Consider the following 57,671-nt stretch of genomic DNA (forward strand, 5'->3'; position numbering starts at 1 on the left):
AGCGGGTCCTCGCCGTACGCGCGGGCGGCGGCGACGGTCAGCAGCCGGCGCCGGCCCAACTGCCCCCCGCGCAGCACGCCGAACGCGGCGGCGTCGCCGTGCCCACCGGCGAGCCCGGCGAACTGCGCTCCGGACAGCGGCCCCGGCACCGGCTCAGCGTCCCACCGGCACGGGCGCCCCGACCCGTCCGGCGACCGTCGGGTCTGCCGCGCCGCCCGGGCGAGGTGGGGTGGCGACGCGGCTTCGCAGCGCGTCCAGGTCGGCGGCGACCACCGACCGTACGTGCCGGATCAACCGGAACAGGTCCGCACAGTAGACCGACGGGTGGGCGAAGCCGGCGCCGTCGCGGAAGCGGTGCGCGTAGAGGCCGCCGCCGCAGGCGCCGACGACCGGGCATGCCCGGCAGGTCGGCGCGAGGGCGGCCAACCCGGCCGGGCGCCCCGCCAGCGACGGGTGGCGCAACGCCTCGTCGAGGGTGTGCCGGAAGACGTCCAGACCGGTACGCATCGCCGACGCGGTGGTCGTCTTCAGGGTGTCGGTGCCCTCGATCGTGCCGTCGGTCTCGATCGTCATGACGTCCGGCTCGGCGCCGCCCAGCGCCTGGGTGCCGCTGCGCCCGCCGAGCAGCAACGCGATCAGCGACTCGAACAGCCGGATCCCGGTGCGTCGGGGCGTCTCCCGGTACCAGGTGTCGAAGACGGCGATCAGCCAGTCCGCGTACGGGGTGGCGGGGTCGCCGGGGTGGCGGCCGGGCGGGGGAGTGCTCCAGTTGCCGTGCGGCAGGAGCAGGTCCAGCCGGGGCGGGTCGAACTCCAGCAGGCTCCGGTAGACGTCGACCGGGTCGTTGGCCAGGTCGACGGTGCACAGCACCCCGGCGTAGCGGGAGCGGTGCTCGGGTCGGGCCAGCAGGCGCAGCCCGGCGGCGACCTCGGTGAAGCTGCCCCGCCCGTCGGCATGGCGCCGGTGCCGGTCGTTGGCCGTCCGGTCGCCGTCCACGCTCACCCCGACGTCGATGCCGTGCGTGTGGCACAGCGCGAGCGCCGCGTCGTCCAGCAGCACCCCGTTGGTCTGCATCCCGACGTCGAGGGTCGTGCCGGCGGGCATCGCGGCGCGCAGGGTGCGCACCGTCCGGTCGAGCACGGCGACGCCGGCGAGCAGCGGCTCCCCGCCGTGCAGGACCACCCGCACCCGGTCGGCGCGGTGCCGGGCGAGGTGCGCGGCCAGCCGGTCGGCCACCCGCGCCACCGTGCCGGGCGCGATCACCCGGGGCCGGTCGCGCCAGCCCTGGTCGGCGTGCCGGTAGACGTAGCAGTAGTCGCAGGCCAGGTTGCAGCGCGAGTGGACCTTCAGCACGAGCTGGCGTACCCGGGGTGCCGTCGCGGGTGGCGCGTCGGGGGCAGGGCGGCGCGGGGCGGCCGACGGCGAGGCGTCGGCCGACACGGTCAGAAGCTCGATTCGAACGCTGACACGTCGCCGGGCCGGCCCGGCTCACCCTCGGCGACCAGCGCTCCCAGCACGTGGGCCAGCACGCTGTCACCGGCACCCGCCAGCAGGTCGGCCAGGGGCACGTCGCCGAGCTGCACCAGAGCGACGCCGGTGCTGGCGGGCGTGGGCGGTGGGGTGTGCTCAGCCACCGTGGACCGCCCCACGGTCCGAGACCGGCACGTGCGTCACCGCTGCGCTCACTCCGCCTTTCTACACCATCGCGCCCGGCCCGGGACGGCGCGACACCGCAGCTCGCACACGCTGGTCACCGCGCCGTCACCTGGCGTACCCCCGAGTCGCCCGGCAGCCGCGCGGACGCCCGGGACCGGGCCGGCGTCGAGTCTCTCCCGGCGGCCTCGCGGACCGGACGGCCGCCGCGGGGACGGACAACACGGTCGAAAAGGCATTGCTCGCCGGACGGGCGGCTGCCCCGTAGCCGCACTGGCGCGGCGTTTGGCCGCGGGCCGGGCCGGGAACGCGAGGCCTCGCCGGCGCGGCGTCAGCCGCGGCCACAGGAACGGATGGAGAAGGTCATGACGCGCCGTGCGACGGCCGCCGACACCGTGCCCGACCTGGCGACCCTCACCCTCGGTGTGGAGGAGGAGTACCTGCTGCTCGATCCCGACAGCGGACGGAACCTGCCGGTGGCCGACCAGGTGCTGGCCGCGCTGCGTGGATCGGCCCGGGAGCAGAGTCGCCAGGAGTTCCGGCACAGCATGGTGGAGATGGTCACGCCGGTCTGCGCCGACCTCGGCGAGCTGCGCGCGCACCTGGTGGCGCTTCGCCGCTCGGCCGGCGAGGCCGCCACGGCCGCCGGGGCCCGCCTCGTCGCGGTCGGGGCCACCCCGCTCGCCGAGCCGCACCGGACGGTGCCCGACAAACCGCGCTACCACGCGATGTCGCGCCGGTACGGGCCGGTGGCGCACGACCCGGCGGTGTGCGGTTGTCACGTGCACGTCGGGCTGCCCGACCGGGAACTGGCCGTGCAGGTCTGCAACCACCTGCGGGTGTGGCTGCCCGTGGTGCAGGCCATCACCACCAACTCCCCGCTGCACGACGGCCAGGACACCGGCCACGCCAGCTGGCGGTCGATGCAGCTTGAACGCTGGCCCAGCATCGGCCCGACGCCGTACTTCGACTCCGCCGCCGACTACGACCGGACGGTCGACGAGCTGATCGCCGCCGGCATCATGCTGGACGCCGCGATGGTCTACTGGTACGCCCGGCCGTCGGTCGCGTACCCCACGGTGGAGGTCCGGGTCGGTGACGTCTGCCCGACCGTGGACGACGCGGTGCTGGTCGCCGGGCTGGTCCGTGCCCTGGTCGCCACCACGGCCGCCGACGTGCGCGCCGGTGCCCGCGCCCCGGGCATCAGGGACTGCCTGGTCGCCGCCGCGCACTGGCGGGCCGCGCACGACGGCCTGGACGGCGAGCTGATCGACCTGCGCGCCGGCGGCACACGGCCGGCTTGGGCGCTGGTCGACGAGCTGCTCGCCACCGTCACCCCGGCCCTGGCGCGGCACGGCGACCTGGAGTACGTCATCGACCAGTTGGCGCGGCTGCGCAGCGAGGGCACCGGCGCGACCCGGCAACGCCGGGTGCTGGAGCGCACCGGTGACCTGCGCGCCGTCATCGACGACCTCGTCGCCCGCACCGCCGCCGGCTGACCGGACGGCGGCGCGGGCTCACCGGATGTCGTGCGTCTGGAGCCAGAGCTCCAGCAGCCCGAGCTGCCACAGTTTGTTGCTGCCGGCCGCCGCCTCCGCGCGGTCCGGCTCGGCGAGCAGCCGTGCGACGTACTCCGGGCGGAACAGCCCCCGCTCACGCGCGGCCGGCGCCTGCAACGCCTCGGCCACCAGCTCGCGCACCGGCCCGTCCACGTTGCGCAGCGCCGGCACCGGGAAGTAGCCCTTGGGTCGGTCGATCACCTCGGCCGGCAGCACCTCCCGGGCGACCTCCTTCAGCACGCCCTTGCCGCCCAGCGCCGCCTTGTGCTCCGGCGGACAGTGCGCCGCCAGGGTCACCAGGTCCTGGTCGAGGAACGGGGTGCGCACCTCCAGGCCCCACGCCATGCTCATGTTGTCCACCCGCTTGACCGGGTCGTCGGGCAGCATCAGGTGGGTGTCGAGGCGCAGCACCGCGTCCAGCGCGCTCTGCGCCCCGGGTGCGGCGAGGTGCGCGGCGAGCAGTTCCCGGCTGGCGTCGTGGTCCAGCGCGTACGACGGGCCGACGATCCGACTCAGCTCGTCGTGGTCGCGGTCGAAGAACGCGGCGGCGAACGTCTCGGCCGCGCCGTGCCGGGGCGCCTCGCTCAGGGGCTGGTGGTAGCCGTAGCCGGCGAACACCTCGTCCGCGCCCTGCCCGGACTGCGCCACCTTCACGTGCCGGGCCACCTGCTCGGAGAGCAGGTGGAAGGCGACCACGTCGTGGCTGCCCATCGGCTCGGCCATCGCCAGGACGGCACGTCGCACGGCGGGCACCAGGTCGTCGTCGGCCAGCCGGATCCGGTGGTGGTCCGTGTCGTACGCGCGGGCCACCAGGTCGGAGTAGTGGAACTCGTCGCCGGACTCGTCGCCGCGGCTGTCGAAGCCGATGCTGAACGTCCGCAGGTGCTGCTGGCCGGCCTCGGCGAGCAACGCCACGATGAGGCTGGAGTCCAGCCCGCCGGAGAGCAGCACGCCAACCGGAACGTCGGAGACCAGCCGTCGGCGTACCGCGGTGCGCAGCGCGTCCCCGACGGCGGCTCGCCAGTCGGCGGCGTCCATCCCGGCGTCGGCCGGTTCCCGCACGTAGTCCGGCCGCCAGTACACCTCCTCGCGGCTGCGCCCGTCCGCCTCGATCACCCGCAGGGTGGCCGGCGGCAGCTTGCGGACGCCGCGCAGCACGGTCCGCGGCGCGGGCACGATCGAGTGCCAGGACAGGTAGTGGTGCAGCGCCACCGGGTCGATGCCGGTGTCCAGGTCGCCGGCGCGCAGCAGGGCGGGCAGGGTGGAGGCGAACCGGAGCCGTCCGGGGGTCTCGGCGAGGTACAGCGGCTTGATGCCGAGCCGGTCGCGCACCAGCACCAGCCGCCGCCGGGCCCGGTCGACCAGCCCGAAGGCGAACATGCCGACCAGGTGGTCGACGAAGCGTTCGCCCCAGTGCGCGTACGCCACCAGGATCACCTCGGTGTCACTGGTCGAGTGGAAGGCGTACCCGGCGTTCTGCAGCTCCTCGCGCAGCTCCGGATAGTTGTAGATGCAGCCGTTGAAGACCAGCCCCAGGCCCAGGTCCTCGCGCACCATGGGCTGACCACCGGCGTCGGAGAGGTCGATGATGGTCAGCCGGCGGTGGCCGAGGGTCACCCAGCCGTCCGTGAACAGCCCCTCGCCGTCCGGGCCGCGCGACCGCATCGCCTCGGTCATCCGGGTGACCGCCGCGGCGTCCGGCGGACTGCCGTCGAAGCGCGCCTCCCCGCTGATCCCGCACATCAGGCGGGGTGGTGGGTCAGGTGGGACATCAGCGGCACGAGCGTTCTCCTGTCACCTCGCCCGGCCGCTCCCGGCCGGTCCCGCCGACCGGACGGGGGCCCTGGCTACCCGGGCGCGCGGTGGGCAAACCCGTCGGGGTCCAGGGCACCGGGCGTTGCGGGAAGGCCCTCCTCGCTCAGCCGCGCAGGGTGCGCAGGATGCGGGCGAGCTGGTCGCGGTCGGCGTCGTCGAGGTGGCCGAAGAAGCGGTCGGCCTCGGCCCGGCGGGCCGCCCGGATGGCGGCGCTGACCCGCTCGCCCTCCTGGGTCAGCGCGACCAGGGTCGCCCGTCGGTCGGCCGGGTCGGGCCGGCGTTCCACGAGCCCACGGGCCTGGAGGTCGTCGATGACCTCGGTGGCCGAGCGGGGCGCGATGCGCAGGTGCTCGGCGATGGCGCCGGGGCGTAGCTCGCCGTGCCGGGCCAGCACCCCGAGCGCCCGGGACTGGCTGGGGGTGACATCCCACGGCGCCAACGACTCTTGTGCCTGCCGGCGCAGCCGTCCGGCCACCGCCCAGAAGGTCTCCGCCAGGCTCTCGTCGTCGCCGTCCGCCGTGCGCTCCGTCACGGGGAATACCGTAGCAGGGAATGCGGTTGTTCCCTCATGATGAGGTAACCTCAGCAATGTTCGCGACGAGAGGCAGTCCCCCTTGGAACCCACCCCCACCGGCCGCGAGCGCGGCCACCGCACCGTCAGCGCCGACGAGAAGGCGCAGGCCCGCCAGGTGTCGCTGCGCCGCATCGGCCGGCTGTTCACCGACCACCGGCCCGCGCTGGCGTCCGTGACCGCGATCATCGTGCTCTCCTCGATCATCGCGATGGCCACCCCGTTCCTGCTGCGTGCCGTCATCGACCGGGCCCTGCCGCAGGGCGACGTGACCCTCCTGGTCTGGCTGGTCCTCGGCATGGTCGCCGTGGCCGGCGTGACCGCCGCCCTCGGCGTCGTCCAGACCTGGATCTCCACCCGGGTCGGGCAGCAGGTCATGCACCGGCTGCGCACCGACGTCTTCAGCCACCTCCAGCGGCAGTCGCTGGGCTTCTTCACCCGGACCCGCACCGGCGAGGTGCAGTCCCGCATCACCAACGACATCGGCGGCATGCAGTCGGTGGTCACCTCCACCGCCACCGCCGTCGCCGCCAACCTCACCACCGTGGTGGCCACCACGGTCGCCATGGTCGCGCTCTCCTGGCAGCTCTCCCTGGTCTCGCTGGTGGTGCTGCCGCCGGCGATCTTGCTGACCCGCCGGGTCGCCCGGATGCGCCGGGAGATCACCGCCCAGCGCCAGCGCGAACTGGCCGACCTCAACGTCACCGTCGAGGAGGGGCTGTCGATCAGCGGCGTCCAACTGGCCAAGACCCTCGGCACCGGGCCCGCGCTGATCGACCGGTTCACCGCGTCGTCGGCACGCCTGGTCGACCTGGAGCTGCGCAGCGAGCTGGCCGGCCGCTGGCGGATGGCCTCGATGAGCATCATCTTCGCCGCCGTACCGGCCGTCATCTACCTCGCCGCGGGCCTCCCCGGCACCGCCGGCACCCTGAGCATCGGCACCCTGGTCGCCTTCACCGCCTTGCAGGGCGGTCTGTTCCGGCCGCTGATGGGGCTGCTCAACGTGGGCGTGTCGCTGACCGCCTCGCTGGCGCTGTTCGCCCGGATCTTCGAGTACCTCGACCTGCCGGTCGACGTGGCCGACCCCGCCGAGCCGGTCCACCTCGACCACGCCCGGGTGCGCGGTCACCTCCGCCTGGAGTTAGTCACCTTCGGCTACCCGGGCAGCGACACCGCCGCGCTCGCCGGGGTCACCCTCGACGTGCCCGCCGGCACCAGTCTCGCCCTGGTCGGCGAGACCGGCTCCGGCAAGAGCACCCTCGCCGGGCTGGTCAGCCGGCTGCACGACCCGACCGCCGGCCGGGTCACCATCGACGGCGTCGACCTGCGCGACCTCCGCCTGGCCGACCTGGCCGCGATCGTCGGCGTGGTCAGCCAGGAGACGTACCTGCTGCACACCACCGTCCGGGAGAACCTGCGCTATGCCCGGCCGGACGCCACCGACGCGGAGATCGAGGCCGCGGCCCGCGCCGCACAGATCCACGAGCTGATCTCCGCCCTGCCCGACGGGTACGACACCATGGTCGGCTCGCGCGGCCACCGGTTCTCCGGCGGCGAGAAGCAGCGGATCGCGATCGCCCGCACGCTGCTGCGCGACCCGCGCATCCTGGTCCTCGACGAGGCCACCAGCGCTCTGGACACCGAGACCGAACGGGCCGTGCAGCGAGCGTTCGACGTGCTCGCCGAGGGGCGCACCACGATCACCATCGCGCACCGGCTCTCCACCGTCCGCGACGCCGACCAGATCGCGGTGCTCGACCACGGCCGGATCGTCGAGGCCGGCACCCACGACAGCCTGCTGCACCGCAACGGCCGCTACGCCACCCTGGCCGCCTGACCCTCCGGTAGCTGGTTCACAACCGTCTCGAAACCGTCGCTAAAAGCGTCTCACTATTTCTCGTCGAGGTGGCGGTAGACGGTGGCCCTCGAGACGCCCAGGGTGGCGGCGATGGCATCCACCGAGTGGGTGCCCGCCGCATGCATCCGCCGGGCCGCCTCCACCTGCTCCCCGCCCAGCGCCCGCGGCCGCCCCGGTCGCCGCCGGCCGCCCCGCGCGCCGGCGGACGGGGTCGCGGCGTCCGGCGCCGGCGTGGACAGCAGCCGGCGTACGCCGTCGAGCATGTCGGCGCGCAGCACCTCGTCGGGCACGTCGGTGAAGAAGACGATCGGGTCGCTGCACGTGGCGACCGCCTGCACCGCCCGGACCCGCTCGCGACGGCCGGCACCCGGCCCCGCGATGACGTCGTTGGCCCGCATCGCGATCCCCATCAGCCGGTGGTACGTGTCGTTCCGCCCGACCAGCGCGATGTCGTGGAAGAGCATGCCCAGTGGCCGGCGGTGGGCGAGCATGGTGTCCACCCATCCCTCCAGCACCGTCCACCGGGCCTCTTCGGTCGGCTGTGTCTGCGCCGCGTCGAGCAGCGCCTCCAGGTCGGCCAGCAGCGGCTCCACCAGTGCGGCGAGCAGGTGCTCCTTGGCCGGGAAGTGGTACAGGATCGCGGCCTTGGTCAGCCGCAGCCGCTCGCCGATCTGGCGCAACGAGGTGCGCTGGTAGCCGTGCTCGGCGAAGAGGTCGAGCGCGGCGCGCAGGATCCTGGTGCGGGTGTCGTCCGCGGGATCGGCGCTCATGCCGGCCAGCGTAACGAACCTCCTGACCGCTGGGCGACATGACCGTTGAGAATACTGACCACCGGTCAGTACAGTGGGGACGGTCGACAAAGCCAACGGCAGGAGGGGCGATGCCCGTCATCTCGATCGACAACCTCGTCAAGACGTTCGGTGCCGTCCGGGCACTCGACGGGCTCGACCTGCGGGTCGAGGCGGGGGAGGTGCATGGCTTCCTTGGTCCCAACGGGTCCGGGAAGTCCACCACGATCCGTATCCTGCTGGGGCTGCTCCGCCGCGACTCCGGCGAGGCGCGCGTGCTCGGCGCCGACCCGTGGCGCGACGCGGTACGCCTGCATCGCCGGCTGGCGTACGTGCCGGGCGACGTCAGCCTCTGGCCGAACCTGTCCGGCGGGGAAGCGATCGACCTGCTCGGCGAGCTGCGCGGCGGCCTCGACCGACAGAGCCGCGACGAGCTGCTGCAGCGCTTCGACCTGGACCCCACCCGCGCCTGCCGGACGTACTCCAAGGGCAACCGGCAGAAGGTCGCCATCGTCGCCGCCTTCTCCTCCACCGTGGAGCTGTACGTGCTCGACGAGCCGACCTCCGGCCTCGACCCCCTCATGGAGGCGGTGTTCCAGGACGAGGTCCGGCGGATCAAGCAGGCCGGCGCCACCGTGCTGCTCTCCAGCCACGTGCTCGCCGAGGTCGAGGCGCTCTGCGACCGGGTCAGCATCATCCGCGAGGGCCGCACCGTCGAGTCCGGCACCCTCGCCGAGCTGCGCCACCTCACCCGCACCACGGTGATCGTCGAGACGGCCCGCCCGGTGACCGGCCTGGACGCGCTGCCCGGCGTGCACGACGTGCGGCAGGTCGACGGGCGCACCCACCTGGAGGTCGACCCGGCGCACTTCGACGAGCTGCTCGGCCAGCTCATCCGCTTCGGCGTCCGCGCGCTGACCAGCACCCCGCCCACCCTGGAGCAGCTGTTCCTGCGCCACTACGGCGACGGGAACGCCACCACCGCCCAGCCCCAGTCGACCGAGGCCCAGCGGACCGGCGCCCGATGACCGCCCTCACCGGCACCCGCCGGCTGGTCCGGCTCGTCCTGCGCCGCGACCGGATCCGTCTCGGGATCTGGGTCCTCGGCACGCCCCTGCTCGGTTACGCCCTCGCCGGCAGCGTCGCCGGCATCTACCCCGACGAGGCCGCCCGCCAGGGCTACGCCGCCACGTCGGCGTCCAGCCTCGTCGCACGCGCCTTCAACGGCCCCATCGCCGGCACCGACCTCGGCGCCGTGGTGGTCGCGGAGACGTACGTGACGCTGGCGCTGATCGTGGCGCTCCTGAGCACCTTCGCGGTGACCCGGCACACCCGGCAGAACGAGGAGACCGGCCGGGCGGAGCTGCTCGGCGCCTCCGTTGTCGGCCGGTACGCGCCGCTCACCGCCGCGCTGCTGGTGGTGGTCGCGGCCAACGTGCTGGCCGCGGCGCTGCTCATGCTCGCGCTGGCCGCCGCCGGCCTGCCACTGGCCGGCTCGGTCGCCGCAGCCGGCGCGGTCGGCGGGGTGGGAGTGGCCTTCACCGGCGTCGCCTCGGTCACCGCGCAGCTCTCGGTGACCTCCCGGGGGGCCAACGCGCTCGCCGCCGCCGTCGTCGGGCTGTCCTTCGTGCTGCGCGCCGCCGGCGACGTCCTGGGCGACACCAGCGCCGACGGCACGCGGGTCCAGAGCGCCTGGCCGTCCTGGCTCTCCCCGCTCGGCTGGGGCAACCAGGTGCGCGCCTTCGGCGGGGAACGCTGGTGGGTCCTCGCCCTGCCCGTCGTGCTGCTGCTCGCCGGGGTGGCCCTGGCGTACGCCCTCGCGGAGCGACGGGACCAGGGCGCCGGGCTGGTCGTACCCCGACCCAGGCCCGCGACCGGCGCGTCGTGGCTGCTCAGCCCGGCCGGACTGGCCTGGCGGATGCAGCGCGGCACGCTGCTCGGCTGGGCGGTCGGGGTGGCCGTGCTCGGCCTGTCGATGGGCGTCGCCGGCGACGAGTTCAACGCCATGATCGACGAGAATCCGGCCGCCGCCGAGGCGATCAACGCGATGGGCGGCGGAAGCAACCTGGTGGACGCGTATCTGGCCGCGATGCTCGGGCTCTTCGCGCTGACCATCGGGGCGTACGTCGTTCAGGCCCTCCTGCGCGTCCGGGGCGACGAAGCCGACGGGGTGCTGGAGGCCGCCCTCGCCACCGCCGTGAGCCGCACCCGCTGGCTCGGTACCCAGGTGCTCGCCGCGACACTCGGCGCGGTCGCCCTGCTGCTGCTCGCCGGCCTGACCACCGGGCTCGGCTACGGCCTGGTCACCGGCGACCCGCTCGGCCAGGCCATCGAGCTGGGTGGGGCCGCGCTGCTGCGGCTGCCCGCCCTGCTCGTGGTGGCCGGGGTGGTGACCGCGCTCTTCGGCCTGGTGCCCCGCTGGTCGGTGGTGCTCTCCTGGACGGCGCTGCTGGTCTTCCTGCTCCTCGGGCAGCTCGGCGCGGTACTGGACCTGCCGCAGGCTGCCCTCAACCTCTCGCCGTACACCCACGTGCCGTCCGTGCCCGCGGTCGACCCGGTCGTGCTGCCGCTGGTGGTGCTCGCGGGGGTGGCGGCGGCGTTGCTCGCCACCGGCGTCGCCGCCTTTCGCCACCGCGACGTCCCGTCCTGAGCCGCATTGACGCGTCTTAATGATCGCTGGCGCTTTGCGACCCGACACGCCGACGCCAGCCCTGCTGAGCTGCCACCGATCACCTGGGCCCGGGCCGGGTACTCAGCGGGCGTGGTCCGGGGCGGACGGGTCTTGCCCGGGGCTGGCAACCTCGACCGGGTGAGCGACCTCCTGACGCAGCTTCCGGCACTCCTCGGCGTCCTGGTTGGCACCCTGGGCACGATCCTCGCCACCTCGCTCGCCGACCGCGCCCGGTGGCGGCGCAGCCAGAGCGTCCGCTGGGACGAGCGGCGGCTCGACGCGTACGTCGACTACGCGCACGCTCTCAAGGAGAGTCACGCGGTGGCGCTGCGACTGACGGCCGACCACCGGCCGGGATCGCGAAGCCACCCCATCGACCGCGGGGAGGGGTTGGCCCGGCTGGCCGAGGCGGACGCTCGGCGCACCATCGTCTGGGAGAACCTGTTGCTGCTCGGCGACGAACCGACTGTCGCCGCCGCCGCGAACTGGCGGGACGCGATCTGGCAGGTCGAACGGCTCGCCCGGGGAATCGTCGAGGCGCCACCGGACGTGGCCGAGATGCTGACCCGCGTCAACGAGGCCCGCGACGGCTACTACCGGGCGGCCCGGCGAAGTCTCGGGGTGCGCGGAGGATCGGTTGAGCAGTCCGCGACGCTGCGGCAGGCGTTGGTCGACCGGTCCACCGCGACGTCGGAGGCGCCCGCCAACTGAGTGCCCCGGTGCCGAGGGCCCGACGCGGGCGGGGTGTCCTGGCGGGCGCGGGTCGACCACAATCGTGCGGTGCGGCGTCGCGGGTGGAAGTGGGGATCGCTGGGCGTCGTGGCCGCGCTGGCCGCGGGCGGCACGGCGTGGGTGTGGCTGCGGTACGACTTCGAGAAGGTCAACTGGACCTGGGGCGTTGTCGCCGGGGTCATCGCCGTCTACGTCCTCTTGGATCAGCTCTTTCGCAGCGGAACGGCGGGTCTCGCCGAGGCCGCCGCCCACCGGCGCGCCGCCGCCGACGAACTCGTGGAGCTGATCCGACGCGACCCGACCGACGACGCGCTGTTGCGTACCGTCGACGAGCCGTACCCGCTGCCGGTGCGGTGGCGCACCGCTCCCGACCGCTTCCTCCCCTCCTGGCGGGCCATCGGCCGATCCAGCGCCGCCGTCCCGGTGGACCTCGCCGGTGGCAATGGGACACTGTGGAGCTGTTACCGGCGCGTACCCTCCGGGCGGTTGCTGTTGTTGGGACCGGCCGGCTCCGGCAAGTCGATCCTCGCGCTGCGGATGGCTCGGGAGTTGCCCGTGCACCGCGAGCCGGACACCCCGGTACCGGTATTGGTTCCCGCCGACTCCTGGGATCCCGATCGGGAGGGATTCCACGACTGGCTGGTCGACCGGATCGCTCGGCGCTACCCGCGGCTCGCGGCCGGTCACCCGCGCCGCGACGCCGTGCTGCGCGACCTCATCGACACCGACCTGGTGGTGCCCGTCCTCGATGGACTGGACGAGGTACCCGAGGACCGGCTGGTCGCTTGCCTCGACGAGCTCAACACACTGCCGACCCAGCGTTTCGTCCTCACCTGCCGGACCTCGGTCTACGAGCGCTACCTGATCCAGGGGGAGAAGCTGCGCGGCGCCGCCGTGGTCATGCTCGAACCGCCGGCGCCCGCCGAGGTCGCCGACTATCTGGTGGACGCGGCCCCGCTGCACCACGTCGACAACTGGACCGCCGTCGCCAGCACACTCGGGGACGCCCCGCAGCTGACCGCCGCCCTCTCCACCCCGCTGATGGTGGCGATGGCCCGCAGTGCCTTCGACCAACCGGGCACCGACCCCCGGGACCTCGTCCCCCTGGCTCGCGAGCGGGGCCAGCGCTCCGTCGAGGACGACCTGCTGACCAGGGCGGTGGACGCCGCGCTGCGGTCCCGGCGCGGCTCCCAGGGGCTACGGCGCTGGGAACCCGAGACCGCCCGGCGCTACCTGGCCTTCCTCGCCGCGCACATGGAGTCGCTCGACGTCCGGGAGTTCCGCTGGTGGCAGTTGGCGAACGCGCAGCCCGGGCCGTTCTGGGCGCTCGTCGCCGGGGCGCGTACCGCGGTGGCGGTGTGGCTGACACTGACCCTCTCCGCGGACGCCCTCACGGCGACGGCGGAGCTGGTCACCCACCCACCGACCCGGAATCTCCTCGACGATCTGGTCCGCCAGACGGACGCCCTGACGCTGGCCGCCTTCCTGCTGGCCTCCGTCGTGGCGCTGGTCCGCGGCTCGGGTCGGGCCGGTCGAGAACGACCCCGCCGCGTGGCGTTCATCGGTGGGCTCCGAGCGTTTCGCGACGGGCTGCTCGGCGGGCTGTTCGCCGGGGCTTTCCTGGCACTGTGCACGTTCGGCTTCCTCACGGCTTTCGCACCCACCCCGCAACTGGTCGCGCTGCTGGACCGCGTGCCGGAGCTGCCACCGTGGTCCGACCCGGTCCGGGCCGCCGTCGTGGTCGGTCTGGTGAGTTGGGCGTACGGGGCGGTCCGGGCCGGGCTGCGGGTGGACGTCGCCGCGCCCGCCGCCGAGCTCGGGGCGACCAGCGTGGTCGAGACCCTGGAAGCCGACCGCGCCGCCAGCGTCGCGTCGGCGCTGGCCAGCGCCGCCACCGGTGTCCTCCGACTGCTCATCGTCGTCGCGGCGCTGCGTCTCACCGGGGTGCTGTCCGCCGTGCCACCGCTACCGTCGCTGGTCTACGCCGGGGTGGGCCTCGGGCTGGGCTGGTGGCTGCACCGGCGCGGGGGCGGGGCGTGGATGCGCTTCGCCCTTACCCGTGCCACCCTCGCCGTCCGTGGCCGTACGCCCCACCGGCTGCTCGCCTTCCTGGCGTACGCCGAGACCGTCGGCCTGCTGCGCGACGGCGCGGGAGCCTACCGGTTCCGACACTGCCGCCTCCAGAGCCGACTTGCCGGCGGGTCGGTGAGCGCGCGACGGGGCAGCCGGCTGCGTGAGGAGTTGGGTGTCGAGCTTGCCCGCGCCGGCTACTGGCCGGAGGGGCTCGGTGTCTTCGCCGACGTCACGCAGGCGCGGGCCGCGAGCATCGGGCACGCCGACGACCTCACCGTGGCGGCGCTGCGCCGGGCGCTGCTGGCCGGTGCGGCAGCGGGGGAGTGGACCCGGCTGGCGAGCCTGCTGGCACTCATCCCACCACCCACCGAGCCGACGCCGTTGGCGGTGCAGCGGGTCGCCCGGCTGATCGCGGACGACGCGTCGGTGACACAGCTGCTCGTCGCGGCCGAGGAGCTGAGCCAGGCGGCCACCGGAGTCACGCCGGAGTCTGCTTCCGCGACCCGCCCGGCCGCTCCTGGAGTGCAGGAGTTCCTCGCCGTCCTGCACCACATCAGCGGGAACGCCGAAGCGGCACGCACCCGCCTGGACCTGTTACGTACCGCTGCCAGCCAGGACGTCGGGGAGCCGGCACCCATCGGTGCGGGACTGCTCGCCGGGTTGCTCGTCGACGACGGTGAACCCGCCACCGCCCTGGTCATCTGCCATCAGGAACTGCTCCTCGCCGACCAACCGCCCGACCGGGTCGACCTGCTGCTCCTCGCCGAGACGTGGCGATGGTCGGTCGAGGTGATGCGACGCAACACCGACGAACAGGCCGAACTGCGCCGCCGCATCCGAGCGGCGCTGGCCCGGCGGCGAGACCACCCGCGCCGGATCGAGCTGGGCCGACGTGAGCTGGCCGAGCTGGGACTTCAGCTGTGCCACGCCGTGATCGAGCACCAGACGTTGGGCCCACTCGCGGTCGCGGCGTTCCGCCGGCTGGTCGCCGTCCGCACCGAGCCGGCCATCGTGGTGCAGACCGTCAACCGCAGCGCCCCCATGTGGCACGGCGGCTGACGGGGACCTGACACTCATAGTGATCGTGTACGCGGTTTGTTGGACGCTGCCCCGACACTGAAGCTTCCTCGACCGGGGAGGTGCGTCGTGCCGTATGTCAGGTCACACACCCGCAAGGGTGGCGCGCGGGTGCGGGCGCACTACCGAAGGCGGCGCGGCGGCAGCGCTCGGCGTAGATCGACGGTCCGCCGCCTGGCTGGCGGCGGCAGGTCGGCCAACGGCTGGGTTCTGGTGCTCGGTGCCGTCGTCGGCTTCGTGCTCCTCCGCATGGTCATCGATTTTGTGCAGCGGCACCCATACTGGTCCGCCTTCCTGGTGAGCCTCATCATCGCGGGGGCGACCGCGGTGGGTCTCGTCGTGTCGAAGCAGCGTGCCCGCGAGCGGGCCGACCAGGCCCAGCGGGACAGGCTGATCGCGGTGACCGACACGATGACCGGACCCGAGTTCGAGCAGTGGTTCGCGCGGCTCCTGGTCGCGTCCGGCTTCAGCAATGTGACGGTGTGCGGCGGCCCCCGTGACCGAGGAGCCGACGTCGTGGCGATCGCTCCCGACGACCGACGCGTCGTGGTGCAGTGCAAGCGGCAGAGCCGCAGCAACCGGGTGGGCAGCGCCGCGATCCAGCGGTTCGCCGGCACCTGCCGGGTGATTCACGGTGGCGAGATCTGCATGCCCGGCAGCTCGACATCACGCTCATCGATCGGCACGCGTTGGAGATGTGGGCGTGGACGGGCAGACCTTCGCTGGGCTTGACGGTGGGCGACGGACCGCAATGATGCCGCCCGAGGGATCGTCGAGTCACCGGACATCTCCGAGATGTTGACCCGGGTCACCGACGAGGCGCGCGACGGCTACTGCCGGGGAGCCTCGGTGTGATCGCTGGAGCAGTCCAGGGCGCTGCTCGACCGGTCCGCCGCCTGACTCGCATCGACCAAGCGGACCTCATACCGCTCACATTGCTGGTCGCGGTCAGTCTGGTCGAACGGTGGCTACTATCCGCGTCCGTCGAAAACTTGAGTCGACTCGGACTACCCGGCACGGTCGTTTCGGTGAACTGTGGGCGCTGATTTGCCGGTAGGCTCTCCACAGCATTTACACGGGCAGTTCACCAGATAAGGCACCTGAATGGTAATGCGTTTCAATACCCCGCCCGGTTGGCCAGCCGCTCCCGAAGGTTGGATACCGCCAGCTGGTTGGCAACCCGACCCGTCGTGGCCCGCGCCGCCGCCCGGTTGGCAGTTGTTCATCGACGACACACCGCAGCAGGGGCCCGCCAATTTACCTGCCCTTCGGCATTCCGGTGAGACGCCGGTGCCCGTCGTGGTCGAGGCGCAGTCCGTGCAGCAGACGACCGGCCCGCTTCCGCCGACCACGCCATCGAGCGCGCCTCCCCGTCAGGTGCCTCCCGTCGGAGAACCGGGTGTCCTGTGGTCCGCTGTTGGTCAACCGCTTACCGGCATCGGCGCTGGTCGGTATAAGTTGACAGCAACCATGCTGTATTTCGAGCGGGGAGTCCTTTCGACAAACGCGCAGCAGGTGCCAATCGCACACGTCGTCGATGTCGATCTGCGGCAGTCACTTACCCAGAAAGCGCGTGGGGTCGGGAGCGTCGTCGTGAAGGTGCAGCGGACGAACGGCTTGGAACTGGTAGTTCTGGAAGACCTTCCCGATCCGCGTGCGGCCGTCGCGGTGATCAACCAAACGGCGCAGGCAGCTCGGCTTGTCGAGCAGCAACGGATGAACACCCATCACTACGCGGGTCTGCCATCGATGCCGCCGGCGATGCCGCCCGCTCCAGTACCCACTGCGGTCGACCCGATCGCGCAGCTCCGACAACTCGGCGAGCTGCGTGACGCAGGCATTCTGACTGAAGTCGAATTTACTACCAAGAAGGCGGAAATCCTCTCCCGGCTCTGATTGCGCAGGTGGGTCCCCGATGGTTCGGCACTCTGCCCCTAGGATCTCTGGAATGCAGGAGGGCCGGTGGACGACGATCACGCCGTCGCAGTTCGCGCACGAGCGGGAGGCGCTGGCGCACGTCCAGGCGCTGCTGCCGGACAGTGAGCCCTACCGCGCCTGGTCGAACTTCACCTTCACCGCCCAGACCGGGCACCCCTACGAGGTTGACCTGTTGGTCGCCGCGCCCGGCGGCCTCTATCTCATCGAGATCAAGAGCCTGAACGGCCGGCTGCGATCCAGCGGCTCCAACTGGATCCTCCAGGGCCCGAACGGCACCCGCACCTTCGACAACCCGCTGCATCTGGCCGACGCCAAGGCCAAGAAACTCAAGTCGCTGCTCCAGGTGGCTGCCTCGCGACGCAAGGGTCAGCAGGTCAGGATCCCGTTCGTGCAGGCGGCGGTGTTCCTGTCCAAGCCTGGCCTGCGGGTGGAGCTGTCGGAGCATCATCTGCACGGCATCTTCGGTCCGGAGCCGGCCCCGGGTCACGAACCGGGGCTGTTGCCGGCGATCACCTTGCTGCTGCAGCGTCCACCGCAGGACGAACGCCAGCGGGTCACCAAGGAGATGTCGGCGGCGCTGCCCGACCTCCTCGACGCCGTGGGCATCGCCCGTAGCCGCCGGCACTACCAGATCGGCGCGTGGGAGTTGGAGACCCGCCCGTTCGACGTCGGCCCCACCTGGCAGGACCACCAGGCGCGGCACCGCGATCTGGAGCGCGAACAGCGCCGGGTGCGGATCTATCTGGTCGAGCGCAACGCCGTGCAGACCGAACGGGCCAGCATCGAACGTGCCGCCAAGCGCGAGATGCTGGCCCTGCACGGCATCAACCACCCGGGCATCGTGCAGGTCGACGCGATGGAGTCGCACGAGGCCGGCCCAGCGCTGATCTTCCGGTACGACCCTCGGTCGGTGCGTCTCGACCATTACATCGCCCAGTACGGTGACCGCCTTGACGCGCTGAGCAGACTTGCGATGATCCGCCAGCTGGCCGAGACGGTGGCGTACGCACACGGTCGACGGCTGCACCACCGAGCGCTCTCTGCCCGCAGCGTGTTGGTGAACCCTGGCCGGACGCGGCGTGGTGGCAGCGACGACGAAGCGTGGCTGACACCTCAGCTACAGATCAGTGACTGGCAGGCGGCGACCCGCGGCACGGACAGTGCTGGTGGCAGCAGCGGCCAGCCAGTGACTCTCTCCTCGCACGCGACCGCTCATATCGAGCGGTCCGCCGAGGCGTACCTGGCTCCGGAGTTGACCGCGCCGACGCCGGACGCGGTGGCGATGGACGTCTTCGGCCTCGGCGCACTGGCGTACCTGATCCTGACGGGTCAACCACCGGCCACGAAGCGCCCCGAACTGCTGGCCCGCTTGGCTCGGGACAACGGTCTGCGGGCCGCTGCTGTTGCCGACGGCATCAGCGAGTTCGCCGACGAGTTGATCCAAGCCGCCACCGCACCTGTTCCGGCCCAGCGGCTCACCACGGTCGCCGACTTCGTCGAGATGCTCCAGCTCGTCGAGGACGAGTTGACCAGCCCGCCACCGGGTTCGGTGCACCCGGAGGAGCCGGCACCCGAGCAGCCTGACCCGCTGGAGGCGCGTGGGGGCGACCGAGTCGGCGAGTGGAAGATCGTCCGCCGCCTCGGCACAGGCTCGACCTGTCGGGCGTTCCTCGGCTTCAACGAGCGCACCCGGCGGGAAGAGGTCCTGAAGGTCGGGCTCTCTGACGAGAAGGGTGCTCGGCTGGCCCACGAGGCCCGGGTGCTGGGCCCGCTCACCGACTCCCGCGTGATCCGGCTGGCCCGGCCGGAGCCGCTGCAGCTGGGCAACCGCACCGTCGTGGTGCTCGAGCACGCTGGCGACCACACTCTGGCGCGCAAGCTGCGCGACGACGGTCGGCTCACGGTCGACGAGTTGGAGACGTACAGCGACTACCTTTTTGGCGCCCTCGACTACCTGGAGGGCGAGGGCGTCTACCACCGCGACATCAAGCCGGACAACATCGCCATCCGGATCCGGCCCAACCGCACCAGGCAGTTGGTGCTCTTCGACTTCTCCCTGGCCGGAGTGTCGGTCAAGGAGATCACCGCCGGCACTCCTCGCTATCTGGACCCGTTCCTCGGCATCGCCAACCGCCCCGTCTATGACAAACACGCCGAGTGGTACGCACTCGCGGTCACGCTGCACGAGATGGCGTCCGGGGAGCTGCCGGTCTGGGGCGACGGCGGCACCGAACCGCAACTCACCGACGGCCCGCCGGTGCTGGCCGCCGAGGCGTTCGACCCGGCGATCCGCGACGGACTCGTGGAGTTTTTTCAGCGGGCACTGCACCGTGACCACCGTCGACGCCACGCGTCGCTGAAGGATCTGCGTGACGCCTGGCAGGACGTCTTCCGCCGCTCGGACGCGAGCACCCCGGTCGGCACCGAGCACCCGGACGTCGACGAGCCGGACGAGCAGGTCGCCGCGGTGGCCCGCGACGAGGCCGCCGGCAAGGCCACCCGGGCCACCACGCTGGAGGCCGCCGGTCTCACTCCACGCGCGGTCTCGGCCGCGCACCGCTTGGAGGCCACCACCGTTGGTGAGCTGCTGGCGGTCGCCAATAAGCTCGCGCACCTGCCCGGTCTCGGTGCAAAGACCCGCCAGGAGTTGCAACGCCGGGTCAAGGAGTGGCGGCAGCGCCTGGGGGAGCGGGAAACGCTGCCCACCACGCCCGCCGCCCGCAAGGCAGCCAGCGAAGAAGCGGCCACCGAGACCACTTCCGGCCACGGCGACACCGATCTGGTGCGCGTCGGCCTGGACGCCATCGCCACGCTGCTCGTCCCGGCGAAGAACGGCCGCAACGCCACTGAGATCGAGGGCACCCGGCTGCTGCTGCACCTGCCCGACGAGTCAGGGGCGCTGCCGGCGTTGCAGCTGTGGCCGCAGCAGCCGCAGGTGGCCACCGCGCTGGGCGTCACCGCCGGTCGGGTCGCGCAGATCCTCGGCAAGCAACGCAAGCGCTGGCACGAGATCCCGGTAGTCGGCAGCGTGCGTACCCAGATCATCGAGCTGTTGCACGACGGCGGCCGGGTGATGGGCGTTGCCGAGCTGGCCGCGGCGCTGCTGAGCAGTCGCGGCTCGGTGCGCACCGGAGACGCGCTGCGTCTCGCGGTGGCCGTCGCGGCGGTACGCGCCGCCGTGGAGGTCGACGCGCTCGCCGACGAGCCGCGCCTGCTGCTGCGCCGGCACACCCGCGCCGACATCGACGGCAAGCCTCACCCGCGCGGCGACCGGCTGCTGGTGGCGCTGGAGGTCAGCGATGACGACGCGCCGGAGACCCCGGCCGCGCCGGCGCTGCTCGACTACGCCGACGCGCTCGGCAAGGCCGCCGACAAACTCGCCGCGAGTGAGGTGCTGCCCAGCCCCGCAACAGTGCTGCGTACCCTCGCGGCGGTGACCGCGCCCGGCGGGGCGGCCGAAGCGTTCGACGAACGGCGACGGGTGTTGCTCGCCGCAGTGGCCTCCGAGCGGGCCGCCGCCACCGCGCGGCTGGAGCTCTACCCGCGCAACCTCGACCCCGTGCGGGCGCTCCGGCTGGCCCAGGCTGGCGTGGTGCCGCCGACGAGCGCGCCTGATGGTCGGCGTGGGCTGACCCCGACGCACGTCGCGGACAGAGTCACCGCGCGCTTCCCGGAGCTGGACCCCCTGCCAGGTCACCCCAAACTGGACCGGCTACTCGCCGAGGCTGGCTTCGAGCTGCGGTGGGACCGGGACCGGTACGTCTCACCACCACCCCGCGCGGCTTCGTCCTCGGTGTCGATCATTCAGCGGCGCCCGTCGGTCACCGCCACGCCGAGCCGGTGGACGGCAGAGTCTCCGGAACTGGCGGCGGCAATGCGCGCCGAGGAGCGGCTGGCCGGCGCGCGGTCCGCAGGTGGGTTCCGGGCGCTGACGGTACGCCTCAACCGGTACCACCTGGCCCGGGAGGAACTGGTCCGACGCTTCGACGCCCGACCGGTCAACGTGGCGGCCCGCTTCCTGAATCATCTGCACGCCCTGGTCGACGCCCGCCCGAAGCCGACGTGGGAGACCGTGCTCAGCGCGGACATCGCCCAGGAGGGGTCGCGGGCGGCGATCAAGCTCGGGGAGTACGTCGAGCAGGCGTGGCAGCTCACCGTGCCGTCACTGCACGCCATGCTGTCTGCCGCGGACGGGCCGGTGCTGCTGCACGATGCGGCGGTGCTGGCTCGGTACCGGGCGATGGAGCGGCTGCATGAGGTGGCTGACGCGGCGCGCGGCGGGTCGGGGGATGTGTGGCTGCTCTGCCCGATGGAAGATCCGGCGCTGCTGCCCAAGCTGGACGGTGTGGTGGTGCGGGTGGGCGACAACGAGTGGATCGCCCTACCGGACGCCTGGGTCGTCAACGCCCACCGCAGCGCGGTCACCGCTTGACCCACCAAACCGTCGTTGCGGGCCGCTGTCAGCTGAAGTCGAGTGCCCTTGCCGCCCCGTCGAGCAGTTGCTTGTACGTAATCACCTCAATGCGGGCAAGATGGCTGCTGTAGGTGCGCAGAACATCGTTCAGTTCTGATTCCTCGACATCAGGTTGAAAATCGGGATGCCCGATGATGACCGTTGCTCCAGCACGCCGAACGTCGACACCGTGTTGGTTGAGGATGCGCGGCCTGTCCTCATCGAGCGCGAGCAGATAGTTCATGGTCTGTCCGACTGCGCGATGTACCTGGCTGTTGGGAATCACGTTGCCGCGCTGGTGTGTGACGATGCCGAGGTTTGCTCGCTTCAGCTCTACACCGTGTATGGAGCCGTCTGGTCTGACGAGCGAAATGTCCAACTCGTTTCCCGGAACGAGTCGACGGCGGCCGAGTTCCTGCAGGTACGAACCCCCGAAGATCCAGAGGTTCCGCGCGAGCGCGTGCTGGAGGTCGCCTTCTGTGCTGTGCGGGTTTTGCACGACGCACCTCAGGTGTTGGAGTGCGTCCGACCGGATCTTGAGCTGCGAGAGCTGAACCAACTCCGCCAGCGATAGTGCCGCTGAGCCAGATTGGTGGTGGTTGGCAGCGACGCCCACTGTTGACCGATCCTCAATATCGAGCCGGTCGAGGAGAACCTCGCGCAGCCATGCCGACGACTCCCGGGGGCCACGCATCATCCGGTAGCGGCCCGGCTCCTGCTCGTCCTCTTCGATGGATCGTGCGGACGCGAAAAGCCCGTCCAGGAAATGGTAGATCTCGTCTGGAGAGGCATCCGGCTGGTCAGCGTTGAACTGCCTCAAAGACGTCAGGAAGAGCTGACCGAAGTCCTCAACAGTGCTTCGGATGTAGCCGAGATACCTCAGTCGACTTCCAGGAAAGAGCTGGTACTTGATCTCGAGATCCGGACGCAGCATGACGTACATCGAGGACGCTAATGCGTCCTCGATGCGCTCACTTGCGTGAAGGTCATCTTCGCTTTTGGCGGCGGATCCCGCGTATCGCAAGAGGTCAACTAGGTCCCTCCCGCCGCGGTACGGGCTGCGCTTGCCCATGTGCCGCAGTGCATCGTCGAGGAGACTGCGGACGTGGTCCGAGACGCCGAGCTCAATGATCTTTTCGAGGAAAAGTCGAAGGGTTAGGTCGGACCGGGTCGGCATCGGCACCTCTTACGTCGTCTTCCAGCAGGACGCTCATCATGCAACGGGCACCCGACAGGGCCGTTTGACGCTTGGCCGGTTCGAAGCCACTTTCGGTCGCCCACCGGCGACGGGAGGCTGGGCGAACTGGACGAAGGCGTCCTTGGGGGACGGGCACTCCCGCGCGTGCATGGTCCCGGTCGCGCAGCGCCCGCTTGATCTGGTCCTTCTCCTGGCTGACCAGCCGTGTCGTCTCGTCGAGCATGGCCAACTTGCCAGCCATCCGAGCCTGCAGATCGTCTGGACCACGTCCATCAGAAATCCGACAGCATCAATAGGTGCAGGTGAGGCGCGCATCCGTCTGGCAGCGAGGCAATCTCGCTAGAGCGGCAAAATGCCTGATCTTCAGCGACGGGGCCTGATTGGCAGTGGCGAGCCACGTACTTAGGGTTATCAGTGCTTCACCCCAAGCGACGGCGAGCCGATTGGCGGACTGCGGATGGCTGTGAACACGCATCGAGCGAATTGCGCGAATGCTCAAAATCCGGGCTGCAAGTGCTCCGGCTGTGGTGGCTCGCTGCATGGCTGGGATGGCTGGGCGAGGCTCGCCGTCGAGCGCCCGGCCGTACGCGACGAGCGGCGACGCACGCTCAACGGCGACATCCAAAAGGGCCGCGCCGGGGAACTCAGGTCCAACGCGAAAAACCGACAGGCGTCCCTCGATCTTGCCCGTCTAGGCATCGCTGAGCACCTGTGGGCCACGGATCCGCGTCCCAGGACCGGGGGCAGGCTTGAACGCGACTTCGAGGTCGGCGACCGGACGGCGGTGGAGTTCGACAACGGGCGGATGAACATCCTCGCCGATGCGATCATGGTGGACCCCTGGGGCGAGATATCGCGCGACATCGACAACCTCGTTCAGAACGAGCCAACCGCCGCCCGGGAGATCAAGAAGGGTCTTGCCAGTCACGGCTGGTGCAGCCTCCTGGTGGCGCTGATCCAATTGATCGAGAGGATCAACAAGGTCATCGGCCTCTTCACCGACGCGGCCAAGCAGGCCGTCAAGAAGGCGTTGTCTAATCACTTCACATCCCGCATCTCCGAGCTGGTGAAGGAAGCTGTCGTCGACATCGTCGTCGACAAGGTGTGGGCGGCCCTGATGCGGTTGCTCGAAGCTCACTTCCCTCTCCTGGGCGCTGACACCGTGCGCGTCCTGCGGATGCTGGCCGTGTTCGCCTGCCCGTCGGTCGAACGGCACCGGGACGTCTACCAGCACGCTGTCGTGCCCCTCCTGGGTGATGCCCAAGGGTTCGTCGCGGAGGACGTCAAAGCGCAGGTGACCACTCTCTTCACGGCGTGGTGGCAGCGCAAGGGCCCAGAACCAGCCCTGTGACGCCGTCCGGCGGCATCAGGGTGAGCAGTCGGGGCCGCATGGATCATTGAGCCGCCTGAGACAGGACCGGATTGCCCCCCGTCGGACGAGAGAACTCAGTCAAGACCCTTGATGCCAACTGTGGGACTCCGTACGGTGAGTCTCCACTCGCCGCAAGATGAGCGTGGCTCAACGTCAGTGTCCACTCGGCATGAATCTCAGGGACTTTCCCGCGTCCTCTCGGTTACCACGGATCGCCTGCGTGCGATGGGAGTGCGTCGATGGACTAGTTGCGGATCCTGGCTGGGTGCCGGCGTGGTGCAGCGTACGCGGTGCCGGATGGAGATGTGGAAGGACGAGAGTGGACCAGCAGGCAGAAGTGCGGATCGCAGGTTCGCTCCCGCTCGCGGTGGTGATGGACGCGTTGCGGGCCGCCCGGACCGTCTTCCATTCGGAGGCGGACTTCCAGCACGCCTTCGCCTGGGCTGTTCACCGCCTGGACAACGAGGTCCAGGTGAGGTTGGAAGTGCGGCAGGAGGAGAAGGCGTACCTGGATCTGCTCTGCTTCGGTCCGAAGGGCCGGACGGCGATCGAGTTCAAGTACTTCACCGCGCGCTGGGACGGCGTCGACCCTCGCACCGGCGAACAGTTCCAACTGCGCCACCACGGCGCCCCAGACCTGGCCCGGCTCGGCTTCGTGGTCGACATCACCAGGCTGGAACGGTTCTGCCAATCCGGTGCCGCCGCGATGAACGGTCTGGCCGTCCTGCTCACCAACGACCGCGGGATGTGGAGCCCACCGGCCGGATACCGGTTGACCCGGGACGGAGAGTTCCGACTGCACGAGGGACGCAGGCTCCGGGGCAGGCTTCGCTGGGGGACCGAGGGCAGCTACCGCGTGGCGAATCAGAGCGACCTGCTCGGTGACTATCCGCTGACTTGGCGGGACTTCGCCCGCCTGAACGGCGGCAATGGCGAGTTTCGCTGGCTGGCGGTGCAGGTCGACCAGGTGAAGCCCACGACGGCGGACGTGGTGGGTGCCTGATGCCGCATCGCAACAGGTTCACGGCCGCCTGCCGCCCCATCGCGTTCCCCGCCGGGCTGATATCACCAAACGCGGTTCTGGAGTTCACAACGGACGATCTCGCCCATGCCCTTTTCGCCACCGGCAGGGCACCGGGCGACGAGGTACGCCACGGGTGGGCGTCCGTGTGGGAGTTCGTCCATCGCACCTCGCTCATTCCGGCGTACGTGCGCAGGACCCGCGGCGGCGCGCTGGTGAAGTCGGCCCTTGCCAGGGAGTTGGACCGCTCGGAGAAGGGGACGCTGTCGTACTCGCTCGGGCAGGCGCTGACCGGGATCTTCTGCGAGCGAAAACTGGGGGTGACGCACCTGCTGCACATTGACCGCTACGGAAGCAGGTGGGGGGTCGTCTTCGCCGCCACCAAGAAGCGGGCAGATCTCTTCGGCCTGTCACCGACAGGCTGGGTGGTCGCCGAGGCCAAGGGACGCTCCAACGGCATGGAACCGGCCCTACCGAACACCCTCGTCGCTCAGAAGCGCTCGGTGAAGTCCATCTCCGGCAAACGCCCCTGGCTCGCCCTGGGCTGCGTCGCGGCCTTTCCGCCGCATCGGCACGAGCTGTCCATCACCGCGGTGGACCCGGACGAGGAAGGACCCGAACCGGTCGACGTCGACCTGGACCTGGACCGATACATGCTGGCGTACTACGAACCGTTCCTCGCCGCCATCGCCGCAGGAACTCCGCAGGTACGGGACCAGCGCTACCTCACCTCCCGTCTCGGCCTGCTCGACCTTCGTGTCGGCCTGCGCAAGGACATTGCCGCCAGGGTTCAGCAGGCAAGCCAGGGGCAGCTGTCAGGTCTGTACGACTCGGTCGTCGAGCTTCTCGACTCCGGCGTTGAACTAGACGAGGCAGCCACCGCCTTTCCCGATGGGACGCTGGTCGGATCTGACTGGACGGATGCCATCTCCCTCAACGACTGGCGCTTCTGACCCTGACTTGATCGGGTGACCTGCCCCGACCCGGCGTCGCACTCGGCTCGGTCGCCGGCTCGGGCGCGGGGCGAAGGCCGACGAGTTGGACGAAGACCTCGCGTTTGGTGGTCGCGTTGCCGCGGCGGTTGAGGACGTAGCCGGTCAACCAGATCCAACCTTCGTACGTCGGCCGGTCGGACACTGAGACGACGCGGAAGGTCATGGCACGATTCCTGGCGAACTGCACCGAGGCCCGGCCGTCGATGACGAGCAGGTCGCCGGGAGAGGGGTGCGCGGTCACCAGTGGCCGGAGTTGCGCTGTCGCTCCTGCGTCGGCGGGCACTCCCGCGCGTGCATGGTCTGCCAGTCACGCAGCGCCCGCTTGATCCGGTCGTTCTCCTGGCTGAGCAGCCGTACCGTCTCGTTGAGCATGGCCAGCTCGTCGGCCACCCGGGCCTGGAACTCGCGTACCTCATCGGGGTCGACGCCGCGCCGACACGCGGCGAACGCGCGGGTCCGCACCTCGTGCGGCGTCAACCTGCCGGGGTAGCCGGCGGGGTAGGGCTGGCCACCTCGATACACCTGAGCCACGACGATCCTCTCTGAGGGCAGGCGGGAGCGCGGAAGGTCCTTGTGGTGGGTCTGGAAGGGCGGGCCGTCCGCTCGGGGGCCGCGGGCGACCCGCCCGCTCCGCCGCCGCAGCCCAATTCGGCGGTACGACAGCAGAGCAGTCCGGTCGGTCGGGACGGGCACACGCACCCGCCCCGACCAGGGGATGAGCCGAACTCGTTGCCACGCGAGGAGCAGCTCAGGCTCAAGAGTAACGACTTAGTCGTTTAAGTCAACCACCGACTGTTGTCGTTCATGGGCGGTTCGTGATCGAATTGGCGAGCCACGCAAGGAGCGCCATGCCTACAACACCTGACTACATCCGCATCGCCGATGACATCATCGCTGGGGTCAAGGCGAAGAGGCTTAAGCCTGAAGACAAGTTGCCGCCGATCGCGCAGATGGCAACGGACTACCGGGTCGGCACGTCCACCATCCAGATGGTCTACGTGCGACTCGAAGCCTTGGGCGTCATCCGACGCCATCAGGGCAAGGGCATCTTCATCACCGAGCCGAAGACCTGGATGCGGGAGCCGTAGGTAGCGGGCCGGCTACCTACACGAGCCTTTTGGGTACCCCCGTCCCGTCGACGGGACGACTAGAGTCGGCGCGTGATCGACCGGAAACTGCTTTTGTCCGACCTGCAGAAGCAGGTCAAGAACCTGGAAAAGGACCTGCGAGAGCAGGCCGACTCGGTCGAGGAGGTGCGCCTCCGACTGCGTGGCGAGTACGACCACGCCTTCAAGGTCGGCCGCACCGCCGCCACCTGGACAGCCTGGCGAGACGAGCGCGTCACCCAGGCTGCCGTCGCCTGGGTGCTCGGCACCGTCTTTGTGCGCTTCTGCGAGGACAACGGCCTACTGCCCGACCCCTATCTGGCTGGCCCGGGGGACCGCTTGGTCCTCGCCGAGGAGGCCGAGGCGCAGTTCTTCCGCGATCAGCCCGACAAGACCCTCCGCGACTGGCTGCACCAGGGCTACGACGCCATCGCCGGCACCCAGGCCGGCAAGTCACTCTTCGACAAGCGGCACAACCCGCTCTACCAAATCCCGCTGTCCCACGACGAGGCCAAATACCTGATCGGTTTCTGGCGTCGGCGCGGCGAGGCCGGCGGCCTGGTCCACGACTTCGCGGACCCGGAGTGGGACACCCGCTTCCTCGGCGATCTCTACCAGGACCTCTCCGAGGCGGCCCGCAAGACCTACGCCCTGCTTCAGACCCCGGAGTTCGTCGAGGAGTTCATCCTCGACCTGACGCTCACCCCGGCGATCGACGAGTTCGGCCACGACGTAGTCAAGATGATCGACCCCACCTGCGGCTCCGGCCACTTCGTCCTCGGCGCCTTTCACCGGCTCCTCAAGAAGTGGGAGCAACACGCCCCCAACCGCGACCCCCACGAGCGAGTACGCCTCGCCCTCGAGGCCGTCCATGGCGTCGACATCAACCCCTTCGCCGTAGCCATCGCCCGCTTCCGCCTCCTGGTCGCCGCCCTCCGGGCGAGCGGCGTGAAGGCCCTCGCCGACTCGGCCGGGTACGTCTTCCCGATGCACCTTGCAGTTGGCGACTCGCTGATCAAGCGGCGGCAGGCCATGCTGTTCGGAGAGGACCCGATGACCGAGTTCGCCTACTCGACCGAAGACGTGCAGGAGCACTCGGGCGTCCTGAGCCCCGGCCGGTATCACGTCGTTGTGGGCAATCCGCCCTACATCACCGTCAAAGACAAGGGCCTCAACGAGGCATACCGCGAGATGTATGACGCCTGCGCCGGAAAGTACGCCCTATCGGTGCCCTTCGCGCAGCGCTTCTTTCAACTCGCAAAGCCTGGTGACGAAGACGGCAAGGGCGCGGGGCACGTCGGGCAGATTACCGCCAACTCGTTCATGAAGCGCGAGTTCGGCAAGAAGATGATCGAGGTGCTATTTGCCACCCGGGTCAACCTGTCTCACGTAATCGATGCGTCCGGCGCCTATATACCCGGCCACGGTACCCCAACAGTTATCGTGGTCGGCCGTAACACGAACCTAAACCGTCCTGGGGTCATTCGAACCGTAATGGGCATCCGTGGTGAGCCTAGCGCCCCTGTCGATCCTAAGAACGGGATCGTCTGGCGAGCCATCATGAGCCAGATTGGCCGACCCGGCTCCGAGTCCGAATGGATCAGTGTTTCCGATATCCCGCGCCCTCGCCTTTCTGCTTTCCCTTGGAATCTCAGCGGTGGCGGGGCTGGCAATGTTGTGGAATTGGTTGAGAATGCCCGGGCGGCGAGGCTCGGCGGTCTTGTATCTCGGATCGGTTGCTATGGCATCATCGGCGCTGACGAGGTCATGCGGCTCGGCATTCAGGTTTTTCGCCGTTCCAAGGCCGAATGTGCATATATTCGTCGGTTGGTCGTGGGTGACGAAGTTCGGGACTGGGGGGTAGACGAGGGCGACTTTGCCTTTCACCCCTATCGCTACGATCGTAGCCTGGTAGTGCTCTCAAGTGCTCCTCTTCACGCTAAGAGGATGTGGTCCTATCGCACCGAACTTGGCAATCGTGCCACATTTACCCGAGGTACCTACTTTGGAGATAATCGACCCTGGTTTGAGTGGCATCAGATTCCCCGGGACGAGGGCACCCATTCCAATTCCATTGCTTTCGCGTTCGTGGCAACACATGCACAGTTTGTGCTGTCTCGCAGTGAGATGGCGTTCGGACGCACCGCCCCTATTATCAAGCTGCCTGCTAAAGCATCCGAGAATGACCATCTGCGGCTCCTTGGGCTGATTAACAGTTCGACCGCCTGCTTTTGGCTGAAGCAGGTCAGCCACAACAAGGGGAACGAGGGCTACCAGTCCGGCATTAAGACGGAGATGTGGGAGCGGTTTTACGAGTTCACCGGCACTAAGCTGCAGGAGTTTCCACTGCCGTCGGCGTACCCCCTTGAGCTGAGCCGGAAGATCGACGGCCTCGCGCAGCGGCTTGCCACGGTGAGCCCCGCGGCGGTCGCGGCCTCCGACGTGCCCACCCGCGAGCGGCTGGCCGCCGCCCGCGACGAGTGGCACGCGATCCGGGCGCGGATGATCGCGTTGCAGGAGGAGCTTGACTGGCAGGTCTACTCGCTCTACGGGCTGCTGGACGAGGATCTAACCGCCCCGGCCAACTCGGTCCCGGAGTTGAAGTTGGGGGAGCGGGCGTTTGAGATCGTGCTCGCCCGCAAGATGGCCGCCGGTGAGGCGGAGACGCAGTGGTTCGCTCGGCACGGGTCTACGCCGATCACGGAGCTGCCGGCGCACTGGTCGGACGAGTACCGGTCCATTGTGGAGCGGCGGATCGCGGTCATCGAGGGTAACCGCAACATCGGGTTGATCGAGCGGCCGGAGTGCAAGCGGCGGTGGGCCGGCGAGGGCTGGGACGCGATGCAGGCGAAGGCGCTGCGTGACTGGCTGCTGGACCGGTGCGAGGCGCGCGAGCTGTGGTACCAGCATGTCGACGATCTCGAACAGCCGCGTCCGCTGACCACCGCGCAGCTCGCCGACGAGCTGCGCCGCGACGCCGACGTGCTCACCGTCGCCAACCTCTATGCGCCCGGTCAGGATCTCGGCAAGGTGATTGCCGGCCTGGTCGCCGACGAGCATGTGCCTCACCTGGCCGCGCTGCGCTACAAGGACACCGGGCTGGCCAAGCGGGCCGACTGGGAGCAGGTGTGGGGCCTGCAGCGGCAGGAGGACGCGCTGCCCGACGAGGCGGCGAAGCGGGAGTTCCGCAAGGGTATCCCGGTGCCGCCGAAGTACACCTCGGCGGACTTCCTCAAGAGCAGCTTCTGGAAGCATCGGGGCAAGCTCGACGTGCCCAAGGAGCGGTTCGTGTCGTACCCCGGTGCCAGCCGCGACGGTGACCCGTCGCTGCTGGTCGGCTGGGCCGGCTGGGACCACCGTGAGCAGGCCCAGGCCCTGGCCACCCTGATCGTGGCCCGCGAGCAGGAGGACGGCTGGGCCGACGACCGGCTGTTGCCGCTGGTCGCGGGGTTGCGCGAGATCCTTCCCTGGGTACGCCAGTGGCACGGCGAATTCGACCCGGAGTGGGGTGCCTCGCCGGCGGACATCTACGACGGGTTCCTCGCCGAGACCACCAACCGCCTGCACCTCACCGAGGTGGCGCTCGCGTCGTGGCGACCGGCGAAAGCGACTCGCGGCCGCAAGGCCAAGGTGTGACGACCGAGTCGGTGCCGACCGGCCTGTGGTCGACGGACGACGTCGAGGAGCTGACCGGGATCCTGGCGGCCCGCCGCTCGCGGCTGTGGCAGATCACCCAGCCGGCCGAGCTCGCGGCGTGGGTGTTCGCCAAACCGGAGCCAGCGCCGCTGGACCCGCCGCCGGCCGCCTTCGACGTTGAGTGGGCCGATGGGCTGGACGAGCCGCAACGCGCGGCGTGGGCGCTGGCCGGATGGGTGGCCCGGATAACGGTGCCCGAAGCGGCGCCGACCGCCGGCCGGCACTGGCTGCTGTCGCGGGTGAACGAGGGCCGCGGTCCACTGCTGCGGCTGACCGTCGGAGTGCTGGAAACCCTCGGCGTGTACGAGTCCGGCGAGGAGGTGTGGCTGCGGGTGGCAGGAGCGCCGATCGTCCTCGCCATGGACGCGGGCGCGGCGGACCTGGAGGAGTGGGGACGGCGCGGCATCGACATGCAGGAAGACCGGACGAAGACACTCGCCGAGGAGAAGCTGCTTCTCACCTGCCCGGACGTCGACACGGCACTGTGGTTGCTCCGGCAGCCGCCGGTCATGGCCGCCGCCCGGATGCTCAACGCCTGGGTGTCGGCCGGCCCGTTCCCGTTCGAAAGCCGATACCGGCCCGAGGTCGTCGGCCGAGCCTGGCGGGCGGCGGAGAACCTGCTCGTCGATGCGGCGCCCGGCGAGACCGGCGGGGAGCGGGGCTTCGACCGGGAATACGCGGGATCGGCCGTGCCGGTCGACCTGCCGGCGCAGCGGTCGTTCGACGCGGATGCCTACCGGGCCGGGGTAAGTGAGCACGATCGGCTGTGCCGGGCGCTGATCGATCACCTCACCGCCGAGGGTGTGCGGGTTGGTGCGGGGTTGAACGGCGTACCGGTGGATCTGGCCTGGCGGGATGCCGACGGGCGGCAGTTTATCGCCGAGGTGAAGAGCGTGGTCGGGGTCAATGAAGTTGAGCAGCTTCGGCTGGGCCTCGGTCAGATCCTCGAATACCGTCACCGCCTCGCGGCGCGCGGAATCGTCGCGACGCCCGTCCTGGTCGTGTCGAGATGCACGGACCGGGCTTGGCCGGCCATCTGCGGTGACAACCGCGTCATCCTGCTACAGGGTGAGGGCACACCGAATTGGTCGGCCGATCTGTGGCCTGTGGTTGTAGGTGTCGCTAACACCGCCGATGGCGATGTCAGTTTGGGAAGGGACAACGCGTGACCACTGACAACCGGGCACACGTGCCAGTATGGACACTCGCCACGGATGCCGTGAGCGTACCGAACGTGCTCGGCGATGAGGGCATGACGCCGGCCCGACTCGAAGAACTGAGAACAGTCCTGGCAACACTTGCGGATTCCCCCATCGCCACGCTGGAAGCGCATCCGATCGCAACCAAGCGCGATCGGAACGGCGGAATCCCGCTCCATGCGACCAGTCCGCTTGCTCAGCAGTTGTCGCACCTCGTGACTCAGACAGCGAAGACGGCACCTCCGACGCTGAACGTCGCCGCTACCGGTGACGTGCTCTACCGAATGGTGGTACCGGCAAAGGTCGCCGCGCAGTTCGGTAGAGGGCTTGTTCGACCGATGGCTGCGAGGGCATCTGCAGGAGGTATTCACAGCGCGCTGGTCAACTCCACCGGCATCGCAGCCCAAGCCACGTTCGTGCCCGTCGCTGGCAAGGTTGCTGTTGCAGGTGCGGCAACCGGCTCGGCCGCCACAGCTGGTGTGGCAGCCGCCAGCGCCGGGGCGTTGACAGTGGCCGCGCCCCTTGTCTTGATGGCTGTCGCGGTCGGCGTCAGCGCCTACGCTGATCACCAACGCCAGGAGGCGATCGAGCGAATCACCGACCTCCTGGAGCAGTTGCACGAAGACAGCCTGGAGAAGGAACGCAGCGCGTTGGACGGTTGCCGTGACGCGATCGACAAGGCGACGTCGGTCCTCCTCGACCAGGGCAGAATCGGCCTGTCGTTGGGGCTGGATTCCTCGTCGTACGCGATCAACACAGCCATCGAAGGCGCCAAGCGTCGGCTCACGAAATGGCAAGACGCGCTAGCTGCGCTGCCCGACGGGCCGGTTGAAGTCGGTACATTGACGAAGCCGTTCCCCGGCATCAACGAGGATGGTGGCGCATTCCGCACCCACCTGGAGCTTGCGCGACTTGCCGTCGCTCTCAAACGTCGAGTGCTTGTGCTTCAAGCAGTCGAGCACGCTCAACTGGTGGGGACGAACAATCCGTTCCAGAGCTTTGTCGGAAGCTTGCGCGACGACGAGCGTCGCGTCGACGAGTTGGAGTCAGGCATCAACTCGGTCCTGCTTCGGCTGTCGACCATGGAGTTGAAGCGCCCCGGCGGTTTCCGAAGCATCATGTTCACGCAGGGCGAGGTCGACGACCTACTCAAAGCCGCGTACCGCCTTCGCGCCTTGGGCGACGGCCTCGACGTGGGATACCACCGAGCTGACGTTGCGATTGAGATCGAACGAAGCAGCGACGGGTCGCTCGTAGTGTTTCCTGCAGTCGCCGCCTGACTGGATGGGCCGCGCGAACTGATCAGCTGAGTCGGCATCTGCCCATCTCGTGCGGCTCAGGCTCGAGCAGAGCTTCACAACCAAGTGCGATGGCTGCGAGAGGCGTGATGGCATCGAAAAAGAAAGCTCCCCGCTACCGCATCACGCGGGTCTACCCGGCACGGGGTCAGTTGCAGCGGTTCCTCCTCGACCAGCCGATTACCCTGCGGTGTTCCAAGTGCCAGCAGACGAGCATGTCCAGCTCGGTGGTGACGGTGTCTGGAGACTGGGGGAAGCTGCTCTGCACCCGGTGCTACAGCCATGCGAAAGCGGATGCAGCCGTTGAGATAGAGCCCAAGCCCACCGCCGCGCCACCGCGTCCGCAGCCGCTCGCGAGTCCGATGCCTCGGGACATGATGTGGCTGGCGTCGCTGCATCGCACTATCGCCGAGGGCGGCAAGCTCGCACCGGCGGAACAGAAGATTCTCGAGGCAGGGGTTGGTAGGCCAGCTTCGATCGCCGCCATGCGCTACGCGGAGCTGCTGGTCGACAGCGAGGCGCGGGTCGCCGACGTGTCCGGCGACGCCCAACTGGCTCGAGGGCTGACCGGTGTTCGGGAAATTCTCGCGCAGTCGTGCCAGGCAGCAGGACTGACCTTCAAGGATGAGTATCAGCGAGAACGGGCCGCTCTGGATGCGGAGCCCGTCATGCCGGAGCCGCTGGAGACGGCGGTCGTCCGTGCCGTGACTGGTGACCGCTTTTCCGCGGCATTGGCCCAGGCACTCAAGCGGCGCTCTCTTCGAGAGCACGCGCTCGAGCGACCGACCAAAGACGTCCGGCGGTGGCTCGATGAACACGAGGGTTCGCAGTGGCGGTCACTGCCGTCTGGAGTGCGCCGGATGTGCGGACTGAACCCCTCCGCATTCACACGCAAAGCGTTCATCGACATCAACGGGCTGGATTGTGATCCGAACCTGGCGCACGAAGCCGTCGCGGAGCAGTGGGTGAACTGTGCCAACGAGATCGTGTCCGCGCTGATGCGTGCACGGGAATCGTTGGAGTCGGAGTTGCGTACCGCGCCTCCGCCCGCCAGGGCTGCGTTGAGGGCCCGACTGCAGCAAAGCGGGGAGGCGTACGCCAGAGGCGGCGCCAGGTGCCTTGAGGCTCGATTGATCCTCGGCCACCTTCACCTTCGCGCTGTCCGGAAGTACCGGACTCAAGGGATGCGGAAGCTGCGCGCCGATTGTCTCGCCGAAGCGACGAAAACGGTGATCGAGGCGGACCCTGTACTCGGCGCGTTCGTGGCGGAAGCTTGCCGAGAGCATCGGTCCGCATGCCCGGCGGCCAATGCCGCCCACCCCTGCACAGACTGCCCGCCTTCGGTGGCGGACGTGGTGCGTGAGCGCATGAGCCAGGCCCCGGTAGTCGACGTGCCGCGACAGCCCGCGAAGCGCGACCCCCAGCAGCCGCCGGAGAGGGAGGAGACCGAACAGCCTTCCGATGGGCTCTTCGCTTGCGAAGAGCTGCTGAAGAACTTCGCTGACCAGAAGAAGCTGAGCCTCGTCATCTTGGAATGCCAGACCGGGCCGGACGATGGCACCTTCGGCTATGCGTGGCTAGCGAGGGACGGTAGCCACGGGCAGGGAGCGGGCACCGCGCTCAACGACCTGGATCAGATGGTGCACGCCCTCTGCAGCACCGCGCTCCTGATACGCGAGACGGCGTCGAGCGTGCGCCTCGTCAGTCGCCACCTGAGAGCAGTGAACATCGTCCACTTGACACTGCGATCAGGCGCCATATACACCCCTTTGGACACTCCGCTGTCCGAAGGGACACGAGAATCGCTGCGGCGGGTGGCGGAACGTCCGCATGGCATCGCTGTCTCGATCGACACCTGCGAGCAACGTCACCGGGGCTCTCTGAAGGCAGAGGAATTGGCGCGGCTCGCGGCGCTGGGCACCGATGGCCGAGCGGACGGACGTCAGGATGAGTCGCTCCTCGGACCTGAGGTAGCGCCCCGCGCGCTCGTGCCATCGGCCCCAGGCCGGCTTGTCGGACCCGACGAGGACACTGGCGCAGCCCGATGGCTTACCACCAACGGTGGCCAGGGCGTGGAGATGTCGTGGCGGGTCGCCCTGCATCGCGTCCACCTCGACAACAAGTGGTGCCCTCTGCCCGATGGACGGATGCCTGATCGTGAGGACGGACGGCACCTCCGCCTGTACCTCAATCACGACTCTGAGGACACGTCGTACAAGCCGGTGCAACGCGTCGCCCTACGCCAGCGTGGCGGCCAGTGGGAACTCGCCGGGCTCACCTGGCCGGCGGGCCTGGCGCCAGGAACGCTGATTACCTTCACCTGGCGCCTCACGCAGGGCTTCGTCACCGGCGACACCACGCCGCTACCAATGCCTGAGCGAATCGACGGCGATTACTTCACCCACGAGTACGACCCGCACGTGGTGACCAGGCAGCACGCGCCTGGTGCTGACCAGTACGACCGTGTTCCGGACCTCACCGACACGGGTTGGGCACTGCACACACTGCGAAAGCTGGGCTACCTGACCGAGGACGGCGAGGCGATCCTTGCCGAGGATGCACTGGTGGACAACTGCCTGAGACTGGGATTGCCCGCCCGTCGCGCCGCCGGTATCCCGGACGCCGTTCGGCGACTCCTGCGCGCTCGTACCCTCGATCGGGTCACCGGTAGTCAAGACAGCTCCGGTCATCCCTGGTACCCGCCGCTGGCGAGGCAACCTCGGGTTCCGCTACTGCGCTACCGGCCGCGAATCGAGGTGGTGACCATGACACACGGCCCAGCGGCCGAGGAGCACCCGCAGCGACGCCCGCATGAGGTCGCCGGGTTCCTTCGGCGCTTGCCGCCGGGCTCCAAGGCATCCCCAGAGCAGGAGGACGCATACCGCGAGGCGGTCCGGGAGGCGCGGATCGTGGAACGCGGGCTCCCGGACGGGCTCACCTACGTCAAGCCGCACCATCGCGCCCGTTAACAGGACGACTCTGGGGTAGGAATTGAACACCCAGACCTTGTAAAGACCTCGCCCTTGCTAGGTGGCGGTTACGCCGGCGGGGACTGGCGAAGGTTCACTTCGAACACCATGGGCTCGGCCGCGAGCACTGCCGCCTCCGCGTCGAAGAACTGCAACTCGGGTGCGACGAGGGCTTTCGTCACGACGGCCAGCCGCCACCCCTGGTCCTCCCTGGCAGAACGAAACTCGTTCCGGGTGAGGAGGATCTTCGGGGCCGAGCCGCTGACGCCCTTGACCTCCACCCGATCCACGGTCCCGGAAGGCGATCTGCAGGTGATATCCCAGCCGTAGCAGTACTTGCTGTCGTCCTGCACCTGCCACCCCAACGCCTCGTAGTGGGCGCGGACGGTGCCCATCGCCGCTGCCTCCACAAGGCCGTTGGTGACCGGGTTTCCGAAACCCGCCCCGGACGAGCTGACCGTGATTTTCTGCGGTTGCGGCGGCACGAGGGCATCGAGGACGCTCAACTCATCGTTGCTGACGAACAAAGGGTTGCCCATTTGGGGCTGGCGGAAGACCTCCATGCCGGCCAGCCGCGGGTCGTCCTTCAACGCCTGCCGGGGGATCGGCCGCTCGAAGAGGTGGATGTCTACCGGCGCGAAGTGCCGAGTTCGCTGGCGTTGTCCTTCGTCAATCCAGTAGCCCGGGTCCTCGCCAATCAAGTTCTCTTGCCACACCGGTCCGAGCACAGTGCCGACACCCCACAGACCGGGCTCCGGGTGCGTCCCGTCGCGGCCAGTCACCCAGAACAGGACGCGCTGCCCGTCCGCCATCATCCTGGCCCGGTAGTTCGGCATCACCGACCAGTTGGTGATCACCTCCTCTCCGCTGGCGAGGAAGGTGGTGAGGTCCCACTTGTCGGGGTTGCACTTGACCATCCACGCGCCGAGACCGTCGAGGGTCACGCTTCGCTCGCCAGGAAGGCTCTGCGGCAGGGCGTTCTCGGCGCGCAGCTGACGGAGTTCGGTCTGCCAGATCTCCTGGTTGTCGCCCTTGCGCATGAACGGGGTCCTGCGAGCAAGCCGGTAGAAGCCGCTGGACGGTTGCGGGCGGTTCGTCTGCTTCCGAACGACGAGCGCGGAGATCATTGCTCGTCCGGAGGCGTGTTCCCGGAGTGACGCTTCCTCGAGGATGCGCGGCATCGGTCCCCGGTAGTAGGGGACGCGCAATCCCTGCTTCGCCAACCGCTCGCTCAACTGTCCGTAGGTGATCAGCGCATCAGCTTCGGTGGGCGAGCTTCTCGCAACCTCCCGCAGCAGACCTATCGTCGCCTCGACAGCTGTTCGAATTCCGGGTCCGCGGCTCGCATCGGTCTATCCTCCTGCGGTCGTGAGCGGCACCCATCCTCGTAACAGCCAAGATGTCGCGACCGACGGTCAGCGACAACGCCACAGTGGCTCCTGCTCGACGCTGCTGATCGAGCACAGGTACCGCTATCTGACGCCGGTGACTCGGACCTCAGACCCTCTCGGGACAACTGGGGATCGATCACCTTCGGTAGGGTGATGCTTCCGTGGCGTACGAGGGGATGCGACGTGGGTAAGCCTGGCAGCGTTTTTTGCATCGAGGGCCAGTGGGGCGACAACCTGGCCGAGCGCGGGTCCGTCCTGCCGACGTTGGAACTGCTCGAGCGACTACGGCGGATTCGCTTCATCCACCGGGACGTAGCCACGCCCGACGAGCTGCGTTACTACCTCGACCAGTGGCTGTCGAACAAGTACGCCGCCTACCACGTCGGCATCTTTGCCATCGACGGAGCGCCGGGCAAGTTGCGCCTTTCCAACCGGCACGAGCTGGATCTCGCCGAGGTGATGGGCTGGATGCAGGGTCGATGCGCGGGTAAGCAGCTCTACTTTGACTGTGGCGCGATCCTCAGGGTGCCTGAGGCAACCCTCAACGACATCCTGGAACAGACCGGGGCTGCGCTGGTGTGCGGGTTCACCAGGACCATCGACTGGATCGAGTCCTCGGCGTTCGACACCGTCCTCGTCGACCGGCTGGCCAATGGCCGGAAGGCCAACAGCGTCGAGCAGTTGGTGGGGTCCGCCCGGTGGGCACCTCTGGCCCAGCACCTCGGTTTCCGCCTGTCCCCTCGAAATGGCGCGGGTCCACGTATTCCCGCCATGCGGCAGCCGAAGGCCTCGGTGTCGGCATGAGGCACGGCACGAACGAGGCTCACGGCGAGGACGAGCAGCGGTGATGGATGCGGATGCGGCTGAGAGCTGGGTGCGATCCTGGTCCGCCTCGGTGAGCGAACGCGCCGCCCAGGCACAGGAGATGTCGAGGCTCGTGGCGGAGTTGTCCGTCTCGGCAACGAGCGCCGACGGCGCGGTCAGGGTCACCGTCGCCGCCACCGGGGTGGTCACCGAGCTGCGCTTGAGTGATCGGGTGCAGGGCTGGCACGGTGCGCGGATCGCCGCGGAGGTCATGACCACCATGCGGCGGGCGCAGGCGCAGCTCGCCGAAGCTGTGGCTGACGTGGCAGCCCGGACGGTGAGCGAAGGCTCGGAGACAGGCCGCGCTGTGGTGGCCAGCTACGCCGAGCGGTTCCCCGAGCCGCCTGAGAGTTCAGATGATGATCGCTCCCGGCGGCGACAGGATGGCTGGTGACCGACGGCTTCGAAGTCGACGCCCTCTCGCTGCGAGCCCACGCCTCGGCCGTCGACGACACCGCCCTCGCGATCGACGAGTGCCGTCGGGCAGCGTCCTCGATCGCGCTGGGCCGCGATGCGTACGGTCGGTTGTGCCAGCTGATACCGAGCCTGCTTCACCCAACGCAAGAGGCCGCCATCGACAGCTTCGGTGAAACGGTACGGGCGCTTCAGGAGGCGGCCGACGGGTTGCGTACGGTCTCCGACCGGTACGAGCGGGGTGACGAACGCGCAGCCGCCCGGTTCGATGGAGCCACGTGGTGAACCAGCCGTCCCCGTTGATCGCCGCCCGCCAGGACAGCACGACCGCGTTCAGTGGTGTCTTCATCGCGGAGGACATCGACGCCCTGATGGCGGGCTACACCTCCGGTGGCTGGATCGATGTCGCGATCGGCGGTGTCGCGACCTCCATGGATGCCCTCGCCTTCGTCACGGATCCGCTCGGGCAGCTGGTCGCGTGGGGAGTGGGCTGGCTGATCGAGCACGTCAAGCCCCTGTCCGACGCGCTGGACGAGTTGGCCGGCGACCCAGATCAGATCACCGCGTACGCACAGACCTGGCGCAACGTCGCCAAGGCTACGGCCGAGGCGGGCACCAACTTCAGCGCGATGGTCGGCAGCCAGATAGCGGGCTGGAACGGTGCCGCCTCCGACGCGTACCGCAGGAACAGTGACCGCCAAATCGCCGCAATGACCGCGCTCACCAGGGCTGCTGATGCCATGGCGGAGATCACCACTGGCGCCGGGTTGCTCGTCGCCATGGTCCGTGGGCTGGTTCGTGACCTCATCGCGGAGTTCGTGTCAGTGCTGGCGGTGCGGCTCTGGGAGTGGTTGGCCGAGGCGGGGCTGACACTGGGCCTGGCAACCCCTTGGGTGATCACGCAGGTGACCGCACTCGCCGGTAAGTGGATAGCGCGGATCACCCGTCTGTTACACGGGTTGATCGAGAGCCTGCGCCGGCTGGCGCCCATCCTGCGCCGTCTCGAACAGCTCATCGCAGATCTGAAGGCCCTTGTCCGCGGCACCGCGCCGGGTGGAGCTGCGCGGCCAGGCGCGCTCGATCATGGGACCCATCTGTTTCACGCCGACGCCGATCCGCTTCGGAAGTGGGGTCCGGCGCGACAGACCCACCCGGAGGAGTGGGAGGCAGCGATCCAGGAGGCCCGTACCCTGGATGTCGAGATCACCTTGCGCCCGGGTGCGCTGGCCTACGGTCCTGCCCCCGGGCCGGGCCGCCCCGGCCAACTCGTCCTCGATCCCGACGCGTCTTACGGGGCGCTGTTGCACGAGATGCAGCACCTGCGCGACGACCAGGCTGCCGGCTGGGCGGGCATGAGAGGCTGGTTCGAAGACCCGGTCGTGCGGTATGAGAACGAGGTGCGGGCGTACCAGAGGGAGATTGACTATGCCAACTCGATTGGTGACCACGATTCCGTCGAACGCCTGAACCAGGCGATCCGCGAAGAGTATTCGAGAATCTTCGGAGTTGATCCGTGACCGCACCGCCCCCGCCGAACCTTCCGGTCCCACCGGTGCGGCAAATGACCACCGCAGACTTGGCGCACCTGGCCGCGAGCGGTGGCCCTTACCGCGGCAGGGCGGTGTTCGAGCTGGTCGACCGGGCGCGCTCCGACGACGATGCCGCGACCAGGCTCGATCAGCTGAGCCGGCTACCGGCCCTGCGCGAAGACCGTGCATTTCACCTGGTCTCTCTCGCCTGGGCAGCGATCATCGGCCTGCTGGCTGCGGAGACCGCACACGCACGGGCGAGGGCCTACGCCGCGTTCGAGGCGCTGTCTCGCAGCGAACAGGCGGACTTCCTCGCGTACGTCCAAGCGGAACGCATCGAGGACGCACATCCCCGAATCTGACCGACGCGGTTCGAGCTGGCGCGGTCAGGTGATGCCGGTGCGGGCGGCAAAGCTGCGGAGCCCGGGTAGTGCCTGGCGGCGGTCGACGCTGAGCAGTGCGCCGGTGAGCTGCTGAGCCCAGGGCCGGTATCGGACCTCCTGCGGAGCCGTCTGCTCGGCGGCGAGCAGCGCCCGGTACGCCTCCGCGTGCGCGCCGCGGCCGAACAGGGCCAACGCCACGTCCTCCCAGTACCGCGCCCGCCGCTCCACATTGCCCAGCCGCTCCGGACGCAGTGCGCGGGCGTACTGGACCGCCGCGCCGAAGTCACCCAGTGTCCGGGCGACGCTGATCTTGTAGAGCGCGACGTCCACCCCCGCGAAGCCGCTGCCCGCGCCGGCCCGCCGGCTGGCCTCGTCTGCCTCTGTCAGCAGCTCCCAAGCGATGTCACGGCGGTCCGAAAGAGCGGCCGTGTATGCCGCTGTCGCCAGCAGTCGTCCGTACGCGCAGCCCTGCTCAATCGAGGTCAACCCGGTCGCCGCATCGAGGGCCTGGGCGGCGCTGATCACCGTCTGCTCTGCCCGGGCTCGGTGCCGGGAACGTCGTAACACGATGGCGGAGATCCGCGCAGTCTCGGCGGTTAGGAGTGGGTCGTCGGCTTCCCGGGCCGCCTGGCGAGCCCGGTCCATTGCCGACCACGCCATGCCGTCCTCATGCAGCTTGATGAGCACCTGTGTGGTCAGGTGATAAGTCTCGGCCAGGGTGCTGGCCGTCGTCGACCGATCCTCAACGTTGGCGATGGTGTGCGCAGACGTTGCCATCGATACCAGCCCTGACAGCCGTGACGATAGTCGGGTGTAACGGCAGGCGTGGAAGTCGGACCAGGCGGTGCCAAGCGCCGCACGTAACCGAGCCGGGTCGACGGGGCCGGTCGGGGCCGGTGCATTCCCCAGCAGTGCGTCCTCCAGGCTGCTGACGACGCGGCCAGGCATCCCAGCCGGTCCGTCATCCGTCACGGGAATGGCAGCGCCCACGATGCCTGCCAGGCCGCCGAGCACGTCACGTCGTCGCACCGGACCACCTCCCGCCTCGCGCGATGGCTCTTCACCGAGCACCCTATCCAGTGAGCCACCGAGACCGTTGAATCTCCGCCCGTCTCCTGTCGCGAGTCCGAACAGCTCCGGCGGAATGTCAAATATCTCGGCGAGGCGACGCAACACCGTGACGTCCGTCAGCGGTTGGCGGCCACGCTCGATCCGGGAGAGGGTCGCTGCCGAGTATCCGCAGCGCTGGCCCGCCTCCGCGAGGGTGAGCCGAGCAGCGGTACGTGCGACCCGCAGCAGCACGCCGAAGTCCCCCGTGGAGGCCGCCTGCTTGGCCTCCGGCAGCTCGTACCAGCGACGGTCCGCACCCATGGCGGCCTCCAGTCGGCCCCGATATTGCCTCCGCCGACTGTGCTGCGTGAAAGGCGTCTCACGCAAGGCTGTTTCGCAATACGACGCACCGGGTGCCTGAACACCCACATCCCTGCTGTGCTGAACGCGATGGATGCTACTCGTTGGGAGTCGTGATGGGTGAATCGGAGAAGCGGACGCCGGGTGATCTGCCATCAGCCGTGGTGGGTCGTACCCTGGCTGTCGGCGCGTCGGCCAGTGCCGTGCTTCTGGTGGTCGCGCTGAGCGGCCCTGAAGGCACGGCAACCGCTGCGGTCGCTGCGGTTGGGGCCATCGTCACTGCACTGGTCGGCCTCGCCGCCAGCCACTCTGGTCGGAATGACCGACAGTGATGCGCAGGAGTTCCGGCTCGCCTCAGGAACCTTCGTGTTGGTCGCTCTGCGCATTGCCGAGCCGCAGCAGCCGGACGACGAAGTCCGCGGCGTTTCGGGCCGCCGGCGCCTGAGGGCCGCTCGTCTTGTCCCGGCCCCAGTCGGAGATTCCCTTCACGAGCAGCCAGTCGGTCTTGGTGCGGGCCGCTGCGGCGTAAAGGCCGGCCAGCTCCATTTCTCCGCCGATCGCCTCCTCGTCCTGGCGCTGCAGTCGAGCACGTTCCTCCGGGTCGTTGAGCAGGGTGTTGAGCGAGAGCACAGCGCCGAAGTGGACGGTGGGGCCAGTCCATTTGTACGTCGCGGCGCGCGCCCTGCTCAGCAGCGGGATGGCCGGTTCGGGACGGGGACCGCGGTTGATCTCGTGGCGTTCCCCGTCCACCACCGTCATTTTGCGGTGGTCGACCGCCCGCAGCTGCGTCGAGACGATCAGGTCGCCGAGTTCCTGCTCACCCCCGTCGTACCTGCGTGACTTCAGGCCGTAGCAGACGCCGGTGAGGATCACCGCGCCAGGGGACAGGTGTTCGAGAAGTGCCCCGGCGGTGGTTGTCATCCCGTGGGAACTCACCGTGCCCTGTTCGCTGTGCGCAAGGACGATGTCGTTCGAGCCAAGGGTGCCGAGTCGGAACACGGTGTGCAGGTCGACCTGGTCGGGTCTCGGGTCGGTGCAACCGGTTTGCTCGCAGACGGCTGCGATGACGGCGTCTCGTTCGGTCTCGTTGACCACGAACAGCAGGACCGTCGAGCGTGCGGCGCGTACCGCATCAAGGTGGGCGTACATCATCCTTTTCCGTTCGTCTTGGTAGCGGAGGTGGCGCCGCAGCCCGATGATCACGCATGCCAGCAGCACGGGCCCCAGAACCATGGTCATCGCGCCGAGGCTGCGGGATTGCCAGGTGAGAGGCTCGAAGGATGAGGGTTGCCAGCTGAGGCGGTGCAACAGCCACTCCGCTGCCTGAAGGAAGGTGACTGGCTGGCGCGAGCAGGCCCCGTCTCCACAACTCTGCCGCTCGACATCGGCGATAAATTTGGCCTGCATGCCGAGAACCAGGGCTGCGGCCAGGGACATCAGCCGCAGCACGCTGATCGGCTCGATGGCGTTGGTGTTGGGCGGCCTGACCTCCCGAGTCGAACGGGTGACACGCCAGTCCGATTCCCCAACCGCGGTGAGCTGAGGGGCCGCGTTCAGTGCCTCCCGGGAGGCCGCAGTGGTCATACAGCGAGTGCTACAGGCCAGCAGGGTCGTGCCGTACGCAGCATCGGCGGTCAGTTGTCCATCGAGGGCCGCGGCTTGCTTCACCGTCTGCTTCAACAGGTCCTCAACGGCCTCGGGGTGAGGGCTGTGGAACAGCGTTATAACCCAGTGGTAGCTGCTCAGTTCGTCAGCAAGAAAGTCGCGACCGGTCCTGCGGCGGTAGTTGAATCGACGGATTAACATCCACGTCAGCCGTAGGACGCCGACGCTCATCTGAATCGCGACGTAGGCCACCGCCGACAGCAACATCACCAGTGCGACCTCGCCCCAGGGTGTGAACGCGACCGGCACGGCCGCCGCCATGATCAGAGCCGGCGGTACGCCAAGGATTGCCAGATCCCACCAACGCACGACGAGAGCGAGCCGACGGAAGGCCGTTGGCCCCTTGGACCACTCCCGGGCGCGTGCGATTGGCGGCTCAACGACGGCGAATGCATCCACCGACTCCCAGACGAGTCGGCTCTCCCGTCCGGCCAGGTAGAGCAGCACTGACAGCGGCGGCCGGGAGCGATGCAAGCTCTGCCCTCGTGGCCTGATCGCCCGAACGGCTTCGGTCGCCAACGGTGCCTCGCGAACCCTCCGGGCAGCGCGCCGGCACTGCTTGAAACTCGGGGGGCCGTCCAATCCGGGGAATATCCCCGGCCGGCTCTGAGACTCGTCCGACCTGGCGTCGTTGACGTGCCGGCCGTCATGCATAGGGGTCACCGCTCTTGCCGTTTCCAACCTGTCCGGCCTTGCGCCGCCGAGGAGAATGAAAGCCGTCAAAAGTGTAGACGGTTCATGACCTGCGCCATGGTGATGGACCAGCCGTTACCCGCAGGTAGGAAGGTGTGCGTGGAGTTCCTCTGGGGAGTGCTCAGCTCACTCGTGGCCAGCCTGGTCGGAGTGGTAGCCGTCTGGTTCGGCTCGCAGCGGGTGCGCGGCTGGCTGGTCGCCTGGCTGTCTCGGCTGACAGGTGTCGGCGTCGTGCGGGTCTATGCGACTCAGTCGCTGGCCAACGGGGCGCTGGGGAATGATCTGCGGCGAGCGAGGTGGATCCGCGCCTATGTCAGCCGCGGCAACGAGCTGACGAGAGACAGCTTCTCGGGACTCTGGGCCGGCGGTAGCAGGTCCGTCCAGGTCGACCTGCTGATGCCAGACCCTGAGGTTGCCGATGCGGACTCCTGGCTGGCCAGGCGCGACCTGGAGGTGGGCAACCATGACCCGGGCTTCGGCGGGGGGCTTCTGGCGCGTCAGGTCAGGGCGAACATCGACTATCTTTGCGCGCGGATCGCCGGTCGGACCGAGGTCCAGATGCGGCTCTACAATTTGCCTCATTTCGGGCGAATTATCGCTACGGACAATGTCGTCTATTTGACCGTCTACCAGGACTCCGAGCATGGGAGGAACTCGCCCTGCCTGGTGTTCCGGCGGTCAAGTCCGATGTATGACCTATGCCTGCGACTCTTTGCCCTTGCCTGGTCGGACGCGCGTTCTGCCTGATCGACAATACGGCTGGTCCCGGGCCACCTTGACGGTCGATTCTGTCGCGACGCCGGTGCCAGGGCCGCCGCAGTGGGTAGGCGGCCCGATACGGTATCCAGCATGTCTTCGCCCAGCCCCGCGCCGCTGCTTCGGGAGTTCATCCACATCCCGGAGCGCACGAGCCAGAGCGACTTCGTGCTCAAACTCGCCGACAGCGTTGCCGACGCCGATGCCACCCTGCGCGACTATGTCGTCACGGAGCGGCTGCTCGCTAACTTCGATGAGGCGCTCGGGTTGATCCGCTCCGCCGTCGAGGGGCACGCCTCCAAGGCCGCCTACCTGCACGGCTCCTTCGGTTCCGGTAAGTCGCACTTCATGGCGGTGCTGCACGCGCTGCTGCGGGGCGAATCGGCCGCCCGTGGCCGCGACGAACTGGCTCCGCTGGTGGCGAAGCACAGCGTCTGGCTGGACGGGCGCAAGTTCCTGCTGATTCCGTACCACCTGCTCGACGCCCGCTCTCTGGAACAGCGGGTGCTCGGAGGCTATGTCGATCGGGTGCGTGCGCTGCACCCAGACGCGCCCATCCCGGCTGTGCACCGCACCGACGCGCTGCTGGAACAGGCCGCCTCGCTGCGGGAGAAGATCGGTGACAAGCAGTTCATCGATGGTCTGCCCGGCGGTGACGCCGAAGACGAGTGGGGCGACAGCGAGACCTTCTGGACGCCGGAGCGCCTGGATGAGGCCTTCGGCGGCGCGTACTCCGACGAGCTGCGCCGCAAGTTGGTCAACGACCTGCTGACCAGCTGGAACGTCGGCTTCTTCAGCAACGCCCGGGAGGACGCCGAAGCCTTCGTCTCGCTCGACCGGGGCCTGACCGAGATCAGCCGGCACGCCAAAGAACTCGGCTACCACGGGTTGATCCTCTTCCTCGACGAGTTGATCCTCTGGTTGGCCAACTCGATCGGCGACCAGCAGTTCGTCTCCCGCGAGATCCAGAAGATCACCAACTTTGTCGAGGGCGGCGACACCCGCCGGCCGATCCCGGTGGTCAGCTTCATCGCCCGGCAGCGCGACCTGCGCGAGCTGGTCGGCGAGGAGGTCACCGGCGCCAACGAGCTGAGCTACCAGGACACCCTCAATCTGGCCAGCGGCCGGTTCGACGTGATCAAGCTGGAGGACCGCAACCTCCCCGAGATCGCTCGCCGCCGGCTGCTCAAGGCGCGCGACGACCGACCCGGGGCGGGCGAGGCCATCTCTCGGGCCTTCGACGCCACCACCAAGGTACGGCGGGAGGTGTTCGACACCCTGCTCGGCACCGACTCGGGCAGCGGGGCTGACATCGACGCCTTCCGGTCGACGTACCCGTTCAGCCCGGCATTCCTCTCCACCCTGGTGCACGTCTCCAGCGCGTTGCAGCGCTCCCGGACGGCCCTGAAGTTGATGCGCCAGCTACTGGTCGATCGTCGTGACACCCTCCGCCTCGGCCAGCTGGTGCCCCTCGGGGACCTCTACGACGTCATCAGCACAGGCGGTGACCAGCCCTTCACCGAAAAACTCAAGGCCGAGTTCGAGATGGCCCAGAAGCTCTATGACCTGAAGCTGCGCCCTTACCTGCTCAGTCAGTACGACCTCACCGATGACGACCTGGACGCGGCGCGCCGGGGTGGCACCCAGCCGACCGAGACGGTCGGACGTGTCCGCGCCTTCACCGGCGACGACCGGCTGATCAAGACGCTGCTGCTGGCCGCGCTGGCGCCCAGCGTCCCGGCGCTGCGCAATCTCACCGCCCGACGGCTGTCGGCGCTCAACCACGGCAGCATCACCAGCCCAATCCCGGGAGGTGAGGTTGCTCAGGTCAACCGGAAGCTGACCGACTGGGCCGGTCGCTTCGCCGAGATCCGCATCGGTGAGGGCGACGACCCGATCGTGTCGCTGGAGTTGGTCGGCGTCGACGTTGACAGCGTGCTCGCCACCGCCAAGCACTACGACAACGAGGGTGCCCGCAAGCACCTCGTGCAGCGACTGCTCTGGAAACAGCTCGGCGTGCCGTGGAGCGACTCGTTCTTCGCCGAGGCCGCGCTGACCTGGCGGGGGAGTCGCCGCACGATCGAGCTGGTGTACGGCAACGTCCGCGACCCGCACGACATCAGGGACGAGGCATTCCCCCCGAACGACCCGACCGGCTGGCGTTTGATCGTCGACTATCCGTTCGACGACGGCAGTCACGGTCCGGCCGATGACCGGCAGCGGGTCCAGGAGCTGAGCGGCCGGATGAGCCCTCGCACGGTCTGCTGGATTCCGGCGGCGTTGACCATTGAGCGCCGCAACGAGCTCGGCAAGCTCGCCATCATCGACAAATTGCTGGAGGGGCAGCGCTTCGACAGCCACGCCGAGCACCTCAATCCCGACGACCGTCGGCGGGCACACGCGGCGCTGACCAACCAGCGCAGCGCCCTGCTGAACAAGACGCAGGCGGTGCTGCGCCAAGCGTACGGGCTGGCGGGCAAGCAGCCCTCGGATGTGCAGCTCGGCTTCGATGACCACCTGCAGTCGCTCACCCGTGCGTTGGAGCCGAAACTGCCCATGGGCGCCACGTTCGCTGACGCGCTGCGCAGTCTCGGCGATCAGATGCTCAGCCAACAGTTCCCCGCCCATCCTGACTTCGACCCCGACCGCAAGGGCGAGCCTGTGCGTCTGCCCGATGTGAAGGTAGTGCTCGACCACGTCCGGCGAGCGGTCGAGTCGCCGGAGGGACGCGTCGAGGTTGAGCGAGCGCACCGCCAGACCATGCGCCGGATCGCCAATCCGCTCGGGCTAGGCACGATGCACGAGGCGGCCTTCGTCGTCGAGGGACAGTGGGCGCAGCATTTCCACCACAGGGCGGCCGCCGAGGGCGTCAGCGGTGAGCTACGCGTCGCTGACATCCTGCGGTGGATCGACGAACCCAGCCCGCGTGGTCTCGACCCGATCGTGGCGCAGCTTGTTGTGGCCACCTTCGCCGAGCAGACCGACCGCGCCTTCCACCTGCACGGAGGCGCGGTCACACCCGCTCCCGAGCCAGGCAAGATCACGACCGACCATGTTCTGCGCGAGGAGCGGCTGCCCAGCGAGGAAGATTGGGCCGAGGCTCGGGCCCGAGCCGGGGCGATCTTCGGTGTGCACAACCTGAACTTGCGGCGGGGCCGGCTGGTGGCGATGTTTGGTCGCGACCTCAGCAACGAGGGAGCGCGGTATCGAGAAGCGGCGCACGGCCTGACCGCCCGGCTCGAGCAGCACGACAAATGGCTGGGTATCGACCAGGCGTCGCCAGCAGGTCGGCTCGCCACCGCTCGCGCGGCGGCCGACCTGCTGGAGCGGCTGGCGACTGGGCGTACGGCCGTGGAGACCATCGAGCGGTTGGCTCGGGCGGAGCTTTCCGGCCCGGCCGACAGGGTCGGAAGAAGCATCAAGAGCGCGGCGCAGGTATCTGCCGAGCTGGCCAGCGCCGCGTGGGACAACTTCGAGATCATCGCCGGCCTCGGCGAGCCATATGCCGTGGAGGCGACTGCTGTCCTCACCGAACTGCGGCGCGTCGGCCAGGCCGACGAGTTGACCGCGTCGCTGAGCCCAGCTCTCCGGCGCGCACAGTCTGACGCGGTGGCGCTCATCCGCCGGGCAACCCGCCGACGTGACGATCCCGATCGCGGCCGACCGGACGACAAGGACGTCGAGCCGCCCGTCGACAGGGTTGGGCCGGGCGGCGGAGACCGCGGGAAGGCGGAGGCACAGGACCTGGTTGCCGTTCCAGCCGCCGACCTCGGCCAGGCGGTTGAGAAGCTTCGGGCGTTCGCCGCCGCCCACCCAGCCGCGACCATCGAGGTCACCTGGAGAATTGTTTCGTGACTCAGGCACCTGCACCGGCTCAGGCACTGCGGATCAGCCCAGTGGCGCTGCGGCAGAAGGTGGCGCAGCAGCTCGGACGGCACCGTAGCGGCGACGCGTACCCGGTGATGGTGATCCGGGCGGAGCCGACATGGCCGCACGACCCGACGGTGCTGTTGCTGGACGGACGCCCGGTCCGAGTAGTGCCATGCGTCTCTCCGCTGGCCGTGTGGGAGCACCTTGTAGCCGACCGCGACGAGGAGGTTCTCGTCCTGCTGACCGATGTTCCAGAGTCGGTGCTGCACCACGGCGTGCGTAGCCGGGTCTTCCGTCAGCGCGTCATCACCGTGGAACCCTGGGATCTGGTCGTCGACGCGTTCGGCGCGCAGCTACCGGACACCGCGCTGGAACGCGAGGCCTGGGCCGGCGAGGCCTTGCTCGACGCCATGCCGCCGGGCGGCTGGCCGGGGCTGGCCACGTCGGTGCTGACCCGCGACATGGCTCTGCGGCATCTCGCGGCGGTGCGGCTCGGTCTCGACCGGCAGGGCGTCGGCCCGGACGACCTCGACGTGACGGCGTTGTTGCGGTGGAGTGCCGAGCCAGGTGCAGTCGAGGCCTATGGACTGCTACGGGAGGCCGAGCGGAACGGGCTCGCACGCTGGCTGCTGGAACAGTTCGGCCGGCCGGCGAAGGCACTCTTTGCGCTGGTCGATGCCGGGCACGGCAACGAGGCGTTGCCGCTGGGTCTGGTCTGCGATGCGCTCTGGAGCACCGAGAGCGCCGACTCGGTGCGCGCCCAAGGGCGCATCGACCAGTACTTCGGCGACCTTAACGACGATGCCACCGTGCGCAGCTTCGCGGCGGCGGCCGTGCAAGTGGTCGGCGCCCTGTTGAACGCGCCGCGCGCGGCGGTTCGCCGCGACGGACATGCCATCCTCGACCGAGCAGAGGAACTACTCATACAGTTCTCCGCGGCCAGCAGCGCGGGCCACAGTCCGATCCTTCGGACCGGCTTCGCCAACCGCCTCGGTGTCGCGGCGGGAGCCCTGCTCGCCGGACTGCGGAACCCTGCGAACCCGGAACTCGACCTGGCGGTCGAACACCTCGCCGGACATCGGCTCGCCGAGGCCGAGGCAGAACGGGTACGTCGAGCCCGGATGGCCCAGCGGCTGGTGCGGTGGCTCGGTACGACGGTGGTGCCGCCACAGAGCGTCGCCGACGGGGTGGACCGCCACATCGCCGAGTGGGGATGGGTGGATCAGGCGCTCAACCACGTCTGGGCTGGCGAGGAGACCCATCCGGAGCTGCAGCGGGCGTACCGGGAGATTCATGAGCTGGCGCAGCAGCGGCGGCGTGACCTCGACGGCGCGTTCGCCGGCCGGCTCGCCGCGTGGGCCACCGCTGGGCCGGGCAGCGACGGCGACCTGCTCACCATCGAGAATCTCCTGCCCCGCGTGGTCGATCCGCTGATCCGCGCCGGTCGACCCTTGCTGCTCGCCGTGCTCGACGGAATGAGCGCCGCGGTTGCGGTGCAGCTCGCTGACGAGTTGGCCCCGCACTGGGTGGAGTACGACCCGCTGGCAGGGTCGGGAGCGGCCCGGCGTCGGGGAATTGTTGCCGCGCTGCCCACCCTAACGGCGATTTCCCGCACGTCGCTCTTCGCCGGAGCACTACGTGCCGGCAATCAGGACCTTGAGCGGAGGCTGTTCGCCGAGGGGCGATGGGGCCGAGACTCCCGAATTTTCCACAAGGGCCCGGCGCGCGGCGGTGCGGGCGAGGTCATTGCCGCCGAGCTGACCGATGCGATGGCGAGTTCTGCTCCTGTGGTGGCCGTTGTGATCAACACGGTTGATGACGCGTTGGCCCACGGCCGGGAGGGCGATGAAGCCGGGTGGCAACTCAACGATCTCGGCTTCCTGCGCAGCCTGCTCGACCAGGCTCGTCGCACCGGCCGGGCCGTCATCGTCACCAGTGACCACGGGCACATCCTCGAGCGTGGCGGTCAGCACCTCAAGACACCGGACGCGGCATCCGCCCGGCACCGGATCGGGGCTGGCCCGGCCGGCCCCGGTGAGGTGGTGCTGACCGGTCCGAGGGTCATCTCGGATGACAATCGCATCATCGCGCTCTGGGATCCGCTGCTGCGCCACCGTCCGAGCCGGGCGGGATACCACGGCGGTGCGTCGCTGGCCGAGGTGACCATCCCGCTGCTGGCCTACCTGCTGCCCAACGTAACCGACCCACCGGCCGGCTGGGCGCCCGTCGAGGAGCGCACCCCGGAGTGGTGGCAGACGGGCGCTGCCGCGTCGGAGCCGAGCGCTCCCGCACGGCCGACCAACGCGCCGAAGCCGCGCCGGAAGGCACCTGTCATCGCTGGGGACGCGCTCTTCGAGGTACCGGAAGTGGCGGCCGAGCCGCAGGCAGCATCACCGACCAGCGACGGTGACCTGGTGGCGGCGCTGCTGGCCACCGAACTGTTCGAGGCGCAGCACAGTCTGACGCCGCGCCGGGTGGAGCTGAAGAAGATTCAGGCGGCGCTACGAGCACTGGTCGACGCCAAGGGCGTGCTGCCCGTTGCGGTGCTGGCGCAGCGGGCCGGCGAGGCACCGGTGCGGGCGGTCGGCTTCGCCACCACCCTGCAACGGATCTTCAACGTGGACAACTATCCGGTGTTGTCGCTCACCGACAACGGTCGGACCGTCCGGCTGGACCTCCGGTTGCTCCAGGAGCAGTTCCGCCTGCGGGGAGGGGCAGAGTGACGACGGTCAGCCCGGCACGCCGCCGCGAGGTGATCGACGCGCTGCGGCGCGGCGCCGTGCCATCGGCCGGGCTGGACCTCTTCGCCGTTGGGTTGGACCGCTTCGCCGGAGCCATCGGCGATGACCTGGACAGCGTCGCCGCCGGCAGATCCGTCTTCAAGGCCGTTCGCGGTGAGTACGGCTCCGGCAAGACGTTCTTCGCCCGGTGGATTGCCGAGCGGGCCAAACAGGCGAACCTCGCCGTCGCCGAGGTGCAGATATCCGAGAACGAAACGCCCCTACACAAGCTGGAAACCGTCTACCGCCGGCTCAGCGAGCGACTCACCACGTCGACGTTCCCGCCCAGCGCACTCCGTTCGATCGTGGACGGCTGGTTTTATGCGCTGGAGGAGGATGTTTTGACGGCAGGACAAGTCGCTGCGGATGACGCCGACGCTCTCGACGGCGCTGTCGAAACTCTGCTCGACCAACGGCTGGCCCTGGTGAGCCGGAGCGCTCCCGCTTTCGCTGCCGCGTTGCGCGGCTACCGGGCTGCTGCCGCGCGGGGTGATGCGGCGACCGCAGACGCCGTGCTCGCCTGGCTCGGCGGGCAGCCGCATGTCGCGGCCGCCGCCCGTCGGGCAGCCGGTGTACGGGGCGATCTCGACCACTTCGCGGCACTCAGCTTCCTGCAAGGGTTGCTGGCCGTGCTGCGCGACAGTGGGCATCCGGGTCTGCTGCTGGTGCTCGACGAGGTGGAGACGCTGCAACGGGTCAGGTCGGATGCCCGGGACAAGGCGCTCAACGCCCTCCGGCAACTCATCGACGAGGTGCACTCCGGACGGTTTCCCGGTCTTTACCTGGTAATTACCGGCACGCCGGCCTTCTACGATGGCCCGCAGGGCGTCCAGCGGCTCGCGCCACTGGCGCAGCGCCTCGCCGTGGATTTCAGCAGCGACCCACGGTTCGACAATCCGCGCGCGGTGCAGATCCGGCTGTCGGGCTTCACCGTCGACTCCCTCGTCGAGCTCGGCGGCCGAGTGCGAGACCTCTACGCCGACGGGTCCGCCGTGCCAGAGCGGGTGTCCGTGCTGGTTGACGACGGATACCTCGGCGAGCTGGCACGGGCAATAGCCGGCGGTCTCGGCGGCAAGGTAGGGGTGGCGCCGCGGCTGTTTCTCAAAAAGCTCGTGGGAGAGGTGCTCGATCGGGTGGACCAGTTCCCCGAGTTCGACCCTCGGCAACACTACGCGCTCACCCTGTCCACCGCCGAGATGACGGACGTAGAGCGAAACGCCACGAGCGCCGACGAGATCTCGCTCGACCTCTAAGAAAGAATCAGTTCATGAGCAACGACCTCGCCGCACTCCTCGGCACGCAGGAGACGGCCGTACTCGAGTTCAAGCGTGAGGCGAAGGATCGCAACGCGATCAGGAAGGCAATCTGCGCGCTCGCGAACGACCTGCCCCGGCTCGGAGGCGGCGATCTGCTCATCGGTGTCGACAAACACGGCCAGCCGGTCATGGGGTTGGACACCTCTGATGAGGCTTTGCTGACCTTCACCAGCATCCGTGACGAGGGTCGCATCCTCGACCGCCCGTCGATGGTCGTCACCCGGGAGCCGTACCAGGGCGAGCAGGTTATTCGGATACGAGTCAACGCCTCTCACACACCACCGGTCCGGTTCGACAACGTCGTCTACGTTCGGCCCGGCCCCTCGACCCGTACCGCGAGCAGCACCGACGAGCGTGTGCTTTCTGAGCGTCGCCGTGCCTACGACACCCCGTTCGATGTCCGGCCCATTGTCGGCGGAACTCTGGATGAAGTCGATCTGGACCTCTTCCGATCCGAGTATTTGCGGCAGGCCGTTGATATTTCTGTGCTCGAGGAGAACCATCGACCGACCGCTCAGCAACTCGCCTCGCTTCGCCTGGCCGACGCGGACGGTTCTCCAACTGTGCTCGGCCTTATACTTATCGGCCTCGACCCGACCAGCCGGATTCCCGGCGCCTACCTCCAGTTCGTCCGTTACGAAGGCAACGACGTGGGCGGCGCCATTCAGGACGAGCACGAACTTCGGATCAACGTCATCGATGTCGCCGAGCGACTTGAGAGCGTGCTGAAGGGCCATCTTCGGACCCGACTGGTCGAGGTGAGCGGATTCCGCGAGGAGTCCCGCCCAAACTATCCGATCGAGGCGCTGCGGGAGGTGTGCATGAACGCGCTGATGCACCGCAACTACGAGTCCTCGAACGCGCCGGTGCGCGTCGCCTGGTTCGACGACCGGGTGGAGGTGACCAACCCGGGCGGTCCGTTCGGTCAGGTCCGGGCCGACAACTTCGACCGGGTCAATGACTACCGGAATCCTTCGCTAGCCGCTGCGATGAAGTCGTTGGGCTACGTTAACCAGTTTGGCCGGGGAATCGGCCGGATCCGAGCTTCCCTCGCGCGTAACGGCAACCCGCCGCCGCAGTTTGTGGTTGACGACTCTTCCTGGACCGTCATTGTTAGGAGCGCCTCGTGATCTCCGTCGCGCTGTTTAACAACAAAGGCGGCGTCGGCAAGACGACCCTGACCTACCATCTGGCGCACATGCTTCAGCGGCTGGGGCATCGCGTGCTGGCGGTGGACCTGGACCCACAGTCGAACCTGACGGCAGCGTTCCTCGACGAGGACGAGCTCAGCGAGATCTGGCAGGAAGGACTTGAGTCGAACTGGCCGCTTGCGGAGGGCCAACAGAAGCTTCTCCTACGCGCATACCGCGACTCGGGCACGGTGGCGTCTGCGGTCCAGCCGATCATGCAGGGTTTGGGTGACGTCCGCTTCAATGATCCGATCACCATCACCGACGGCCTGTGGCTGGTACCCGGTGATCTCAACCTGAGCGCCTTCGAGGACAAGCTCTCGGCGGCATGGCCAAATAGTCTGATTGGCGATCCTGCGGCTCTTCGAACGACTACAGCATTTCACCGACTGATCACTGATGCTGCGCGCAGGGTTCGTGCCGAGATCGTGCTGGTTGACGTCGGTCCAAACCTTGGTGCGATCAACCGAGCGGCGCTACTTGCCGCCGACACGGTCCTGATGCCTCTGGCCGCTGACCTCTTCTCGCTGCGGGGTCTACGCAACCTGGGCCCTGCGTTGCGTGATTGGCGGCGGGTATGGCAGACGAACGTTCTCCCCCATGTCCCACCAGATATTTCAGCGCCTCGTGGCACCATGACACCCTTGGGCTATGTCGTCATGCAGCCGAAGATGAGGCTCGACCGGCCGGTCAAGGCATATCAGCGTTGGCTCGACCGGGTGCCGGTTGTCTTCGCGACTTCGGTCCTGAACCAGCCGAGTGAGGGGAGCGACGGCTCGTACGAGGTGGCAACCTTGCGCAACTATCAGAGTTTGATGCCACTCGCCCATGATGCGCGGAAGCCGATGTTCGACCTTCGGTCGGCCGACGGCGCTCTCGGCAGCACCCAGACCTTGGTGCAGCGGTGCTTCCAGGATTTCAAGTCGTTGAGCGAGAAGGTCCTGAAGCGGCTCGACGATGTGCCCGTGCACTCGTCATGACCGGCGCGGAGCTGCTGCATCCGGTTGTCCTGCATCATGTCGTGAACTCACTGCAGTGGCCAGCGTTGCGGCCGTTGCAGGAGGCTGCGGTGCAGCCGCTACTTGCCGGCGAAGACGCACTGCTGCTCGCGCCGACCGCTGGTGGTAAGACCGAGGCGGCCGTGTTCCCCCTGCTGTCCCGGATGGCGGGGGAGGACTGGTCAGGCACCTCCGTTCTCTACGTCTGTCCGCTGAAGGCACTGCTCAACAACCTCCTGCCTCGGCTGGAGAGCTATACGGCGTGGCTGGGGCGTCGGGTAGCGCTCTGGCACGGCGACGTGACGATGGGGCGGCGTCGGGTGATCCTCCGCGAGAGGCCCGACATCCTGCTGACCACCCCGGAGTCCCTGGAGTCGATGCTGGTCAGCACCGCCGTCGACCATGACTCATTCTTCGGCCAACTACAGGCCATCGTGGTCGACGAGGTGCATGCCTTCGCTGGCGACGATCGCGGCTGGCACCTGTTGGCCGTGTTGGAGCGGCTCAGCCGCGTGGCGGGGCGACCAGTACAGCGAATCGGACTCTCGGCGACGGTCGGTAACCCTGACGAACTGTTGAAGTGGTTGCAGGGCTCGGGCCGTGACCAGCGGTCTGCGCAGGTGGTGGCACCCGATCCTCCTCCGACGGAGGTTCCGGCGAAACCGGCGCCACGTCCAGCCGGCGAGGTCGACCTGGATTACGTCGGGTCCGTCCACAATGCGGCCAAGGTGATCGCGGCTCTTCATCAGGGACAAAAGCGCTTGGTCTTCTGCGACTCCCGAGCGCTGGTCGAGGATCTCGGGCAACGGCTCCGCGCGCTCAACGTCACGACCTTCCTCTCTCATGCGTCACTCTCGGTTGACGAGCGGCGGCGGGCCGAGGAAGCCTTCGCGCAGGAGCGGGACTGCGTCATCGTCGCCACCAGCACCCTCGAACTCGGAATCGATGTGGGTGATCTCGACCGGGTCATCCAGATCAACGCTCCGCGCAGTGTCGCGGCCTTCCTCCAGCGGATCGGTCGGACAGGTCGGCGTCCCGGCGGTAGCCGCAACTGCCTCTTCCTCGCCTTGGACGGTGAGGGGCTGCTGCACGCCGCCGGGCTGTTGCACCTCTGGGCGCAGGGCTGGGTCGAAGCCGTCGTCCCACCGCCCGAGCCGCGCCACATCGTGGCCCAGCAGATGCTGGCGCTATCGCTGCAACAACACCGGGTAGGTGACAACCTCTGGTCGCAGGAGTGGAACGGGCTGGCGCCCTTCGACAAGAGCGCCGACGTGATCGTGCGGCACCTCGTCGAGCGGGGCTACCTCGATGTCGACTCCGGGATGCTCTTCATCGGGCCAGAAGCTGAACTGCGCTTCGGGCGTCGCCACTTCATGGACATGCTGGCGGTGTTCACCGCACCACCCCAGTTCACCGTGCTGGCTGGTCGTACCGAGATCGGCCGGACCGATCCCGCACTGTTGACCGCCAAGGTGCTCGGTCCTCGGCTGCTGCTGCTCGCCGGCCGAAGTTGGCGCGTCACCTATATCGACTGGAAGCGCCAACGCTGCTTCGTCGAGCCGGCCGAGGGTGGGGGAAAGGCCCTATGGATGACCGGTGGGTCGCCGCAGGGACTGTCGTACCGGATGGTCCGGGCAATGCGTGATGTGCTGCTCGGTGCCGACCCGCCGGTCGCCCTCACTGGCCGGGCGAAGAGCAGACTGGCCGTTCTACGGGAGGACGCGGCCCCTGTCGTTCATCCCGCGGGCCCGGTGCTGGTCAGGAATGGCGACGGTGAGGTGCGTTGGTGGACCTGGGCAGGCTTCCGGGCCAATGCCACTTTGATCGCTACGCTCAGCGAACTTGCCGATCCGGCTCAACGATACGACGACGCCTCCATTCGACTGCGACCAGATTTGGACCGCACCGTGGTGCATCAGGCCATGTCAGACGCGGCCGACCGAATCTGCCTGCCCGAAGTGTCGGACAAGGCGCTTGCGGGTCTCAAGTTCAGTGCCGCTTTGCCGGAGCGACTCGCCGTCGCCACCCTGGCCTCCCGACTGGCGGACATTCCGGCGGCCCAGGCGGTTCTCGCCGAGCCAGTGCAGATGACCTACCTTTCTCCAACCTGACCCACTGGTGCTTCGTGACTGCCCACCAGTAGGGTGCCCCCGTTCTGGCTGCGTTCCCGGCCGTAGCGGAGTTTGCGGTCCTGACGGCACCGCCGCGCTGGACGAGGGCGTCCATCGCACCAGATTGAAGGGTGGTAAACGGGCGGACCTTCAGCATCCAGGGGAGCTGAACCAGACGAGGCACCACGGGTCCGCGTACCACGTTCGGGGATGCTGCGGGCGGCTGTCCACAGGTGCCTCCGCTGTCCACAGCAGCCCT

At 68.8% G+C, this 57,671-nt stretch carries 40 protein-coding genes; 30 read left to right on the forward strand and 10 right to left on the reverse strand.

Annotated elements, in window-relative coordinates; all coding sequences use genetic code 11:
* Positions 1-153 precede the first annotated feature (153 nt).
* On the reverse strand, positions 154-1,440 hold the full coding sequence (locus DKT68_RS10505; protein WP_109817221.1) for an FxsB family cyclophane-forming radical SAM/SPASM peptide maturase: 1,287 nt from the start codon (positions 1,438-1,440) through the stop codon (positions 154-156).
* Positions 1,441-1,442: 2 nt separating this feature from the next.
* Positions 1,443-1,634 (reverse strand): FxSxx-COOH cyclophane-containing RiPP peptide, encoded by a 192-nt coding sequence (fxsA, locus tag DKT68_RS10510; protein WP_161556641.1) that lies wholly within the window; start codon positions 1,632-1,634, stop codon positions 1,443-1,445.
* A gap of 384 nt (positions 1,635-2,018) precedes the next feature.
* On the opposite strand from fxsA, the gene DKT68_RS10515 reads away from it, so the two are divergent.
* Positions 2,019-3,152, forward strand: coding sequence for a carboxylate-amine ligase (locus tag DKT68_RS10515; RefSeq protein ID WP_109817255.1), 1,134 nt, complete (start codon positions 2,019-2,021; stop codon positions 3,150-3,152).
* 18 nt (positions 3,153-3,170) lie between these two features.
* Here the strand turns inward: DKT68_RS10515 and DKT68_RS10520 are convergent, their stop codons facing one another.
* Together DKT68_RS10520 and DKT68_RS10525 are read right to left on the reverse strand one after the other, a co-directional pair.
* On the reverse strand, positions 3,171-4,955 hold the full coding sequence (locus DKT68_RS10520; RefSeq protein WP_109817223.1) for an N-acetylglutaminylglutamine amidotransferase: 1,785 nt from the start codon (positions 4,953-4,955) through the stop codon (positions 3,171-3,173).
* A gap of 175 nt (positions 4,956-5,130) precedes the next feature.
* On the reverse strand, positions 5,131-5,559 hold the full coding sequence (locus DKT68_RS10525; protein ID WP_109817224.1) for a MarR family winged helix-turn-helix transcriptional regulator: 429 nt from the start codon (positions 5,557-5,559) through the stop codon (positions 5,131-5,133).
* 82 nt (positions 5,560-5,641) lie between these two features.
* Between DKT68_RS10525 and DKT68_RS10530 the strand changes: the two genes are divergently transcribed.
* The gene (locus DKT68_RS10530) at positions 5,642-7,435 is read left to right on the forward strand and encodes an ABC transporter ATP-binding protein (RefSeq protein ID WP_109817225.1); all 1,794 of its coding nucleotides are present in this window, start codon (positions 5,642-5,644) and stop codon (positions 7,433-7,435) included.
* A gap of 53 nt (positions 7,436-7,488) precedes the next feature.
* Here the strand turns inward: DKT68_RS10530 and DKT68_RS10535 are convergent, their stop codons facing one another.
* On the reverse strand, positions 7,489-8,226 hold the full coding sequence (locus tag DKT68_RS10535) for a TetR family transcriptional regulator (protein ID WP_109817226.1): 738 nt from the start codon (positions 8,224-8,226) through the stop codon (positions 7,489-7,491).
* Positions 8,227-8,336: 110 nt separating this feature from the next.
* Between DKT68_RS10535 and DKT68_RS10540 the strand changes: the two genes are divergently transcribed.
* The 7 genes from DKT68_RS10540 (at position 8,337) to pglW (ending at position 21,167) form a co-directional block, all read left to right on the forward strand.
* Entirely contained in the window at positions 8,337-9,272 is a 936-nt protein-coding gene (locus DKT68_RS10540) for an ABC transporter ATP-binding protein (protein ID WP_109817227.1), read from the forward strand.
* The gene (locus DKT68_RS10545; protein ID WP_109817228.1) at positions 9,269-10,894 is read left to right on the forward strand and encodes an ABC transporter permease; all 1,626 of its coding nucleotides are present in this window, start codon (positions 9,269-9,271) and stop codon (positions 10,892-10,894) included. The genes DKT68_RS10540 and DKT68_RS10545 overlap by 4 nt, the downstream gene beginning before the upstream one ends.
* Before the next feature lie 159 nt (positions 10,895-11,053).
* Entirely contained in the window at positions 11,054-11,626 is a 573-nt protein-coding gene (locus DKT68_RS10550) for a hypothetical protein (RefSeq protein WP_109817256.1), read from the forward strand.
* Between the two features lie 69 nt (positions 11,627-11,695).
* Entirely contained in the window at positions 11,696-14,779 is a 3,084-nt protein-coding gene (locus tag DKT68_RS10555) for an NACHT domain-containing protein (protein WP_146218329.1), read from the forward strand.
* Between the two features lie 129 nt (positions 14,780-14,908).
* Positions 14,909-15,529 carry a restriction endonuclease gene (locus DKT68_RS10560; protein WP_201748986.1) on the forward strand — a complete coding sequence of 207 codons (621 nt, stop codon included), beginning with the start codon at positions 14,909-14,911 and terminating at the stop codon, positions 15,527-15,529.
* Between the two features lie 486 nt (positions 15,530-16,015).
* Entirely contained in the window at positions 16,016-16,693 is a 678-nt protein-coding gene (locus tag DKT68_RS10565; RefSeq protein WP_201748987.1) for a PH domain-containing protein, read from the forward strand.
* Positions 16,694-16,745: 52 nt separating this feature from the next.
* Positions 16,746-21,167, forward strand: coding sequence for a BREX system serine/threonine kinase PglW (pglW, locus tag DKT68_RS10570; protein WP_109817231.1), 4,422 nt, complete (start codon positions 16,746-16,748; stop codon positions 21,165-21,167).
* Between the two features lie 28 nt (positions 21,168-21,195).
* Here pglW and DKT68_RS10575 read toward each other — a convergent pair whose 3' ends face one another.
* Positions 21,196-22,365: a Shedu anti-phage system protein SduA domain-containing protein gene (locus DKT68_RS10575; RefSeq protein WP_146218331.1), complete on the reverse strand. Its 1,170-nt coding sequence runs from the start codon at positions 22,363-22,365 to the stop codon at positions 21,196-21,198.
* Positions 22,366-22,843: 478 nt separating this feature from the next.
* Here DKT68_RS10575 and DKT68_RS10580 point away from each other — a divergent pair, with 478 nt between their 5' ends.
* From DKT68_RS10580 to DKT68_RS10590, 3 genes are all read left to right on the forward strand, one after another.
* Complete coding sequence (locus tag DKT68_RS10580) at positions 22,844-23,737, forward strand: hypothetical protein (RefSeq protein ID WP_109817233.1); 894 nt, start codon at positions 22,844-22,846, stop codon at positions 23,735-23,737.
* A 340-nt stretch (positions 23,738-24,077) separates the two neighbouring features.
* A complete protein-coding gene (locus DKT68_RS10585; RefSeq protein ID WP_201748988.1) occupies positions 24,078-24,761 on the forward strand; it encodes a hypothetical protein in 684 nt (227 codons plus the stop codon).
* Positions 24,761-25,732, forward strand: coding sequence for a hypothetical protein (locus DKT68_RS10590; protein WP_109817234.1), 972 nt, complete (start codon positions 24,761-24,763; stop codon positions 25,730-25,732). The genes DKT68_RS10585 and DKT68_RS10590 overlap by 1 nt, the downstream gene beginning before the upstream one ends.
* A 279-nt stretch (positions 25,733-26,011) precedes the next feature.
* On the opposite strand, the gene DKT68_RS10600 is transcribed toward DKT68_RS10590, so the two are convergent.
* Complete coding sequence (locus DKT68_RS10600) at positions 26,012-26,305, reverse strand: DivIVA domain-containing protein (protein WP_236646823.1); 294 nt, start codon at positions 26,303-26,305, stop codon at positions 26,012-26,014.
* Positions 26,306-26,622: 317 nt separating this feature from the next.
* Between DKT68_RS10600 and DKT68_RS10605 the strand changes: the two genes are divergently transcribed.
* From DKT68_RS10605 to DKT68_RS10625, 5 genes are all read left to right on the forward strand, one after another.
* On the forward strand, positions 26,623-26,862 hold the full coding sequence (locus DKT68_RS10605; RefSeq protein WP_109817235.1) for a winged helix-turn-helix domain-containing protein: 240 nt from the start codon (positions 26,623-26,625) through the stop codon (positions 26,860-26,862).
* A gap of 72 nt (positions 26,863-26,934) precedes the next feature.
* Positions 26,935-30,516: a BREX-2 system adenine-specific DNA-methyltransferase PglX gene (gene pglX / locus DKT68_RS10610; RefSeq protein WP_109817236.1), complete on the forward strand. Its 3,582-nt coding sequence runs from the start codon at positions 26,935-26,937 to the stop codon at positions 30,514-30,516.
* Positions 30,471-31,745: a hypothetical protein gene (locus DKT68_RS10615; RefSeq protein WP_146218332.1), complete on the forward strand. Its 1,275-nt coding sequence runs from the start codon at positions 30,471-30,473 to the stop codon at positions 31,743-31,745. The genes pglX and DKT68_RS10615 overlap by 46 nt, the downstream gene beginning before the upstream one ends.
* The gene (locus DKT68_RS10620) at positions 31,742-33,055 is read left to right on the forward strand and encodes a hypothetical protein (protein ID WP_109817238.1); all 1,314 of its coding nucleotides are present in this window, start codon (positions 31,742-31,744) and stop codon (positions 33,053-33,055) included. The genes DKT68_RS10615 and DKT68_RS10620 overlap by 4 nt, the downstream gene beginning before the upstream one ends.
* A 107-nt stretch (positions 33,056-33,162) precedes the next feature.
* The gene (locus DKT68_RS10625; RefSeq protein WP_146218333.1) at positions 33,163-36,042 is read left to right on the forward strand and encodes a hypothetical protein; all 2,880 of its coding nucleotides are present in this window, start codon (positions 33,163-33,165) and stop codon (positions 36,040-36,042) included.
* A gap of 68 nt (positions 36,043-36,110) precedes the next feature.
* Here DKT68_RS10625 and DKT68_RS10630 read toward each other — a convergent pair whose 3' ends face one another.
* The gene (locus DKT68_RS10630; RefSeq protein ID WP_109817240.1) at positions 36,111-37,277 is read right to left on the reverse strand and encodes a protein NO VEIN domain-containing protein; all 1,167 of its coding nucleotides are present in this window, start codon (positions 37,275-37,277) and stop codon (positions 36,111-36,113) included.
* Positions 37,278-37,616: 339 nt separating this feature from the next.
* On the opposite strand from DKT68_RS10630, the gene DKT68_RS10635 reads away from it, so the two are divergent.
* The 5 genes from DKT68_RS10635 to DKT68_RS10655 all read left to right on the forward strand — a co-directional run bounded on the left by DKT68_RS10635 (position 37,617) and on the right by DKT68_RS10655 (position 40,602).
* Positions 37,617-38,237: a DUF6642 family protein gene (locus DKT68_RS10635; protein ID WP_236646824.1), complete on the forward strand. Its 621-nt coding sequence runs from the start codon at positions 37,617-37,619 to the stop codon at positions 38,235-38,237.
* Positions 38,238-38,328: 91 nt separating this feature from the next.
* Complete coding sequence (locus DKT68_RS10640; protein WP_161556642.1) at positions 38,329-38,691, forward strand: YbaB/EbfC family nucleoid-associated protein; 363 nt, start codon at positions 38,329-38,331, stop codon at positions 38,689-38,691.
* On the forward strand, positions 38,688-38,996 hold the full coding sequence (locus DKT68_RS10645) for a type VII secretion target (protein WP_161556643.1): 309 nt from the start codon (positions 38,688-38,690) through the stop codon (positions 38,994-38,996). Before DKT68_RS10640 ends, DKT68_RS10645 begins: the two co-directional genes overlap by 4 nt.
* The gene (locus DKT68_RS10650; protein ID WP_146218334.1) at positions 38,993-40,228 is read left to right on the forward strand and encodes a WXG100 family type VII secretion target; all 1,236 of its coding nucleotides are present in this window, start codon (positions 38,993-38,995) and stop codon (positions 40,226-40,228) included. The genes DKT68_RS10645 and DKT68_RS10650 overlap by 4 nt, the downstream gene beginning before the upstream one ends.
* A 44-nt stretch (positions 40,229-40,272) precedes the next feature.
* Positions 40,273-40,602 carry a hypothetical protein gene (locus DKT68_RS10655; protein WP_109817245.1) on the forward strand — a complete coding sequence of 110 codons (330 nt, stop codon included), beginning with the start codon at positions 40,273-40,275 and terminating at the stop codon, positions 40,600-40,602.
* Between the two features lie 24 nt (positions 40,603-40,626).
* On the opposite strand, the gene DKT68_RS10660 is transcribed toward DKT68_RS10655, so the two are convergent.
* Positions 40,627-41,994: a helix-turn-helix domain-containing protein gene (locus DKT68_RS10660; RefSeq protein ID WP_161556644.1), complete on the reverse strand. Its 1,368-nt coding sequence runs from the start codon at positions 41,992-41,994 to the stop codon at positions 40,627-40,629.
* 155 nt (positions 41,995-42,149) lie between these two features.
* On the opposite strand from DKT68_RS10660, the gene DKT68_RS31150 reads away from it, so the two are divergent.
* Positions 42,150-42,365, forward strand: coding sequence for a hypothetical protein (locus tag DKT68_RS31150; RefSeq protein WP_161556645.1), 216 nt, complete (start codon positions 42,150-42,152; stop codon positions 42,363-42,365).
* 22 nt (positions 42,366-42,387) lie between these two features.
* On the opposite strand, the gene DKT68_RS10665 is transcribed toward DKT68_RS31150, so the two are convergent.
* Positions 42,388-44,145 carry a 5'-methylthioadenosine/S-adenosylhomocysteine nucleosidase family protein gene (locus DKT68_RS10665; protein ID WP_161556646.1) on the reverse strand — a complete coding sequence of 586 codons (1,758 nt, stop codon included), beginning with the start codon at positions 44,143-44,145 and terminating at the stop codon, positions 42,388-42,390.
* Positions 44,146-44,490: 345 nt separating this feature from the next.
* On the opposite strand from DKT68_RS10665, the gene DKT68_RS10670 reads away from it, so the two are divergent.
* The 7 genes from DKT68_RS10670 (at position 44,491) to DKT68_RS10700 (ending at position 57,412) form a co-directional block, all read left to right on the forward strand.
* A complete protein-coding gene (locus tag DKT68_RS10670) occupies positions 44,491-45,138 on the forward strand; it encodes a hypothetical protein (RefSeq protein ID WP_201748989.1) in 648 nt (215 codons plus the stop codon).
* A 102-nt stretch (positions 45,139-45,240) separates the two neighbouring features.
* A complete protein-coding gene (pglY, locus tag DKT68_RS10675; RefSeq protein ID WP_109817248.1) occupies positions 45,241-49,002 on the forward strand; it encodes a BREX-2 system ATPase PglY in 3,762 nt (1,253 codons plus the stop codon).
* Positions 48,999-51,740 (forward strand): BREX-2 system phosphatase PglZ, encoded by a 2,742-nt coding sequence (gene pglZ / locus DKT68_RS10680; RefSeq protein WP_146218335.1) that lies wholly within the window; start codon positions 48,999-49,001, stop codon positions 51,738-51,740. Before pglY ends, pglZ begins: the two co-directional genes overlap by 4 nt.
* Positions 51,737-53,050, forward strand: a complete 1,314-nt coding sequence (brxD, locus tag DKT68_RS10685) for a BREX system ATP-binding protein BrxD (protein ID WP_109817250.1) — start codon at positions 51,737-51,739, stop codon at positions 53,048-53,050. The genes pglZ and brxD overlap by 4 nt, the downstream gene beginning before the upstream one ends.
* A gap of 14 nt (positions 53,051-53,064) precedes the next feature.
* A complete protein-coding gene (locus DKT68_RS10690; protein ID WP_109817251.1) occupies positions 53,065-54,243 on the forward strand; it encodes an ATP-binding protein in 1,179 nt (392 codons plus the stop codon).
* Positions 54,240-55,283, forward strand: coding sequence for a ParA family protein (locus tag DKT68_RS10695; RefSeq protein WP_109817252.1), 1,044 nt, complete (start codon positions 54,240-54,242; stop codon positions 55,281-55,283). Before DKT68_RS10690 ends, DKT68_RS10695 begins: the two co-directional genes overlap by 4 nt.
* On the forward strand, positions 55,280-57,412 hold the full coding sequence (locus tag DKT68_RS10700; RefSeq protein WP_109817253.1) for a DEAD/DEAH box helicase: 2,133 nt from the start codon (positions 55,280-55,282) through the stop codon (positions 57,410-57,412). Before DKT68_RS10695 ends, DKT68_RS10700 begins: the two co-directional genes overlap by 4 nt.
* Positions 57,413-57,671 lie beyond the last annotated feature (259 nt).

Origin of the sequence: Micromonospora acroterricola (genome assembly GCF_003172955.1) — a bacterium.
Lineage (GTDB): Bacteria > Actinomycetota > Actinomycetes > Mycobacteriales > Micromonosporaceae > Micromonospora > Micromonospora acroterricola.

Coding starts and splice junctions, on each gene's coding strand:
- DKT68_RS10605 (WP_109817235.1), top strand. CDS start 26,623: ATGCCTACAACACCTGACTACATCCGCATCGCCGATGACATCATCGCT.
- DKT68_RS10590 (WP_109817234.1), top strand. CDS start 24,761: ATGCCGCATCGCAACAGGTTCACGGCCGCCTGCCGCCCCATCGCGTTC.
- DKT68_RS10520 (WP_109817223.1), bottom strand. CDS start 4,955: ATGTGCGGGATCAGCGGGGAGGCGCGCTTCGACGGCAGTCCGCCGGAC.
- DKT68_RS10655 (WP_109817245.1), top strand. CDS start 40,273: ATGACCACCGCAGACTTGGCGCACCTGGCCGCGAGCGGTGGCCCTTAC.
- DKT68_RS10580 (WP_109817233.1), top strand. CDS start 22,844: ATGGCTGTGAACACGCATCGAGCGAATTGCGCGAATGCTCAAAATCCG.
- pglW (WP_109817231.1), top strand. CDS start 16,746: ATGCAGGAGGGCCGGTGGACGACGATCACGCCGTCGCAGTTCGCGCAC.
- DKT68_RS10515 (WP_109817255.1), top strand. CDS start 2,019: ATGACGCGCCGTGCGACGGCCGCCGACACCGTGCCCGACCTGGCGACC.
- DKT68_RS10700 (WP_109817253.1), top strand. CDS start 55,280: ATGACCGGCGCGGAGCTGCTGCATCCGGTTGTCCTGCATCATGTCGTG.
- pglY (WP_109817248.1), top strand. CDS start 45,241: ATGTCTTCGCCCAGCCCCGCGCCGCTGCTTCGGGAGTTCATCCACATC.
- DKT68_RS31150 (WP_161556645.1), top strand. CDS start 42,150: ATGGGTGAATCGGAGAAGCGGACGCCGGGTGATCTGCCATCAGCCGTG.
- DKT68_RS10540 (WP_109817227.1), top strand. CDS start 8,337: ATGCCCGTCATCTCGATCGACAACCTCGTCAAGACGTTCGGTGCCGTC.
- DKT68_RS10690 (WP_109817251.1), top strand. CDS start 53,065: ATGAGCAACGACCTCGCCGCACTCCTCGGCACGCAGGAGACGGCCGTA.
- DKT68_RS10660 (WP_161556644.1), bottom strand. CDS start 41,994: ATGGGTGCGGACCGTCGCTGGTACGAGCTGCCGGAGGCCAAGCAGGCG.
- DKT68_RS10535 (WP_109817226.1), bottom strand. CDS start 8,226: ATGAGCGCCGATCCCGCGGACGACACCCGCACCAGGATCCTGCGCGCC.
- DKT68_RS10575 (WP_146218331.1), bottom strand. CDS start 22,365: ATGCCGACCCGGTCCGACCTAACCCTTCGACTTTTCCTCGAAAAGATC.
- DKT68_RS10625 (WP_146218333.1), top strand. CDS start 33,163: ATGGCATCGAAAAAGAAAGCTCCCCGCTACCGCATCACGCGGGTCTAC.
- DKT68_RS10545 (WP_109817228.1), top strand. CDS start 9,269: ATGACCGCCCTCACCGGCACCCGCCGGCTGGTCCGGCTCGTCCTGCGC.